This is a genomic window from Nonomuraea sp. NPDC004580 (genome assembly GCF_040609855.1).
In the GTDB taxonomy this organism is placed as follows: Bacteria; Actinomycetota; Actinomycetes; order Streptosporangiales; family Streptosporangiaceae; genus Nonomuraea; species Nonomuraea salmonea.
The window spans coordinates 170,489-227,228 of sequence record NZ_JBEXLH010000001.1; the positions used below are offsets into that span (position 1 = coordinate 170,489).

Genomic DNA, 56,740 nt, shown 5'->3' on the forward strand with positions numbered 1-56,740 from the left:
GCTGGTAGGCGGGACCCGCGTCGTAGTAGGGCCGCCGCTGGCCGTCGACCATGACCTCACGCATCTGCGGGTCGAAGCCGCGCTCGATCGCCTCGGCGTCCATCTTGCAGGCGGGCACGTCGCGGACGGCGCCACCGGGCGGGGCCCAGCGGACGTCGCGGACGGACGGGCCGTGCTGCGGGTTGAAGAAGCAGGGAGCCCGCCGCTCGGGGATCGGCTCGTTGCTGACCTTGGCCTTGACCACGGCGAGCGCGTAGCGGCCGTCTTCGAGGGTCTGGGTGACCTCGCGGACCTGGTCGGCGCGCTGCACGGCGGCGAGCTGCGTCTTGGCCTTCTCGTAGGAGTCGAGGGCGGTCTGCCACTCCTCGATGTGCTTGCCGCCCTCGCCGGCCAGGGTGACGTCGGCGTCGACGGCGGTGATCTCCTCGCCGAGCTTGGTGACGTCCTCCTCGACGGTCTGCTTGACCGCGGCGAGGTCCTTGGCCTCCTGGATGGCCCGCTTCTTCTTCTTGTTGCTGGAGTAGAGGAAGTAGCCGCCACCGCCGACCAGGACCAGCGCGCCGAGGCCGATCAGCGCCGCGGTGCCGCCGGCGCCCGGGTTGGCCTGGCTGCCGGAGTCGAGCGCGGAACGGTCGCCCTTGGCGGCCATGTCGACGCGGTTGGTGAAGTCCTTCATGCCGGCCACGATGTCGCCCGAGTTGGCGTTGACCGCGCGGGTGGCGAGGTTGCCTGCCAGGCCCTTGCTCAGAGCGTTCGATCCGGCGAAAAGGGTCTGGCCGTCGATGACGGCGACGGTCGCACTAGGACGGCCCGCCTTGCTCAGCGCGGAGCTGAGCTGGCTCATGTAGGGCGCGATGGTGGACTGGTCAATCGTGCCGTCGGGCAGCGCCACAGCGTAGATCTTGGTGTCCGCGCCCTTGAGCGCGTCGTTGATCTCGCTCTCCTGACCGGACGACAAGGCAGAGCCGGCCACCACATAGAGCGGCGCCTTCTTCCAGTTGGACACGACCGTGTCGGCATCCGGTGGCGCCGCCGCGTTGGCGGCAGGGGACAGCGCAAGAACGACGATAAGACCGGCGATCAGAGCCGCGAACGCGGCCCCTGCTCGGCGCAGCGAGTGGGTCATGGGCAGCAAGCCTCCTTCGCCCTTGAGGACGAATGGGCGGTCGGCAAAGTTCCTCAAGAGGCACGCTACCCGCCCCGAGCCGCGCAGGAGCACTCCGTGGCGCAACAGCCTGGCACCGGTTGGGTCCCGGTCGGGTCGATCTCCGGCCAAGCCCCCAACAGGGACCGTCAGGAGTCCTTGATCTCGCAGATCGTCGCGCCGGAGGTGACGGTCTGCCCGACCGCCGCCGTCAGCCCGGTGACGGTGCCCGACTTGTGGGCCGTCAGCGGCTGCTCCATCTTCATGGCTTCGAGCACCACCACGGTGTCGCCCTCGTTCACGGTGTCGCCGTCGCCGGCCACGACCTTGACGATCGTGCCCTGCATGGGGCTGACCAGGGCGTCGCCGCCGGCCGCCGGCTTCTTCGAGCCGGCGCCCCCGCGCCTCGGCGCCTTGCCGCGAGCGCCCTGCGCGGGGGCCGCGTCGCCCACCCCGGCGCCCAGTCCGGCGCCCAGCCCGGCGGGCAGCACGACCTCCAGCCGCTTGCCGCCGACCTCGACCGTGACCGTCTCCCTGGCGGGCTCCTCGCCGGCCGCGACGTCCTCGTCGTACGGCGCCACCGGGTTGTCCCACTCCGTCTCGATCCACCGCGTGTGCACCGAGAACGGCTCCGACACGAACGCGGGATCCGTCACCACGGCCCGGTGGAACGGCAGCACGGTCGGCATGCCGGTGATCTCGAACTCCGCCAGCGCCCGCCGGGAGCGCTCGAGCGCCTCCTGGCGGGTGCGGCCGGTGACGATCAGCTTGGCCACCAGCGAGTCGAACGTCCCCGGCACCGTCATGCCCGCCTCGTAGCCGGAGTCGAGCCGCACCCCTGGCCCCGACGGCGCGCGCAGCGTGGTCAGCGTGCCGGGGGCGGGCAGGAAGTTGCGGCCGGCGTCCTCGGCGTTGATGCGGAACTCGATCGAGTGGCCGCGCAGCGCGGGGTCGTCGTAGCCGAGCGGCTCTCCGTCGGCGATGCGGAACATCTCGCGTACGAGGTCGATGCCCGCGACCTCCTCGCTGACCGGGTGCTCGACCTGGAGCCTGGTGTTGACCTCCAGGAACGAGATCGTGCCGTCCTGGCCGACGAGGAACTCGCAGGTGCCGGCCCCGACGTAACCGGCCTCCTTCAGGATGGCCTTGGAACTGGCGTAGAGGACCTCGACCTGCTCGGCGGTGAGGAACGGCGCGGGCGCCTCCTCCACCAGCTTCTGGTGGCGGCGCTGCAGCGAGCAGTCGCGGGTGCTGACCACGACGACGTCGCCGTGGGCGTCGGCCAGGCACTGCGTCTCGACGTGGCGGGGCCGGTCGAGGTAGCGCTCGACGAAGCACTCGCCCCGCCCGAACGCGGCCACGGCCTCGCGGACGGCGGACTCGTACAGCTCGGCGACCTCTTCGAGCCGGCGGGCGACCTTGATGCCGCGCCCGCCCCCGCCGTACGCGGCCTTGATGGCGATCGGCAGCCCGTGCTCCTCGGCGAACGCCACCACCTCGGCGGCCCCGCTCACCGGGTCTTTGGTGCCCGCGACCAGCGGCGCGCCGACCTTCTGCGCGATGTGCCTGGCCTGCACCTTGTCGCCGAGCGCGGCGATCGCGACGGGTGGCGGGCCGATCCAGACGAGCCCCGCGTCGATGACGGCCTGGGCGAAGGCGGCGTTCTCGGAGAGGAAGCCGTAGCCGGGGTGCACGGCGTCGGCACCGCTGCGGCGGGCGATGTCGAGGAGTTTGTCCACGTCGAGGTAGGTCTCGGCCGGGGTCCGCCCGTGCAGCGCGTACGCCTCGTCGGCGACCTTGGCGTGCAGGGCGTCGAGGTCCTGGTCGGCGTAGACGGCCACGCTGGTGATGCCGGCGTCCTCGCACGCGCGGGCCACTCGCACGGCGATCTCGCCGCGGTTGGCGATCAGAACCTTCCGCACCGGCCTTCGTCCTTCCTGCTAGGTTCGGCGGCTCCACGTGCCTGCCGTCGTTCGCGTCGAGCACCTGCCCCGGGACGCGCCCGGCTCCCGGTCGGCCGGGAAGAGAACCCTATCGCCGCTGGTCGTCCCGGCTTGTCGGAGGCGCGGGCGGCCTCCCTTTCGATCCGAACAATCCTCGGGTAGACCATAGCCGCTCGGCATATCTCCGGCGACGGGCGGTGGCCCTTCCTTAGGGTGAGGGCGCTTTCACAGGTTCCAGGAGGTATGCATGAGCCAGAGCATGCTCGGCGGCGACCCCGCGGAAATGCAGCAGATGTCCAGCCAGTTCACGCAGCAGTCGGAGGCGGTCCGTACGACGATGACGGCGCTCGACCGCGAGGCCGCCAAGGTCGGCACGGCGTGGACGGGTCCCGGGGCGCAGCGCTTCCAGCAGGCGTGGCAGAACTACCGCACGGCATTCCAGCGGATGACAGAGGAGCTTCAGGAGGCTTCGCGGGTCATCGGGACCTACCGGCAGAACATCGAGTCCGCCACGAAATGATCAACGGAAGAGGCCCTGGCGAAGCGGCCGGGGCTTCTTACCGTTGACCCGCCGCCGAGATCCTCAGATGCGTCCCGGGGATCCATGCGCGTGTGGCGTCGGCTGAACGTAACTTTGCGGCGAATCGGGCGGGCTACCCTTTTTCTCCATGATTGGTCGCGTCCTCCTGGCCAGCGTGCTCGCCTTGCAGGCTCCCCTCGCCCCAGCCGTCCAAGGGGCCGTCCCAGGGGCCGCCGCAGGGGTCGCCGCAGGGGCCGCCCCCGATTGCAATCCGCCCAGGGGCCAGCTGGAGGTCGGTGAGCCGTGGGCGCAGAAGCGGCTCGACCCCAAGAGCGTCTGGTCGCTGTCGACCGGCGCGGGCGTTCCCGTCGCGGTCATCGACACCGGGGTCGACCTCACTCATCCGCAGCTCCGCCTGGGCGGCAAGGCCGACCTCGTCGGCTCCGGCTACCGCGACTGCGTCGGCCACGGCACCGCCGTCGCGGGCATCATCGGCGCTCAGTACGTCAAGGGCGTGCTGTTCCACGGCGTTGCGCCGGGGGCGCGGCTGCTGTCGTACAAGTTCACCGACACCGAGCAGAACGGTGACACGACGCTGCTCATCAAGGCCATCAAGGCCGCCGCCGACCAGGGCGCCAAGGTCATCAACGTGTCGAGCAGGACGCTCGACCACCCCGCGCTCGAAACGGCCGTACGGTACGCGCTCGCCAAGGACGCGGTCATCGTCGCCGCCGCCGGCAACATCTCCCGCCAGGACGGCACCCCATCGCCCGCCTACCCGGCCAGCTACGACGGCGTGCTCGCGGTGGGCGCGGCAGGGCCGGGCGGCACTCTGGCCGAGTTCTCCAACACCAAGACGCCCGTGTCGGTGATCGGGCCGGGCCAGGACATCACCTCGACCTGGCCGGGCGGCGCCTACGCCAAGGGGCTCGACGGCACCAGCTACGCGGCGCCGTACGTGGCGGGCGTCGCCGCGCTCGTCAGGGCCCGTTATCCCAGCCTCGACCAGGCGCAGGTACGCCGGCGCATCATCGCCACCGCCGACGGCGCCACCGGCGCGGGCAAGGGGGCGGGCATGGTGAACCCGATGCTCGCGGTGAGCGCGATCCTGCCGTTCGAGCCCGCCAACGCGCCCGTGGTCGCGCCGCCACCGCCGACCCCGCTGCCGCGCAGCGCCGTGACCAAGGCACCGCCCGTGGACGAGGAGGCGATCGATCTGGCCGTGCTCGTCGCGGCCTGCGCGACAGGGCTGGCGCTGCTGGTGGTGGCGATGCGCGTGATGATCCCGATGGGCCGGCGGAGGGGCTGGCGTCCCGGGCGGCCGACCTGATCTGTACGGCTGATCTGTACGGCTGATCTGTACGGCGCCGTAACTACGGGTGCAAGGAAACGGCACAACGATTTGTTGACGGCCGTCCGAAACGCCTGATGTTGATGTGACAGATCTGGTTGAATGTGATCAATTCATGCTTTGCTGGTGAAAGGTTTGGGCATGCACCCTTTGCGCCCTGGGGATCCAGAGCGGATCGGCGCTTTCAGCATTGTCGGGCTGCTGGGAGAGGGGCCGAGAGGGGCAGTCTTCCTCGGGCGCGAGTCCGAGGAAGCGCCCAAGGTGGCCATCAAGCTGCTCCCCGCCGAGCCGGAGTCCGAGCCCGATCGGTACCTGGGGGCCAAGCGGGTCTCCAGCTCGTACGTCGCCCGCGTCCTCGACGCCGGCCACCACGACGGCCGGCCGTACGTCGTGCGCGAGTACGTCGAAGGCAAGAGCCTGGCCGAAACCGTCGCCGGCGGCGAGCCGCTGACCGGGGACGCGCTCGAACGCGTGGCCGTCGGCGTGCTGACCGCGCTGTCCGCCGTGCACCTCGCCGGGCTGGCCCACCGCTCGCTCACCCCGCACAACGTGATCCTCGGGCCCGACGGCCCGCGCGTCACCGACGCCGCCATCGGCGACCCGGTCGGCGACGCCGCCTACCAGGCGCCCGAGCAGCTGGAGGGCCGCCCGTACGGCCCCTACGCCGACGTCTTCGCCTGGGGCGCGACCATCGTGTACGCCGGCACCGGCCGCCCGCCGTTCGCCGACCGGCAAGCCGCCCTGAACGGTGACCCCGACGTCGGCATCACGGCCGAGCCGCTCCGCCGCGTCCTGCTGTCGGCCCTGACCAGGGAGGTCGGCTCCCGCCCGACGACCTACAGCGCCTTGATGCAGGTCCTCGGCGACGCCCCGAAGACCCCGGACACCCCCTCGGCGAAGCCCGGGGCGGCCGTGGCGGCCGTTCCTGCCCCGGCCGCGCCGGCCGCGGACAGTTCGAAGACGGACGCCCCCACCCCAGAAGCGCCGAAGCCGGTCACAGACGGGCCGAAGCCCGGCGAGCCGGTAGCGGACGCGGCGCACCCCGGCGAGCCCGGTGGGCCGGCCGCGGACGGGCCGAAGCCCGGCGGGCCGTCCGCGGAGACGGCGGAGTCCGCCCAGCCCGAGGCGGGTGAGCAGAAGCCGGATGAACCTGTCGAGGACGCGCCCAAGCCCAATGAGCCCGTGGCGGGTGAGCCCGAGCCCGGCGAGCCCAAGGCCGGTGCGCCCGTTGCCGGTGAGTCCAAGCCCGGTGGGGCCGGGGGTGAGGGGCCTAAGGCGTCTGCGCCGCGGAGTGCGCCTGAGGGGCCGCCGCTGGAAGGTGTGACGATCGCGCGGCTGCCGATGCCGGGTGGGCCGCCGCAAGGGCCGCCGCTGCAGGGGCCGCCTCAGGGACCTCCGCAGGGGCCGCCGCCCGGTCCTCATGTGCCGCCGCAGGGGCCGCATCCGTCGGTGCCCGCTCAGGGGGGTCCTCTTCAGAGGATGCCTCAGGGGGGCGTGCCGATGCAGGGGCCGATGCAGGGGCCGATGCAGGGGCCGCCCCAGGGGCCGCCGCACGGGCCGCTTTCCGGGTCGCTTTCCGGGCCGAATCTGTCCCCGCAGGGTCCGCCTTCGGGGCCGCACGTGCCGCCGCCGCACGTTCCTGGGCCGCCGCTTCAGGGGACGCCCGTGCCGGGGCCTGGCATGCACGGCCCTGGCATGCACGGCCCTGGGATGCAGGGGCCTGGGATCCAGGGGCCGGGACCGCAGGGGCCTGGCATGCAGGGGCCTGGGGCGAATGTGCCCGTACCGCATCAGCAGGGTGGGCCTGAGTCGCAGGGGCGGCCCGTCACGCCGGAGAGCACCATGTGGGGGCCGCCTGAGGCGGACCCGCCGCAGCCGCCCGCGCAGATCAGGATCGAACGGTCGTCGTCGCCCGCGCCCCGCAGGGGGCTGCCGCTGGCGTTGATCGCCGCCGTCGCCACGGTCGCGCTCGTCGCCGCCGTGGGCCTGTGGGGCGCCAACCGCTACGTACGCCTCCAGCAGGTCGAGCCCGCTTCGGTGGCGCAGGAGAACACCGACGGCATCCCCACGCCCAGCGGCACCGCCACGGGCCCGGCGCCGCAGGGCACCGACCCGGCGAATCCGCAGGCGACCGCCGAGGCCACCGTCCCGTGGGCGGCCAGCAACGACACCAACGACGTGGGGCCGCTGGTGCTGCCCACCGAGTGGTCGTCGGCGACGCCTGACGTGCCCGAGCTGACCACGGCGCCCACCACCCCGTCGGCGCTGCCGACGACGCCGGTCGTGGTGCCGACGCAGCCGCCGGCGACCGTGACGAAGCGGGCGCAGCCCACCAAGAAGCAGCAGAAGACGCAGGCGCCGAAGCCGAAGGCGACCGTCACCAAGACGGTGCAGCCGACGCCGAAGCCGACCAAGACCACCCCCAAGGCGCCGGTCAAGACGCCGACGAAGCGGCCCGACCCGACGCCCACGCAGGAGCCGGAGCCGCAGCCGACGAAGACGACGGCCAAGCCCCAGCCGACGAAGACCACGGCCAAGCCGGCCGCGCCGGTCAAGAACCCGTACACGGCCACGCAGGTGTGCGGCTCCGGGTTCTCGGTGCAGCGGTCCGCCTCGTTCTCGGGCGGGGTGACGTACCAGCTGTGGAACAACAGCACCGGCCAGAACTGCGCCGTCACCATCAAGACGGCGGACGTCGGCAAGAGCACCTCCACCGGCGTCACCCTTGAGGCGCAGGGCGGCGGCAGCCAGTCCGACAACGGCAGCTACGAGTACTACGCCGGCCCGGTGAAGGTGAGCGCCAAGGGCAAGTGCGTGCGCATCTCCGGCTACGTCGGCTCGGGCAGGACGACCACCGGCTATGCCAACTGCGGCTGAGCCACCCCACCTGACGGCGACGCCCCCGGAGCCCCTGCGGCCCCGGGGGCGTTCGCGTCAGTAGCGCCGCGTCAGTAGCCGACGTAGGTCTCGCCGACGAGACCGGGCACGTTCGAGACGGAGCCGTAGCGGGCGATCGCGTACCGGACGCCGGCGATGATGTTGTCCACCGGGTCGTAGATGTCGCGGTGCCCGTCCATGGCGTAGGCGTTGAACGTGGGGTCGATCGTCTGCATGAGGCCCTTGGACGGGGTGCCCCTGGCCGCGTTGGAGTCCCAGTTGTTGATGGCGTGCGGGTTTCCGCCGGACTCGTGCTGGATGATCCGCCAGATGTGGTCGACGTTCATCTTGGAGGCGGGCACGCCGGCGGCGGTGAGGATCCGTACGGCCTCCTCGATCCACGCCCTGACCTTCTCGGGCGGCGCCCCCGCACCGGCGGACGGTGGCGCGCCGCTGGGGCCGTAACCGCCGAAGCCGCCGGAAGGCGCGCCGGCGCCGAGCTGCGAGCCGCGCCCGCCCTGCACGGAGGTGCCCTCCGTCTGGTAGTCGGGATCGGGCACCCAGTCGAGCTTGCGCCCCTTTTCGGGGGTGAAGGTCTGGGTGGTCACGTCCGGGATGGCGTGGAAGGTCAGCCGGCGGTTCTTCAGGTGCTCGTCGATGTTCTTCTTGGCCTTGGAGACGGCCGTCTCGGCGGCGTCCACCCACGGCTTGGCGTCCTTCTTGGCCTGCTCGACCAGCGCGGCGAGCCCGGGCCGCACGTCCGCCTCGGTGGCGTCGGGGTGCTCGTTCATGTACCGGGTGCGGTAGTTCGCGGCGCTCGTGCCGAGGTCGCGGCAGATCGAGGAGATCTCGGTGTGCGACTCGCGCAGCGCGGACGCGGCGGACTTGAGCGCGGCGGCGCAGTCGTTCAGCGCCGTCTTGAGGCTCTCCGCGGCGGTGCCGTACTTGCGCATGTAGTCGTCGAAGCTTTTGGCCGAGCGGCCGTTCCAGGCGGCGTCCACGTTCCTGACCGCCGACGACAGCGCCCCGGCGAACTCCTCGATGTCGCCCGACGACGCCGTCCACTGCTCGGCGATCTTGTCGATGCCGCCGGGCTTGCCGGTCACCTTGCGCAGCATCTCGTCGAGCGCGGCGCCGCCCGGCAGGTGCGCGACGCTCACGACGTGGCCCGGTGGGCCGCGCGGATGTTCTCCTCGACGTCGCTCAGGCCGCGCTCGGTGCCCTTGAGCTTCTTGCGCGCCTCGTCCATCTCGCCGATGAGCGCCGACCAGACGCTGTTCGCGGCCGATGCGAGCCCCGCCGAGCCGGGCAGGTGGCCGAACGTGTCGGCGCTGACCGGGGTGCGGTTGTTGTGCACCTCCCCGTCAGCGTCGTACGTCAGCTCGCCGGGATTGCGCTCGGTCAGCGTCTCCTGGTACTGGCCCGCCGCCTTCTTGATGGCGGTGCGGCACCGGTCGAGCGCGGAGAGATGGATGTCAAGGTCGGCCACGGTCGGTCCCCCTTTCTGCGTCCAGGAACGCCGTCTGCATCAGGCGCGAGCCGTAGCGGCGGTCCACCAGGTGCCCGCGGCCGGGCGGTAGTGGCTGCGGGCGTACGTTGCCGAACAGGTAACCCTCGTCCTTGCTGCCCGACATGAGCAGCGCGGGCGTCGCCATGTCCTTCAGCCGCTGGATGACCGGGTCGAACATGGCCCGGCTGGCGCCGCCCATCTGGCGCGACAGCACCAGGTGCAGGCCGATGTCGCGGGCCTGCGGCAGCAGGTCGACCAGCGGGTGCAGCGGGTTGGCCGAGGTGGCGACGAGGTCGTAGTCGTCCACGATGACGTACAGGTCGGAGCCCTGCCACCAGCTCCTGTCGCGCAGTTGCTCGGGCGTCAGGTCGGCCGGGGGGAGGCGGCTGAGCAGCGCCTCCTTGGCGTCGTTGATGAGGCTGGCGGCGGCGGCGCTGGAGGCGGCGTAGCCGATGCGGTGCGGCGTGACGGCCGAGTCGAGCAGCGAGCGCCGGTAGTCGATCACGATCAGCATCGCCTCGCTGGGCTCCTTCCTGCTGACCAGGCCCTCGGAGATGAGCCGCAGCAGGTTGGACTTGCCGCTCTCGTTCTCGCCGAACACCACGAAGTGCGGGTCGGAGTCGAAGTCGAGCGCCATGGGCGACAGCGACGCCTCGTCGATGCCGATCGGGATGCGGTCGGGGTCCTCGGGCAGCGCGGAGACCGGCAGGACGGCGGGCAGCAGCCGCACGGGCGGCGCGACGGGGCCCTGCCACGACTCGCGTACGGCCTGCACCAGCGCCCTGACCCCGGCGGCCAGGTCGGAGGAGTTCTGGACCCCGTCGATCCTGGGCAGCGCCGACAGGAAGTGGAAGCCGTCCTTGGTCAGGCCGCGGCCCGGCGTGCTCTCCGGCACCGCCATCGCCTGCTTCCTGCTGACCTCCGACTCGTACGCGTCGCCCAGCTTCAGCTCGATCTTGGTGCCGAACAGGTCGCGGATGCTGGGCCGGAACTCCGACCACTTGTTGGTCGCGGCCACCAGGTGGATGCCGTAGCCGAGGCCGCGGCCCGCGATGTCGGTGATGGTCGGCTCCAGCGAGTCGAACTCCTGCCTCAGCGTCAGCCAGCCGTCCACGACCAGGAACACGTCGCCCCAGCCGTCGCCCTCGATCGTGCCCTCCTGGAGCATGCGGCGGTAGGCGGCCATCGACTCGACGCCCTGCTCGCCGAACTCGCGCTCGCGCTGCTCCAGGATGCCCGCGATCTCGGCGACCGTACGCCGGACCCGCTCGCCGTCGAGGCGGGTGGCCACGCTGCCGACGTGCGGCAGGCCCTCCAGCGAGGCGAGCGCGCCGCCACCGAAGTCGAGGCAGTAGAACTGCACCTCGCGCGGGGTGTGCATGAGCGCCATGCCGGTCACCAGCGTGCGGATCACGGTGCTCTTGCCGCTCTGCGTGCCGCCCGCCACGCCGACGTGTCCCGCCGCACCGGAGATGTCCAGCCAGTACGGGTCGCGCCGCTGCTCGAACGGCTTGTCCACGATGCCGACGACGGCGTGCAGCTTCCCGCGCCCCTGCCAGCCGGTCGTGGACAGGCCGTGCTCGGGGGTGACGGACAGGGGCGGCAGCAGGTGGGCCAGCGTGGGCGGCTCGGACAGCGGCGGCAGCCAGATGCGGTGCGCGGCGGGACCGTGCCCGGCCAGGCGGGAGACGACGACGTCGAGCAGGCTGCGCTGACCGGCGGCGGCCGGCTCGGACTCCTCCTCTTCCTCGGGCTCCTCCGGCTCGGGGATCTCGGGCAGCGGCAGGTAGGCGGGGCCGTACTCGACGACCTCGCGGACGGGCGCCTGGCCGTCAGTGGCGCCCGACGTGGCCGGGTCGGACTGGTGGGCGCCCGACACGTACGCGGCCTTGAACCTGGTCATGCCGGTCGTGTCGAACTTCAGGTAGCCGTTGCCCGGCGCGGACGGCAGCTCGTACGCGTCCGCCACGCCCAGCACGACCCGGCTCTCCATGGCCGAGAACGTGCGCAGGCCGATCCGGTACGACAGGTGCGTGTCCAGGCCGCGCAGCCTCCCCTCCTCAAGCCGCTGCGAGGCCAGCAGCAGGTGCACGCCCAGCGAGCGGCCCAGCCGGCCGATCATCACGAACAGGTCGATGAACTCCGGCTTGGCCGCCAGCAGCTCGCTGAACTCGTCCAGCACGATGAACAGCGTCGGCATCGGCCGCAGGTCGGCGCCCTGCTCGCGGGCCCGCTCGTAGTCGCGCAGGGAGGCGTAGTTGCCGGCCGCGCGCAGCAGCTCCTGGCGCCGCACCATCTCGCCGTGCAGCGCGTCGTGCATGCGGTCGACCAGCGGCAGCTCGTCCTCGAGGTTGGTGATGACGGCCGAGACGTGCGAGAGCGTCTCCAGGCCGAGGAACGTCGCGCCGCCCTTGAAGTCGACGAGCACGAAGTTGAGTATCTCGGAGGAGTGCGTGATCGCCAGGCCGAGCACGAGCGTGCGCAGCAGCTCCGACTTGCCGGAGCCGGTGGCGCCGATGACCAGCCCGTGCGGGCCCATGCCGCCCTGCGCCGACTCCTTGATGTCCAGCTCGACCACGCGGCCGTCGGCGCCGAGCCCGATCGGCACCCGCAGCCGGTTGCGCCCCGCCCTCGGCTGCCAGGTGACGGCGGGCTGCAGCAGCGCGGGGTCGCCCACGCCGAGCAGGTCGGTGAGCGTCATGCTGCTGCCCAGCACGTCCTGGGCGTCGCCGTCGGAGCCGGCCGAGGCCCGCAGCGGCGCGAGCTGCCTGGCCAGCCCCTCGGCCCTGGCGTAGTCGAGCCGGTCGGGGTCGCCGAGCCGGGTCGTGGAGCGCTTGCCCGCGTGGTCGATCTTCACCATGTGGAAGCCGTCGGGCTGGATGTCCAGCCGCAGCGTGGCGGCCTCCTCGACCGGTCCCGTCGCGTCCGACAGGTCGATGACGGTGACGCCCTGGATGGCGTCCGTGCCGAGTTGCGAGTCGTGCGGCACGTGTCCGCCGTCCACGATCACCACGTGGTACGGCAGCGCGTCGGCCGCCGTGTTCGGCCGGAACCTGGCCCGCTCCTTCAGCTCGTCGCCCACGAGCTGGTCGAGGTGGCTCATGTTCTCGGCCATGAGCCGCACCTTGCCCGCCGCGTCCACCTCGTCGGGGTGCAGCGCGTGCGGCAGCCACTTCACCCAGTCCCAGTGCGGCATCCATTCACCGCTCGCGCACACCAGCACCCGCATGTCGTCGGGGGAGTGGAAGGTGACGAGCTGCGCGATCATGGCCCTGACCAGCGAGCGCATCGCCCGCTGGTCGCCGGTGAGCCGGATCCTGGCGAACGAGTTGAGCGCCACCGCGACCGGCAGCCCGGCCACCGTGGAGTGCGCCCTGACGAAGCGGCGCAGCGCGCCCGCGGTCAGCGCGTCGAGGTCCTCCACGGGCTTGGTGTCGGGCGGGACGAGCTGCACGGCCAGCTTCTGCACGCCGGTGCCGAGCCGTACGGTGCCGAAGTCGTCGTCGCGCGGCCTGCGCTCCCACAGGCGCGGGCCCATCGCCACCCACCACAGCGTGTCGGGTGCGGGGCCGCTCCACTCCAGGGCCTCGCGCTGCTGGATCGCGGCCTTGCGGACGCGCCTGCGGATCTGGCCCAGATAGCGGAAGTAGTCGCGGCGCAGGCCGTTCAGCCGGTTCTTGCGCTCGCCCGAGTTGCGGCCGAGCTGCCCGACCGTCATGCCCAGCATGGAGACCGCGAACAGGCCGCTGGCCACGTACATGATGGGGTTGGAGTTGCCGCCCGCGGTGAACATCAGGCCCATGGCGGCGGCGCCGGCCAGCATGGGCACGTACATGAGGATTCCGGTGAATCCGGCGGGCTGCACCTCTGGGATCTCGGGCGGCGACTCCAGCAGGATCTCTCCGCGCGGTGGCTGAGGACTCGGGCGGCGTTCCGGCCGCCGTACGACAACGATGCTCACTGGGCGGACAACCCTCCTGTCACCTGAGACACTTTCTTACCAGACACACCGTCCCTATATGTTCGCCATGTCGGATTTAGCCAGCCAGTCATTGGAGTGGTCGTGACCTCCCTCGCCCACCAGCCGATGCAGCCGATGCAGCCCAGACCGCCCGCGCCTCCCGCCGGGCAGGGCGGGCAGCCGCGGCCGCACATGCCGCTGGCGCCGTTGTGCCACGTCACGATCGTCGCGCCGCGCCGCAGGGTGGACCTGGCGCTGCCGGCCGACGTACCGCTGCCGCACGTCCTGCCCGGCCTGCTGCGCGCGGTCGGCGAGGCGGGCGGCGACGCGGCCGGCGCGCCGGGATGGGTGCTGCAGCGGCTCGGCGGGGCGCCGTTCGACCTCGGGCAGACGCTGACCGCGCTGGGCGTGCTGGACGGCGAGATCCTCTACCTGCGCCCCCGCGAGGCCCAGTTGCCGCCCGCGCTCTACGACGACGTGGCCGACGTGGTCGCCACCGGCGTCTCGGAGAGCACCGGCAAGTGGGAGGGCCGCCACACCAGGACGCTGGGCGCCGGGGCCGCCTCCGTGCTGCTCGTGCTCGGCGTGCCCGCGCTGGCCCTGTCGGGCAGCGAGCCGCTCGGCGTCACCGTGGTGGCGGGCATGCTCGCGCTGCTGCTGATCGGCGTCAGCGCGGCCCTGTCCAGGGCCGTGGGTGACTCGTCGGCCGGCGCCCTGATCGGTTACGCGGCGCTCCCGTACGCCTTCCTCGCGGGCCTGTACGGCCTCATGAGCGGCTCCACGCTGGCCGGGGTCGGCGCACCCCACCTGCTGGCCGCCCTGACGTGTACGGCGCTGGTGGCCACGATCGGCGGCACGCTCGTCGCCGACGGCGTGGCGGGCTTCCTCGGCACCGCCATCGCGACCGTGGCGGGCGCGATCGCGGCCGGCATGGTGATGGTGTTCGGCGTGCCCGCCGCGGGCACCGCCGCCATGACCGTGACCGTGCTCATCGCGCTCAGCCCGCTCATCCCGACGCTGTCGTTCAAGATCGCCAGGGTGCCGCTGCCCCAGCTGCCCACCAACGCCGAGGAGCTGCGCGCCGACAACCAGCGCATCGACAGCGACGGCATCCTCGCCCGCACCGCCCAGGCCAGCAGGTACGCCACCGGCATGGTGGCCGGCATCGCCATGACCGCGATCGGCGCGCTCGCCTTCCTGGTCGCCGAGCCCGGCTGGATGTCCGGCTCGATGGCCGCCGTGCTCTGCCTGGTGCTGTTGCTGCGCGCCCGCGTCTTCGGCGGGCTCGGGCAGCGGCTCTGGCTGCTGTGCTCGGGGCTCGGCGGGCTCGGCACGATGGCCGTCATGCTCAGCACGGGCTCGGGCACGGTGGCGGCGGCGGCCGTGGTGATGGGGCTGCTGTGGCTGTCGATGCTGGTCGTCGGGCTGGGGCTGTGGCTGCCGTCGGGGCGGCTGTCGCCGTTCTGGGGCCGGGCGGGCGAGATCGTGGACGTCATCCTGCTCGTCGCGCTGTTCCCGCTCGCGCTGGGCGTGCTCGACGTCTACGTCTGGATCCGCGGCCTGTCCGGCTGAGCACCGTACTGAGAGTTGGGAGAGCATGATGGATCGTGACTTCGACTTCAGCGGCGTCGACGTCGACGAGCTGCTGAGGAAGAACGAGGCCCAGATGGCCCGCATCGCCGAGCTGGGGCCCGCACTGGAGGAGCTCGTCGGCACAGGGCAGGACGAGGACGGCTTGGTGACGGTGGAGTTCGGCGCCGCGGGGCTGAAGGACGTGATCCTGCATCCCAAGGCCATGCGCCTGTCCTCGGGCGAGCTGGCCGCGCGCATCAAGCAGGCGTTCACGGAGGCCGCCGCCGCTCTGGAGCGGCAGACCTCGGAGGCGATGGAGGAGATGTTCGGCGAGGACAACCCGATGCGGTGGGCCGGCGACTCCCAAGGCGCGATGGAGATGATCCACCGGGCCGAGTCCGCCTACAACCGCACCTTCGAGGACGTCATGGGCGAGCTGGTCCGCATCCGCAACCGGATGGAGGGCTGACCGGGTCCCGCGAGGGACCCGGCCGGCTCCTCAGCAAAGCTTCTCCGGGCTGGTCGGCACCGGAGGCGACCAGATGTCGGGCTCGGAGTCGTAGTACTCCCTGGTGTGCTCGTCGCAGTGGTCCTGGGCGCCCGCCCCCATGGCGCCGGCCGGGAAGGCCATGAAGCCGTTGCCGGGGGCGCCGCCACCGCGCAGCACGGCGGGGCTGGTGGCGGCCGGGCCGCCGGTGCCGTACCAGGGGCCCCCGGCCGTGGGGCCGCCGCCGGTGAACGGGGTGCCGCCAGGCGGCTGGGTGGTCGGCAGGATCCCGGGCGGCGTCGAGGTGTAGGGGTTCGGCGTCGTGGCGTACGGGTTCGGGGTGGTCGTCGTGGCCGGCGGCTGGGTCGTGGTCTGGGCCAGGTCCGTCCCCGAGTCCTCGGCGGTGATGACAGGGGGCACGTCCTGCTGCTGGTCCTGGCCGCCCGGCTGGTCCTGCTGCGGGGTCTCCGTGCCCGGCTGCTGGGTCGTCGGGTCGTCGCCCGTGGACGGGTCGTCCTGGCCCTGCCCGCCCGGGTCCTGCGGCTGGGTCGTGCCATCACCCTGGTCGCCGTTGCCGTCGCCCTTGCCGGTGCCGTCGCCGTTGGAACCGTTGGTGCCGTCGCCGGTGCCGCCGGAGCCGGTGCCCGTCGAGCCCGAGCCGGTCCTGTCGCCGGCGCCCGCCGTGACGTCGGGATCGGACGTGCCGCCGTTCCAGCGCCCGTCGCCGTTGCCGTTGGACAGGTCGGTGACCGTGGGCGCGTTCAGCTTGTTCGCCGGCTGGGTGTCCACGGTCAGCGGGTTGATCGTCGGCAGCTCGAACGCGAGCCCGTCGGCGATCCGCGCGTTGATGTCGGCGATCTCGTTGTTCAGGCTCTCCAGGTGCTTCCTGGCCCGCTCGTCGGCGTCGGCGTCCAGGGGGGCGTAGCCCATGCCGCCCGAGCCGCCACCGTCGCCTCCGCCCTGGATGACAGGTGGCGCCGTCTCGCCGGTGCCGCCGCCGGTGCCGCCGCCTGAACCGCCGCTGGGCCCGCCGTTCGTCATGCCGCCGCCGGAGTTCTGCTCCGGGTTGCCCGCCGGGGCGGGCACGGTCGAGCGGTAGTGCCGGACCCGCTCGGCGTACTTCTGCATCGGCTCGCCGGTCTTCTGCATGGCCTCGCCCAGCGCGCCCGCGCTGGCGTGCAGCAGCCGCAGCGCCTTCAGCGCCTGCTTGGCGCCGTCGCCGCTCCAGACCTCGGACAGGTCCTTGGCCGCCTTCATCAGCGCACCCTGGACACCGCCCTCGCCCTTGATCAGCTTGGCCGCCTCGACGTAGCTCCTGCCCGCCCGCTCGACGCTGTCCGGGTCGGCGCCGTTCAGATAGCTGACCACCCGCTCCCTGGTGACGCTCAGGTCCGGCCTGCTCTCACCGAGGTAGCTGTAGATCCTGATGGGCTCCCACTGATCGGCCATCTCTCATCCCTGCCGCTTCTCACGCACTGCTGTCGGCGTGGCCCTTCTCGTAGTTCGCGACGGCCCGCTCGACCGCCTCCGCCCACTTCTCGACGTAGTCGATGAGCTTGGTGTAGCTGTCGCCGAACACCTCGTACGCGCGGGCGGTGTTGTAGCCGAAGCTGCTGGCCACCTCCCAGGGCCCGGTCTCGCCGGGCCCGACATTGCCCAGCCCGGCCACCTCGCCGACCGTGCCCGGGCCGCTCCAGGTGGCGCTCATGTTGGCCGGCTGGTTCCCGTACAGCGAGCCGAGCTGCTCGCGCAGCCGCGAGACGACGGCCCTGACCTCCGAGTGGTCGATGTACGGGCCGCGCCCGTCGTCCTCCAGCCCGGGGAAGTCCTTGGCCAGCTCCAGTTCGGGCACCGGAGAGCCGTTCTCAGCCGGTCTCATGCTCTGCCTTTCGTACCGCCGTTGATGTTGGCGTCGATGGTGGGCACGTCGCTGGTGAAGTAGTCCTCCTCGTCCCACACGTACGCGCTGCGCCCCATCTCGTTCTTTTCCTCCTCCTGCTTCTGACCGCTCGGCGGGATCATCGGCACCATCGGGAGGCCGCCGCCGCCCAGCCCGCGCATGGCGGCCGCACCGGCCGGTCCGCCGAGGGCGCCGCCGACGGCGCCGTAACCGCCGGCGCCGCCTCCGCCAGGGCCGCCGGCGTAGCCGGTGCCGATCCCGGTGGAAGCGGGCGGGTTGACGGCGGTGTTGGGGTTCGGAAGGCCGCCGAGCTGGGACGGGTCGGGCAGGCCGGCCAGCGTGGTGCCGCTCGGAGTGCCGGGGGCCTTGAGGTCGGCCCCGTCGACTCCGGTGCCGTTGGGGAGGTTCGCGCCGTTCGTGGCGTCGAGCCCGGCTCCGTCCTGGCCGGTGCCGTCGAGGCCGGTGCCGCCGGGTCCCGCGCCGTCGGAGCCGATGCCGTCGGAGCCGATGCCGTCGGAGCCGAAGCCGTCGAGCCCGGTCCCGTTCTGACCCGTGCCGTTCTGGCCGCCGCCCAGGCCGCCCACGCCGCCGAGTCCGGGGATCTGGTGCTGGCTCGGGTCGTAGAGGCCGTCCTGGTTGGGCGGAGCGAACTCTCCCAGGTCAGTGTTCTTCGGGTTGAAACTGGCGTTGCGGATGTTGGGGTCGCCGCCATAAGGCGTCCTGGGCATGTCACCCGGGCCCAGGCCGAACAGCGGGATGTCGGTCCGCAACTGGGCGGGGAAGACCTGGTTGTTGGCCGCGGTGGCCTGACTGAGCAGCCGAAGGTGCTCCTTGGCGAGCTTCCTGTCCTTCTCCTCCTTGGACTCGCCGACGAGGTTGGCGAAGGGCCCGTCGGTGAAGAGGGACGTGACGCCGCCCGCGACCGTGCCGAAGACGGCGCCGATCACCGCGCCGGGTCCCGCGCCCACGCCGCCGAAGAACGCGCCGCCGATCGCACCCACGCCTGCTCCCGTCGTCCCTCCCTGGAAGGCGGCCTCCAGGAAGGAGACGTCTCTGTCGGGCGTCTCGGGCAGTTTGCTCCCGCTGTAGGCGGCCAGCGTGTGGGCCTGCAGCAGGAGGGCGGGGGCGACGCCCGAGGGGTTCGTGGGGCACTGCTTGGCGTCCGCGGGCTGGGCGCTGATCGTCGTGGAGACGTCGGCGGCCGAGTCGCGCAGCTTGCGCAGCGCCTTCTTGACGATCTTCGCGTCCTCGCCCTCGGTCCAGCGCGCGTCCAGCGCCCGCAGGTGCCTGTCGAGCACCTCGACCAGGTTGTCGAGGCGCTTCTTGGCGGTCATCAGCTCACCCGCCGCCGCGCGGAGCAGCTCCGGCTTGTTGGCGGTGAGCGTGTCGCGCACCAGCTGCGTGGTCGCGCCGTCAACCTCGGTCTGGTCGATCTGCGTCCTGATCGGTTGCTGTTGCTCGGCCATCAGACCCGCATCGTGTTCGCGCGCTCGGAGCTGTCCTTCTCGACCTCGTCGTAGCCGCCCACGGCCTCCTCCAGGAGGTCGATGGCGTTCTTCAGCTGCGTGACGATGTTGTCGTACGAGGTGGTGACCGCGGCGATGCCGTTGTTGGCGCTCGCCTGGAAGCCCATCGCGGCCGGCCAGAACCCGTACATGGCCTGAGAGTCGGTGGTCAGCTGGTTGACGCCCCCTTGCGGCGCGAAGGCCGGCGACACGCCATCGCCGGCCTTCTCCGGGGCCAACTGCTTGAGGGCCTCGAGCAGGTCTCTCCGCGCCGCCTTGATCGCTTCCTTGCTGAGGTCCACTCCACGATCGGTGCCCATGCTCCCCCTTTGTCAGGGCCCCGGCGAGATCGCCTGGGTCTTACTTGTGGTCGAAGATCCGGCTGTTGATCATCTCGACCTGTTGCATGTTCATGTTCGTGACGTTGATGTTCGACTTCAGCGCATCCACGAACTGCGACATGTCCCTGGCCTCGAGCTCCCAGAGCTTGCGGACCTCGTCGAAGACGGTCTTGGTCTGGCCCTGCCAGATCGCGCTCTTGGCGAGCAGGTCGCGCTCGAGCTCGTCGAGGCAGGTGACCATGTCGTTGAACGCCTTGGCGAAGGCTTCCTCGCCCTTGCCCAGACCCTGGAAATTGACCTTTGTGACGTCGAAGATGTCGTCTGCAGGCATGCTGTCCTCCTGGAGTGCGTCAGGTCCGGCCGTTGAATCCAGCGTTGATCGCGGCGGCGATCCTGTTGGTCGCCTCCTCGCGCTCCTGGTTGAACTGGACGTAGTTCCTGTTGCTCGTCGTGATGTTCTCGGCCAGGGTCTTCAGGCTCTGCAGCACCCTGTCCATGCGCTGGTGCCAGATCTTGTGCACGGCGTCGAACGCCGCCTCGGACTGGCCGACCCAGTTGTGCTTGAGTTCCACGCCCGCGGTGTCGAGGTTGCGCTGGATGGTACGCAGCCGGATGGCCGCGTCCTCGATGCGCTGCACCGCCGCGACGAGATCGGCTTGGCTTACTTGAGTCTGCGGTTCGGCGCCCACAGGCTCTCCTTCCTTGCTGGTCGGCTTACTACCGCCGACCGCGCACTGTCGGCATGGTCGTCACAGTAGTGAACATCGATCACTAGGGTCGCACGTGATCACGTCAATTTTCCATATCAATGGGGTGGATGGTGCCGGTTTGCCAGATAACGTATGTGATGGATGTGACAAGGGGGGCGTATGGCGAATCCATCGGCCGCTGGTGACCCGTTCTCCTCGGCTCTGAGCAGCTTCGGGAGTGCCGTCGATCCTTTCAAGAAGGATCCCGAGCTCGACATGAAGCCGGACAAGGTGCGCGGCCTCGGCAAGAACGTCGGGAGCTACGCCCCCACCATGGGCGACCTGAGCGAGAAGACCCGCGCCATCGACATGAGCCCGTTGACGTTCGGCGTGATCGGGGGCGGCCTCAACGTCGTGCACCGCAACGTCCGCGACGGCGCCGCCGACGCGCTGGAGAGCGGCCGGCAGGTGCTGGAGTCCTGGGAGACCGCGATCAACCAGATCGCGGATAACGTCGACGCCGCGGAGCAGGCCAGCAAGGCCAAGAACAAGAATTCCGGTGGCCCGGGGGACATCAAGATGCCCCCGGGCCCCGGCGACATGAAGAACATCGGCCCGCTGGACCCGAACCTGAAGACACCCGGCGGCCCGAAGGTGCCGGGCATGGAGGACATCAACGGCCCCGGCACCCCCGGCGTGGACATCCCCGGCCCCGGCGGCCCGGACGCGCAGAACCCGGACATGCCCAACCCGGACGTCCCGGACCCGAACCTGCCGGATCCCAACGCGCAGAATCCGGACATGCCCAACCCGAACGTGCCGGACCCGAACCTGCCGGACCCCAACGCGCAGAACCCGAACATCCCTAATCCGAACGTGCCGGACCCGAACATCCCAGATCCCGATCTCAAGGGTCTCGACCAGCCCGCGACCTCGGACCTCGCCGGGATCGACCGCAACCTCGCCAACCAGATCCCGCAGACCCGCATCCCCGACCCCAACGCCTTCGACCCGCGCACCACGAACACCATGCCGCGGACGAGCCTGGTTCCCGATAGCGGCATAGGCGGCGGCGGTGGCGTCGGCGGCGCCCTGGGCGGCGCGCCGCCCGGCAGCATCTCCAAGGCGCTCAACTCCGGCATGCCGTTCTACCCGCCGCCCATGGGCGGCGGCGCCGGTGCCATGAACCGGGACGAGAAGAACGGCGAGGGCGGCCCGTACCTCAGCGAGGACGAGAGCGCCTGGGGCTTCGACGAGGAACACGGCCCGGCCGTCATCCGCAACGAGGAGGTGTAGCAGCGCATGGCCTATGAGTCGGATCGCAACGAGTACCTGGTCGCCCTGGGCATGGCCGGAGTCGCGTCGGTGATCATGCCGTACGCGCGGCCGCTGGTCGCCCTCATGGCCATGGTCACGATGGACCCTGCCGAGCAGCAGCGGGCCGCAGACCAGTGGCTCGACAAGACCCCGGTCGGCGTGAAGCCCGTCGCCGACTCGAAGGAGTCGCCGAGCGCGGCCGGCGGCGCCGGCGACCTCGCGGTCCTGCGCTCGGAGCTGAAGCGGATGGTCGCGGAGATCGGCAAGCAGGACTGGAAGGGCCAGGCCTACACGACGTTCCAGAAGAAGGCGGAAGATCTCGACCGGAAGCTGGAGACGCTCGACAGGAACAATGTGGGCTGCGGTCAGACGCTCCAGGCTTCGGCCCACATCTCCCACTGGTTGCTGGAGTTCTTCAAGTGGATCGCCCGCGCCTTGTCCGCGTTCGGGGCGATCGTGTTCGCCTCCCAATTCCATCCGCTCACCCGCATCGCCGTCGTGCGAGGCGCCATGCGGTTCGTGGTGAAGCTCCACAAGATCGCTTTGCGGGTCTTCACGAATCACCGCAAGGTCATCTTGAGGGTCGCGATGGCGGTGGGCGCGGCGGGCGTGGCCTACAGCCAGATCTTCAAGGATCTGCTGGCCATGAACGCCGTCCCCACCAAGACGCCGGACCTGATCGACGGAGCCATCCAGTACGACGTGGAAGAGGTGGACTTCACCGAGTCCCCGCTCGCCAAGGCGGGCGCCACCAAGCCCGACCTGGGCGTGCTCGGGAACATGGGCGTCTGAGCCGGGCCCGCGTCACTTGCTTCCGGCCGTCAGCGGCGTCCAGGCGGCGGCCGGGTCCAGGGCGGGGCCCTGCGGGATCGCGTGCATGATGCTCGCCGGCACCGGCGCGACGTCGCCCGCGTCGTAGCCCAGCTTGGCCAGCACGTCGCCCGACGGCAGCGGGTGGCGCACGCCCTGGTCGGTGATCAGGGACAGCGCGTTGTTCACCGCGTTGATCTGGCCCTCGCCCGGCAGCAGCCCGGCCACGACGGCGCTGCCCGGCGGCAGCAGGATCTGGTCGTACTGGCCCTGCACGGCCGAGCTCGCCGGGGTGGGGATCGGGATCTTGCTGCCCGCCGTCACCTTCGTGGCCAGCGAGCCGGCCTGCGTGGCGCCGTACACGATGCACAGCGGCACCGAGCCGTTGACGCCCATCACCTTGGGCATGGCCTGCGGCAGCGAGGTGTCCATGACGTTCGTCTTCGAGGGCGAGGCGTTGGCGGAGGCGGCGTCGATCGGGATGGCCCTGACGGCGGCCCTGCCGTACGCCTTCTTGCTCTCGGGGTTCTCCAGCAGGAGCGTGGCCTGCATGGGGGAGATGGGCGCGAGACCGTCGGCGAGCAGCACGTAGTAGCGGGCCGGCGTGCCCTGCGCGGCCGGCACCGTGAACACCTGGCCGACCGTCGCGGCCACCTCGCCGCCGCCGCGGATCTTCTTGCCGCGCTGCTGCACCCGCGGGCCGTCGAAGTCGTGGCCGACGGGCAGCGCGTTGAGCCAGGCCGCGGGCACCTGCCGGGGCTGAGCGTTCAGCGCGCGCACGCCGTGCGCGGGCACGCGCATGCGGCGCTCGCCCCAGATGAGCCAGTTCTGGCGGCCGTCGGAGACCACCATGGCGTCCCCGCCGATCGGCCGCCCGCCGACGTCCTGCCCGCCCACCAGGCTCGTGTACGACTTGCTCCCGACGAGCTTGTCGGGCCCCTCCACCACGCACACCGACCAGGGCGCCTTGACCAGCTTCTCCTTGACCGGCAGCGAGTCGGGGGCCCCGGAGATGCCGATGAGCGGCCCGCGCGCGTAGTCGGCCAGGGAGGCCGCGGTCACGGTCCTGGTCGTGATCTCGGCGGAGTCGAGCACCAGCCGCGCCGAGACGTAGTTGGCGACCGGCAGCATCCGCCGCTGCTGCTCGCTGTAGATGTACTTGGCGCCGCTCTCCTCCTCGACCAGCAGCTGCCCGGGGTCGGTGAGCTTGGTGGCGTTGCCCGGTTTGATCATTCCCCAGATCCCGAACACCGCCATGATGAGCACCGCGACCAGGATGCCGCCGAAGGTGGCGACGTTCTGCCGCCGGGTGGGCGGCTCGGCCACGTCGGGCTCGGCCTGCAACAGGGCCATGCCGAGCCGCTGCTGCTGCAGCCGGTGGGCCTGGTAGAGGTCCTTCTTGGTCTGCACGGCACCTCCCTGCGACAAAACCCGCGCATCAGCATAAAGGCCCTGCCGTCTCAGCAGCCCCTCAGGTACCGCTGAGACGGCAGGGCCCTGAAGCGAACACTGCCGCGAACACTGCCGCGAACACCGCTGTGAACGTCAGGAGCAGTGCTCGAACGGGCTGTCGTACTTGGCGGAGCCGATCGAGCCGCCCCACTTGACGCAGGTGCGCAGCGCCTTGGCGCGGACCGGGCCCGCGTAGTACTGGAAGCTGCCCCTGTCGATCACCCGCTTGCTGCCCTTGACCTCCAGGTAGGCGGTCATGGACGCCTTGCCCGATGAGCTGTTGCGCAGCGCGACCACGCAGTTCTGGCCGTTGGAGGCGTTGTAGAGCAGCGCCACCCGGCCCTGGCTGCCCAGCGAGGCCGAGTCGATCTGCTTGAAGCCCGAGCCGCAGACCTGGGGCGCCGTGTACGGGTTACCGCCGCCGCCGGTCTTGTTGCCCGTGGTCGGCGCGCTGCCGCCGCCGCAGTTCTTCGAGGTCACGGTCGCGTTCGGGTAGCCGAACCTGCTGCCGTTGAAGGTGGCCGGAACGATTTTGCCGGCGGAGGTGCGCACCTCGAAGTGGAGGTGCGCGGCCATCTTGTACTTGGCCGACGACTTGCCCAGCGTGCCGATCTTCTGCCCCTGCTTGACGCTCGCGCCCTTGGCGACCGAGCGGCTGTTGAGGTGGGCGTACAGCGTGACCGTGCCGTCGGAGTGCTGGATCTTGATGACGTTGCCGAAGCCGTCGGCGGTCCGGTACTCCGACATCACGACCTTGCCGGCGGCCGCCGCGACCACGGTACGGCCGAGGTCGGCGTCCCCGTCCGTCGCGCTGCCGTTGAAGTCGATCTCGTAACCGGCGGTGTGGGCGGAGCTCTTGCTGCTGCCCACCCACTTCTCCCCACAGGGGAAGGGGAGCTGGTAGGTGACGCCGGCGGCGGCTGCGCTCGCAGTGGAGACGGCCGAGGCGGGGGTCGTCCAGAGGAGGGGGAGCGCCGCGGTGGCACACGCGCTCGCGATGAGGATCTTCTTACGCACGGCACCGAAGCCTGCCAGTTCGATGATCGACCCGGCTAGCGGTTTCGCCGGATGTTCACCGGAATGAGTCGATTTTCGTTCATATGAAGGTCGCGCCGGCGGGGTCACTCGTCCGGCAGGGCCGCCTGGATCGGGGTGATCGTCCCGGCCGTCACCAGGAAGCCGCGGCCCTGCGGCCCGCCCGTCGCGCCGCGCGGCAGCCGGATCGTGAACAGGTCCCCGTCGGTCTGCCCCTGCACCGCGAGCAGCACCCCCGTACGCGCCTTGCGCGTCTCCGCCACGAACCCCCGGTACGCCACCGCGAGGTCCCCCGTCGTGCCCGCGATCAGCAGCCCGTGGTCGCCGTCCCGCCCGGAGCGCAGCACCTCCTCCAGCGCCGTGCCGAGCGGCCCGTCCGGGTTGATCAGCTCGGCGTCGTCCACCAGCACCACGTAGTCGTGCAGGTGGGCCACCCGCTCAGCCAGGTCGGTGGCCTCGCCGTCCAGCACCACCACGGCCCCCTCCAGATCCCGCAGCGGGCTGCGCCTGGGCGCGACCGCGACCACCGGCGTGCCCTGCGCGATCAGCGACCGGGCGGCCGTCACCAGCACCGACGAGCGCCCCGAGCGGGACGGCCCGGCGACCACCGCGCCGGGGCCCTGGGCCAGCAGGTCGAGACCCAGCGGCGCGAGCGCGTCGCCGCCCGCGCCGATCAGCGCCCACAGCGGCGACGGCGGGCTGAAGCCGGGCTCCAGCTCCATCGCCTGCGTGGCGGTGATCCGCAGCGGCAGCGCGTCCACCCGCAGCGGCGGACCGCCCGCACCCCGACGCCGTCCAGCGGCCGGGCCCGCCTCGCGGGCCAGCGCCTGCAGCGCCGCCACCTGCGCGGGACCCGCCGGGTCGGCGGCGAGCAGCGCGATCTGGTGCTCGACGATGCCGTGCTCGCCCATCGACAGCGCCCGGCCCGGCGGCAGCACCGACGGCAGGCCCTTGAGCGGGAACCCCGCGAGCCCGTAGTCGGCGGCGTCGGACAGCCGCAGCAGCAGCCGGTCGTCGAAGACCGTGGACACCTGGCCGAGCAGCCCCGACCGGTCGCTGGTGACCACCGCGCGCAGCCCCACGGCGGGGCCCTCGCGCAGCAGCTGCAGCAGAGACTCGATGAGCCTGCCGTAGTCGTAGCCCTCGAACGCGGCCACGAAGCCCTCCCAGCGGTCCAGCATGAGCACCAGCCACGGCAGCCGGTGCCCCGCCTGCCGGTACTCCGCCAGCGAGGCGTGCCCGGCCTCGGCCAGCAGCTGCTGGCGCCGCCCCACCTCGGCCTTCAGCCGGTTCAGCAGCCGTTCCACGCGGTCGAGCTGATCGCGGGTGATGACCGCGCCGCAGTGCGGCATCGCGACCAGCGGCAGCAGCGCGCCTGAGCCGCAGTCCACGGCGTGCACGTGCACGTCGTCGGGGGAGGCGTGGGCGGCGATCGAGCCCGCGATCGTACGCAGCACCGTCGAACGCCCGCTGCGCGCCGCCCCCGCGACGAGCAGGTGGCCGCCGTGCGCCACGTCGAGCGCCAGCGGGCTGCGATCCTGCGACCACGGCCGGTCGGTGATCCCGAACGGCAGCGGCCGCACCTCGTCGTCCTGAGCCGGCGGGCCCGCGGGAAGGTCCAGGACGAGGCGGTCGGGGAGCGGCTCCAGCCACGGGCTCGGTTGCGCGGGCACGCCCGCCAGCTCGGCGGCCTCGATGAGCGCGTCGGCGACCAGCGTGAGGTCCGTGGTGGCGGCGTCCTCCTCGTCACCCTGCGGAGGTGGCGGCAGCGGCTTCCCGAGAGAGCGCCAGCCCACGTCGAGCACCCGTACGCGGGCCGCGTCGCGCTCGCCGCCCGCCGCCGGGCCGCGCCCGCCCACCCTGGCGGTCTGGACGGCCACCGCCGCCCCCGCGCCCGAGCGCACGTAGCACCGGCCCGGCGTGTTCTTGGAGATGTGCGCCGCGTCCGGCTGGTCGATGACGTCGGCCGACTCGGCCGGCTCGGTCACCCGCAGCGCGATCCGCAGCGAGGTGTTGGCCTGGATGTCGGCCGTCACCACGCCGGCCGGCCGCTGGGTGGCCAGGATCAGGTGGATGCCCAGCGAGCGGCCCCTGCGGGCGATGTCCACCAGGCCCGTCACGAAGTCGGGCAGCTCGGCCACCAGCGCGGCGAACTCGTCGATGATCAGCACCAGCCTGGGCAGCCCCGGCCCCTCGTAGTCGTCGATGTCCTTGGCGCCCGCCGACAGCAGCAGGCGTTCCCTGCGCCTGATCTCGGCGGCCAGCGAGTCGAGCGCGCGCTGGGTCAGATGGCCGTCCAGGTCGCTGACCATGCCGACCGTGTGCGGGAGGCGTACGCACTCCTTGAAGGCCGCCCCGCCCTTGTAGTCGATGAGCACGAACGTGAGCTGGTCGGGCCTGTTGGCCACCGCCAGCGAGCAGATCAGCGTCTGCAGCAGCTCCGACTTGCCCGCGCCGGTGGTGCCGGCGATCAGCCCGTGCGGGCCGTCGAGCCTGAGGTCCACCGAGAAGGGACCGTCGGGGCCCACCCCGATCAGCGCCTTCGTGCTGCCCCGCTTCCCCCACCTGGCGGCCAGCTCCGCGGCCGAGGGCGCCGGCATGGCCATCAGGTCGAGCAGGCGGGCCGCGTCGGGCAGGTTGCCGCCGGGGTCGTCCCTGCTCACGTCGCGGATGGGGGCGAGGGCCCTGGCCAGCCGGTCGCACCAGGCGGGCGAGACCCGGTCGGACAGCACGGGGCCTATCACGTCGAGGCCGCCGCCGCGCAGGTGGACGAGCCCGTCGTCGCCGCACGCGGCCACCGTCTGGCACTCCTCGGGCAGCAGCCGCTGGTCCTCGTCGATCGCCAGCGTGAACACCCCGGCGCGCGGCCCCTGGCGCAGCACCTGCGGCATGTTGGGCAGGCCGCGCAGCACCTGGGCGCCGTCGAGGATCACCAGCACGTCGTACGGGCGCACGTCATAGGAGGAGAACGTGGGCTTCTCCGGCCCGCCGAGGTCGTCCCAGCCGGTCGGGACCTTACCCAGCTCGGGAATCGTGGTGTTCTGGCGCTCGTCGATGAGCGCGGCCAGCTCCGAGACCCGGTGCGCGGCCGACTCGGGGTCGGTGCCCACCAGCGCCACGCACTCCTGTCCTGCCTGCGGCGTGCAGTGCGGCAGCCAGCGCAGCCAGCCCCAGCGCCGCTCGGCGTCCGCGTGCGCCGACACCACCACGATGGCCAGGTCGCGCGGGCTGTGCAGGGTCGCCGCCTGCGCGATCAGCCAGCCGGCCAGCCCGGTCGCCGCCGTACGCGGGCCCGTCACGCCCGCCACGCCCAGCCGGCGCATCGGCAGCGCCACCGGCACGGAGCGGCAGACGGGCGGATCGATGGGCCCGCCCTGCTCCTCCGACAGCTCCAGGTCGGCGGGCAGGTCGGCGAGTCCCACGCGCAGCCGCAGCACGTCGGAGTCGTGGATCCTGCGCTCCCACAGCCGCCGGCGCGGCCCCGTCGCGGTCAGCAGCACCTGGGCCGGGTCGGGCGCGTCGGCCCGGCGAGCCGCCTCGTCGGCGGCGCGGGCCCGCTCGACGGCCTCGTCGTACGCCCGCACCTCCTCCTGATGCTCCTTGACCGCCTTCTTGTACTGCTTCTTGCCGTGCCGCCGGTCGCTCCACCACTGGCCGATCATGATGATCGGCGTCATGAAGGCGACGAGCAGGTAGTACCACTGCTGGAGCGCGATCGCCAGCGTCAGCCCGAGCACGGCGGGCAGGCACGCGGCGAGCAGCTGCAGCCGCATGCCCTCGTTCCTGGCGGGCGCCTTCGGCTTGACGAACGTGCGCTGCGGCTCCGGCCTGCGCAGCCGGGGCGGCCGGTTGTAGGCCACACCGCCCTCGGTGCGCGGCGCCAGGTGCGCGTCCTTCGGCTCGATCGAGGTGAGCACGAACACCGAGGAGCCGCAGGTCAGCACGGCCTGGTCGGGCCACTCGACGGGTTCGGTGACCGGCTTGCCGTCCAGCTCGGGCACCTCGCCGTAGCCGGCCGACAGCTCCGCCGCCTGCCGCTCCGCGGTCCGCGCGGTCAGCTCGGCGACCTCCTCGGCCCAGCGCCCCTTGAGCTTCAGCTTCGGCGCCTCGCCGGGCGGCCGCCAGGCCGGCTCGACGGTGATCGACTCGGGCCGCACGCGTACGGTGACCGCCTCGGGCGCGAGCGCCGGGTCGCGCACCGCGATCGCGCACATCGGGTCGGCCCCGATGACGTGCACGCCGAGCCCCAGCCGGTGCACGGCTCCCGCGGCGGGGCCGCCGACCACGCGGACCTCGGCGACGCCGCCCGGCTCCTCGACGAGGGTGGCGCGGGCGAGCGCGGCGTCCAGCGTGACCTTGTCGCCGTCGCGCAGCACGGCGGTGACCTTGGCCGCGGGGTCGAGCGGGCGGCCGTCGCGCCACAGCACGGGCGGCCCCATGTCGGAGCGCTCGGGGCGGCGCGGCCTGGGCACGTGCGCGCCCGCGGCGACCGGTGCGTACGGCGCCCTTGATTGGGCCCGTGCCTGGGGCAGGCGGAGGACGTCGGCCAGCGGGCGCTCGTCGCGGAGCGCCGCGCTCAGCCTGGCCACCGTGAGCCCGTCGTCGGCGTCGATCACGACGTCACGGTCACCCTGTGCGCCGTTGCGCTCGCCGCCGGACTCGCCGGCCTGCCCATGACCGGGCCCGTTTCCCTGCCCGTCACCGGGTCCGCCGATCACGGTGAGCATGATCCGCATGGTGCCGTCTCCTGGGTCGACTTCGGGCGCCCAAAGTAGCGTCCGGAACGTGGCCGGGTGCGCCTGTTGACGGGAATGGCATGGCGAGCGCGAATACGCGGCCGGAATCGCTGTGAAAGTTGTGACGGGAGTTATCACAGAGGCGACGTGCCGGAAATTTCGAGATTCGTCAACTCGGTAGAAACAATAAGCATCGATGAATTCGGCTTGACACCATGTCACCTGCGAAAGAAGCATGGGTCACCGAATTCCGCCACCTCCGCCGGAGCGATCCCCACATAATGGCGTGAATTCCGCAATTCACTCCGGGAGCCCCCCACCCATGAGGACCAGTGAAAAGCCTGCCGCCAACGCGGCGGGGTTGTCCGGGCCGGCCTCGCGCAAGCTCCCCGTACCTCCCAGGGAACGCAAGCCGGCGCTCGCCGCGCTGGCCGTCCTGCTCATCCTGGGCGGGGCGCTGGCCACGACCATGCTCGTGCTCAACAGCGGCGACAGGGTGTCCGCCATTCGCGTGACGCAACAGGTCGGCGCCGGCCAGAAGTTCACCAAGGAGGTGATCGAAGAAGTGAAGATCGCCGACACCGGCATCGACTTCGTCGCGTGGTCGCAGCGCCAGCAGGTGCTCGACAGCTTCGCCTCCGTCACCCTCCTGCCGGGCACGCTGCTCACCAATGAGATGGGCGTACGGACGAGCAGCGAGCTGGGCGAAGGAAAAGCGACCGTCGGATTGTCCCTCAAGCCAGGACAAATGCCGGCGGGAGTGGACAAGGGCGATCGCGTACAGGTGATTCTCGTGCCCAGCCGGCAGAGCCAGGGAGAAAGCCGCGTGCTCGCCGCGAGCGCGCTCGTCTTCTCCGTGGGCGAGCGGTCGAGAAGCGCGGCCTCCGGCCAGATCACCGTGGTCGTCGACGCCCCGGCCGCGCCCGAGATCGTGGCCGCCGCCTCCGCCGGCGAGATCGCGGTGGCCGAACTTCCGGGAGCGCGCTGACGTGGGGCTCATCGTACTGGCGGCCGACAAGGGCGCGCCGGGGGTGACCACCGCCGCCACGGCGCTGGCGGCGGTCTGGCCGCGTCCGGTGCTGCTGGCCGAATGCGACCCCGCGGGCGGCGACCTCGCCTACCGGCTGCCCGCCGCCGACGGCGGCGTGCTCAACCCGGCCAAGGGGCTGCTCACGCTCGGCGCCACCGCCCGGCGCGGCCTGGAGGCGGCGCAGATCCAGCAGCACACCCAGAAGATCGTCGGCGGGCTCGACGTGCTCGTCGGGCTCGGCCACGGCGAGCAGGCGGCCGGCCTCACCTGGCTCTGGGGCCCGCTCGGCAGGGCGCTGGCCGCCATACCGGGCGCCGACGTCATCGCCGACTGCGGCAGGCTGGGCGCGCACCCGCAGCTCGGCGACCTCGTCGCCGAGGCCGAGCAGGTCGTCCTGCTCACCAGGGCCACCCTCGACCACGTCGCCCACCTGCGCGAGCGGCTGCAGATCACCAAGGCGCACGGCGTCGTCGTGATCGCCGACCCGCGCAACTACCGCGGCTCGATCGAGGACGTCCGCAGGATCGTCGGCAACACCGTCCAGTACGTGCACGGCCTGGCCCACGACCCCAAGGGCGCCGAGCTGCTGCGCGGCCAGTGGGGCGGCAGGCTCGACCGCTCCCTGCTCATCCGTACGGCCCGCGACCTCGCGCAGAGGCTGGTGAGCCACCGATGATCGACCACTCCCTCGTCAAGCGCTTCCGCCAGGAGGTCGGCGACCGCCTGGCCCACCAGCGCCGGCTCGACCAGGCCACCGGCCTGCCCCCGATGACCGGCGAGGACGAGCGCCAGTTCGCCAGGGCGCTGATCTCCCAGGTGCTGGAGGAGCACGCCCGCAACGAGATCGGCTCCGGCCGTACCCCGCCCACCGTGGAGGAGGAAGAGGCGCTCGCGGCCGGCATCCACGCGGCGCTGTTCGGGGTGGGCAGGCTCCAGCCGCTGCTGGACGACCCCCAGGTCGAGAACATCGACATCAACGGCTGCGACAAGGTCTTCGTCAGCTACGCCGACGGCCAGGAGCTGATGCACGACCCGGTCGCCGAGTCCGACGAGGAGCTCATCGAGCTCATCCAGATCCTGGCGGCCTACTCCGGGCTGTCGAGCCGGCCGTTCGACACCGCCAACCCCCAGCTCGACCTGCGGCTGCCGGACGGCTCCCGGCTCAGCGCGGTCATGGACGTCACGATCAGGCCGGCCATCTCGATCCGCCGCGCCCGCCTCGGCAAGGTCTTCATGTCCGACCTCGTAGGCAACGGCACGATAAGTCCGGACGTGGGGCGGTTCCTCGCGGCGGCCGTCGCCGCCCGCAAGAACATCATGATCGCCGGCTCCACCAACGCGGGCAAGACCACCCTGCTGCGCGCCCTGGCCAACGAGATCCCGGCCACCGAGCGCCTCATCACCGTCGAACGCGCCCTTGAGCTCGGCCTCGACCAGTTCCCCGAGCTCCACCCCAACGTCGTCGCCTTCGAGCAGCGCCTGCCCAACTCCGAGGGCCAGGGCGAGATCTCCATGGCCGAGCTGGTCCGCCGCTCCCTGCGGATGAACCCCAGCCGCGTCATCGTCGGCGAGGTGCTCGGCGACGAGATCGTCACCATGCTCAACGCGATGACCCAGGGCAACGACGGCTCCCTGTCGACCATCCACGCCAACTCCAGCATGGAGGTCTTCAACCGCATCGCCACGTACGCGCTGCAGGCCTCCGAGCGCCTGCCCATCGACGCCACCCACATGCTCATCGCCGGCGCCATCGACTTCGTCGTCTTCATCGAGAAGCGCAACGACTACCACCTCGGCGGCAAGCTGCGCCGCTACGTCTCCAGCATCCGCGAGGTCAACGGCTGCGACGGGCGCGTGCTGTCCAGCGAGGTCTTCGTGCCCGGCCCCGACGGCGCCGCCGTCCCGCACGCGCCGCTCTCCTGTCTGGAGGAGCTGGCCGCGCACGGCTACCACCCGGGGGGCTGGTGAGCATGCCGTTCACGTTCGACCCGCTCGCGCTGCTGTCCGGCGCCGTGGCAGGCGGCGGCCTGTTCCTCTTCGTCGTCGCCCTGTACGGCCTGCGTCCCCGCCCTGGCCGGCCCCAGCGCCACCTGGTCAAGATGCTGACCACCCGCGCCGCCGTGGCCGCCGTCGCCGCCGTGCTCGTCCTCGTCGTCACCCGCTGGCCGGTCGCCGCCGTCGGCACGGTGCTGCTCGTCTTCGCCTGGCGCGGGCTGGCCGGCGGCGCCGCCGAGGAGCGCGCCGCCATGCGCCGCCTCGAAGGGCTGGCCGCCTGGACCGAGTCGCTGCGCGACACCATCGCCGGCGCCGCCGGGCTCGAACAGGCCATCCCGTCCTCCATCAGGGCCGCCGCGCCCACGCTCAGGCCGCACCTGCGGGCCCTGATCGACCGGCTGCACACCAGGATGGCCCTGCCCGAGGCGCTCGCCCGCTTCGCCGACGACCTCGACGACCCATCGGCCGACCTCGTCGTGGCCGCGCTCATCCTCAACTCCAAGCTGCGCGGCCCCGGCCTGCGCGACGTGCTCGGCGCGCTCGCGGTCTCCGCCCGCGAGGAGCTCGACATGCGCCGCCGCGTCGAGGCCGAGCGCCGCGCCACCCGGCGCAGCGTGCAGATCGTGGTGATCACCGCGCTCGTCTTCGCCGGGCTGCTCGTCGTGTTCAACCCGTCGTACGTGGCCGAGTACGAGGGCTTCCTCGGCCAGGCCGTGCTCGTGGTCGTGGCCGGGCTGTTCGGCGCCGGGTTCGCGTGGATGCGCCGGCTGGCCAGGTTCGACAAGCCCACCCGCCTGCTGATGGGCGGTGCGGCGGTCGTCTCCGCGCCTGCCGCGGAACGGCCGGTCGTCCCCAACGGAGGTGCCGGCCGTGGTTGAAGGCGCGATCGCCGGAGCGGTGCTCGGGCTCGGCATGTTCGTCCTGTTCCGTGCGCTCTTCCCGGCCCGTCCGGGACTGGTGGCGCGGCTGCTCGCGCTCGACGCCGTGCGCGAGGACGCCGGCGCCCCCCGCATCCAGCTCATCCTGCCGGACGAGGAGGTCAGCGCGTTCCGGCGCGGACTCGGCGTCCGGCTGGCCGCCCTCTACGGCGTCCGCGGCTGGGAGGTCAGGTCGGTCAAGGCGGACCTCGCCCTGCTCGGCCGCTCGTTCGAGGCGTTCCTCGCCACGAAGGCGCTGCTGGCGGCCAGCGGCCTGCTCGCGTTCCCGCTGCTGCTGGCCTGGCTCGTGCTCATGGAGTGGGGCACCTCCCTGGCCATCCCGTTCTGGGCCGCGCTGCTGGTGGCCGCGATCTTCTTCTTCCTGCCCGACCTGCAGGTCAAGAAGGACGCGGCGGCCAAGCGGCGCGACTTCCGCCACGTCGTCGGCGCCTTCCTCGACCTCGTCTCCATGAACCTGGCCGGCGGCCGCGGCGTCCCCGAGGCGCTGATGATGGCCGTCTCGGTCAGCGGCGACCAGCCCAACTGGGCCATGGGCCGCATCCGCGACGCCCTCAGCGGCGCCCGCATCGTCGGCATCACGCCGTGGCAGGCGCTCGGCCAGCTCGGCGAGGAGATCAACGTCGACGAGCTGCGCGACCTGTCCGCGGCGCTCGGCCTGGTCGCCGACGACGGCGCCAAGGTGCGCGCCTCGCTCACCGCCAGGGCCGCCACGCTGCGCCGCCGCGAGCTGGCCGAGATCGAGGGCAGGGCGGGCGAACGCTCGCAGTCGATGCTCGTCGCCCAGCTCCTGCTCTGCGCCGGCTTCGTGATCTTTCTCAGTTTTCCCGCCGCTATGAAGATGTTGGGGGTCTGATGCACCATCCCTGGATCGTTTATCTCACCGCTTATCTCGGCGTGCGCGTCCACCGCGCCCGCACCGCGCCCACCCGAGGCGCGTCGGCCGTCGAATGGGTGATCATCACGGCCATCATCGCCGGTGTCGCGCTCGGCCTGGCCACGCTGATCAAGACGCTGGTCGAGAACCAGCAGAACCAGATCGAGCAGAGCTTCGGCGGCGGTGGCGGCAGTGGCGACGGCGGAGGTGACGAGGCCCCGTGAGAGCCCGGCCACGGCGCGATGAGCGCGGCGTGACGGTGATCGAGCTGGCCATGCTCATGCCGGTCATCCTCGCCACCGCGCTGCTCATCGTGCAGGTCGCCCTCTGGTTCCACGCCCGCCAGGTGGCGGAGGCGGCGGCCAGGGAGGGCGCCCGCGTGGCCAGGTCCGCGCCGTTCGACTCGGGGGCCTGGGAGGGCGCGGCCACCGGCAAGGCCACCGAGATCGTCCGTACGATCGGGCCCAGTCTGCTGCGCGAGGCCACCGCCACGACGTCCGAGAAGGAGCCGGACGAGCGGTTCGTCACCGTGACCGGCAGCGCCGTCCAGGTGATCCCGCTGCTGCCCGAGCTGGCCTTCACGATCACCGCCACCTCCGGCGGGCCCGTGGAGTGTTTCCGTCCCGACAACGGCGGCGAGGACTGCCGATGACCACCCACCGGGACGGTGAGCGCGGGTCCATGGCGGTGGAGACCGTCATGCTGGCCCCGGTCTTCCTGCTGTTCCTCATGTTCCTGGCCGGCGCGGGGGTGCTGGTCGAGGCGCAGGGCCGGGTCAACGGGGCGGCGCGCGACGCCGCCAGGGCCGCGTCCGTGCAGCGTACGCAGGACGACGCGGAGTCCGCCGCCGAGGCCATCCTCACCAGCGTGCTCGACGACCGCTGCCGGTCGTCGGCCGTCTCGCTCGACGGCTCCGAGTGGGAGCAGGGCGGGCACGTCGAGGCCGAGGTGACCTGCGAGCTCGACCTCGCCTTCCTCGGCTTCGGCGGCACCAAGCAGCTCACGGGGACGGCCGTGGTGCCGTTGGAGCAGTTCAGGAGGATCGAGTGAGACGGGGAGAGCGCGGCTCGATGTCGGTGTTCACCGTGCTGTTCTCCGTGGTCGTGTTCCTGCTGGCGGGGCTGCTGGTGGACGGCGGCTCGGCGATCAACGCCCGGCTGCGCGCCGCCGACGTGGCCGAGCAGGCCGCCAGGGCCGGCGCCGACCAGCTCGACGTCGATCACCTCCGCGAGACCGGCGAGACCCGGCTGCTCGGCGAGGACGAGGTGTGCGCCAGGGCCGACGAGATCGTCGAGGCCCAGGGCGGCGACGACGTCAGCCCGGGGGAGTGCGCGGTCGGGCAGGGCGGGGCCCAGGTGACGGTCACCGTGTCGGTGCGGTGGGAGGCGTTCTTCCTCGGCGCGATCGGCTTCTCCGGCGCCGAGATGACCGGCGAGGCCACCGCCGCACCCGAAGCGAGATAGACCGAATCCCGCCGGTCGATGGCAGCGGGACTTTTCGAGGCACGACCCTGGACCACGAAAGGAGAGGCGATGCCGACGCGACAGCCCGCGCGTCCTCACGGACGGCATGTCCCCGCGCGTGCCTCGGGCAGGCGCAGCGCCGGTGACGTGCTGGCCGGTCTCGCCGCGCTGGTCGTGCTGGTGGGGCTCGTGGGCGGCGTGCCGTACGCGCTGCTCACCTTCGTCGGGCCGCCGATCAGGCCCGAGCTGCTCGACATGGACGTGCTGACCGGCAACGTCGGCCCGAGCACGATCATCGCGGTGCTCGTGCTGCTGGTGTGGCTGGCCTGGTTCCAGCTCTTCGTCTGCGTGCTCGTCGAGGTTTACGCGGGGGTCCGCAGGGTCGGCATGCCCGCCAGGGTTCCGCTGTCCGGAGGCACCCAGTTCCTCGCCAACAAGCTCGTCTCGGCCGCGTTGCTGCTGTTCACGGCAGGGGCGATGGTCGCGCCGCTGGTCAAGCTGGCGCCCACGCCCGCCGCGCCCCCGGTGACGGCGGTCGCGTACTCCGCGCCGCTCGTCGAGCAGACGCTGGAGACCCCCAAGACCAAGAAGGTGTACGTGGTGCAGCCCCCGCACGGCCGCCACCACGAGAGCCTGTGGGAGATCGCGGAGAAATGCCTGGGCGACGGCCGCCGCTACCACGAGATCTACCGGCTCAACCAGGCCAAGGAACAACCCGACGGCACCCGGCTGAAGATGGCCGACCTGATCAGGCCGGGCTGGGTGCTCGACATGCCGGACGACGCGCGTAACGTCCACATCGTCCCCGCGGACCAGCCGCGCGAGAAGACGCTGCGCGAGCATCCCGGCCGCGCGCAGGTGGAGCGGGAGCTGCCGAAGAAGGCTCCCGGCAAGCACAGCAAGCCGGAGGCCGCCCAGGAGCAGCGCCGCGATCAGCGCCCCGAGCAGCGCCCCGAGCAGCGCCAGGAACGGCAGGAGCAGCGGCAGGAGCGCCAGGAGCAGCAGCCGGTCATCCAGGAGAGCCGGGACGGCGACCTCGTCGACTACCTCGCCGCCGCCTCCCTGGCCGCCGCGGGCCTGCTGTTCGTGCTGGCCGGCAAGCGCCGCGAGCAGCTCTGGCGGCGGGTGTTCGGCCGCAGGGTCGCCCGGCCGCACGACGACGCCGCGCAGGCCGAGGTCGCGCTCAGGCTCGGCAGCGACGCGCCGGGCGCCCGCGTGCTCGACGTCGGCCTGCGCATGCTGGGCGCCGAGCTGGCCGCGCGCCGCCGCACCCCGCCCACCGTGTACGGAGCCCACCTGTCGCCCCGCACCCTCGACCTGTGGATCCACCCGCAGGACCCCGACCCGCCCGCGCCCTGGACCGCCGTGGACGGCGGCCAGGTCTGGCGCCTGCCCGCGCACGAGGGCCGCCTGCTGCCCGACCCGCCCGACAGGGGGCACGCGGGCGCCCCGTACCCGGGGCTCGTGTCGATCGGCACCGACGACGGCGGGCGCGTGCTCATCGACCTGGAGGCCGCGCAGGGCCTGATCAACGTGCGCGGCGCGCAGACCACCGCCGCGCTCGCCGCGCTCGCCGTCGAGCTGGCCACCAACCGCTGGTCCGACCGCATGCGCATCACGCTCGTCGGCTTCGGCGCCGAGCTGACCGCGATCGCGCCCAGACGCATCAGGGCGGTCGGCGGCCTGGCCGAGGTGCTGCCCGAGCTCGAAGCCGGTGCCGCGCCGCGTACGGAGGTGCTGACCGGCCGCATCACCGGCAGCCCGCGCCGCGCCCACTACCTGCTGTCCGCCGTCGCCCCCACCCACGAGGAGGCGCGCAGGCTGGCGCTGCTGGCCCGCCGCGACACCGCCGGCTACGTGGTGGCGGGCGAGGTGCCGCACGCCACCTGGACGCTGGAGATCGACGACGACGGCCGGGCCAGGATCGCCGAACTCGGCTTCGAGGTGGACGCCCAGCTCCTGCCCCGCCGCCACTACCGCGCCCTGATCGACCTGTTCCGCACCGCCGACCGGCTCGACGGCGAGCCCATGCGCGAACCCGAGCCGCTCGACGGCCTCCAGCAGCCCGCCGTCGAGGTCAGGATCCTCGGCCCCGTCGAGATCACCGGCCTGCCCCCGCTGGAGGAAGGCCGCATGGGGCTGGCCGCCGAACTGCTGGTCTACCTCGCCACGCACGTCGGCGGCGTGCATCCGGTCGTGCTCGGAGGCGTGCTGTGGCCGCGCGGCGTCCAGGACGTCGTCAGGGACGCCACCATCGCCAGGGTCGCCGAGTGGCTCGGCCCGCAGCACCTGCACACCGACGCGGCGGGGCGGCTCAGCCTGGGGCCCGGCGTGCGTACCGACTGGGCGGTCTTCCGCGAGCTGGTACGCCGCGCGAAGGGCGACCCCACGGCCGGGGCCGTCCTGCTGGAGAAGGCGCTCGGCCTGGTCAGAGGCCCGCTGCTGGCCGGTCGCCGGCCCGGCGGGTACGCCTGGCTGGCCGCCGACGACCTGGAGTACGACGTGACGGCCGCCGTCGCCGACGCCGCCCACCAGCTCTGCGAGATCCGGCTCGCCCAAGGGCAGCCGGACGCCGCGGTGGCCGCCGTACGCGCCGCGCTGCTGCTCGCGCCCGACGACGAGGGCCTCTGGCGCGACCTGCTCAGGGCCACGCACGCGACCGAGGACACCGTACGCCTGCGGGCCGTCGTCGAGGGGCTGACCAGGCGGGCCGCCTCGCACCCGTACGGGGGCGGCATGGCCCCCGAGACCGAGGCGCTGATCGAAGAACTGCTGCCCACGTGGCGCATACATGTGGTGAGGGAGTCATCGGCATGAGACGTACGGCGATGGTGATCGCCTTAATGCTTGCGGCCGGGTGCGGTACGGCGGATCCCCCGTACCGCCCCCAGGAGGCCGCGCAGCCCGCTCCGGCGCGGAGCACCGCGAGCGCCGAGCCGGATTCCGCACCTGCCTCGTCACCGGAGGCCCTCCCGACCGGCACGCGGACGATCACCGTCGCGGACGGCATGCGGGTCCGCGTCGAATGGCCGGCGAACCCCGACCCGCTGATCAAGGTGATGGCCGACTACTACGTCGGCGTCCGCAGAGCCATAGCGGACGGCGCTTCCGGCTACAGGCACAACCTGGAGTACGAGGCCGAGGTGTTCATCTCCGACTGGATCCGCGCCTTCACCGACCAGGGCGAGTCGATCCGCGGCACCGCACGCCTGTACAACCTGCGAGTCGCCGCCGTGTTCGGCAAGGGCGCCCAAGTCAACGCATGCGTCGACGAGACGGACGTCCAGGTGGTCTCGGCCGCCACCGGGAAGCCCATCCCGCGCCAGCCCCGCTGGATGCGCACCCCGTACGCGCAGAGCGTGCTCGCGCACCGGGGTGACGACGGGGTGTGGCGCATCAGGAGCCACGCGAAATCCGAGGAACGGTGCACCCGATGAGAACCCTGATCTCCATGCTGATGGTGAGCAGCCTCATGGTCGGCTACCAGGCGCCCCCTGACGAGGCGGACCCGCCCGATGTGAACGTCCGAGGCGGTGGCGAGGGGCGTACCCGCCACCTCGACATCTCCACGGACACCATCAAGATCAGCGGCTCCAAGGGCGGCGAGGGCGACGGCTACCGCATCAAGCGGCCCTGCTGGTACGAGCCGGCCGGGAACGCCGAGGAGATGTTCAGGAAGATCTCCGACCCCCGGGGCAACAGGACGCAGGCGGACACCGATCGTTTCCGCGAGTTCATCCAGCCGTTCAAGGACAAGCTGGGCCAGGAGGGGCTGTGGTGGGTGCCCGCCTACAACAAGGCCGACCCCAACGGCGCGGCCTGCTGGGCCGGCCTTGAGCTGTTCGTGTTCGCCCCGCCCAACACCACCCCGCCGTCGGGCATCACCCTTGAGCAGCTGGCCGAGGTCGCCCGGGCCGCGCTGACCGTCCCCAAGCCCACGATCAAGCTCAACCCCGACGCCAAGAGCTACGTCAACCTGCCCACCTGGGTGTGGCTCGACGGCATCGGCGAGCCGACCCGCACGGTCACCGCGTCCATCCCCGGCGTCATGAGCGTCACCCTGGTCGCCACCCTCAAGGAAATCAAGATCGACCCCGGCACCTCGCAGGATCGCGCCGAGGTGACGGAATCGGGCTGCGGGGCCGCGGGCCGGCCGTTCACCAAGAGCGGCACGTTCTCCTGCGGCGTCCGCTACCTGCACTCGTCGATCGACCAACCGGGCGAGAAGTACACGCTGACGGTCTCCACGGTGTGGCCGGTCGAGGTGGCCGACAACACGGTGCCGGTCCAGTTCGCCCCGGTAGAGGTCAGCGCCACCCGAGACGTCCCGGTAGGCGAGATCCAAAGCAACGTCACCCCACCGGCGAACTGACGCTCACCTTGTGAACACGAGCCCGGCCGCTCCCTGGAGGCAACCAGCGGCCAGGGCCCGCAGGACACGTGGAGCCCGAGCGGCGTCGGCGCTCTGACACCGACGCCGCAGGACTGAGAGCTACGCCGCGTCCTCTTCTTGCGGTGCGGCCCGGAGGGTGGGACTCAGTCGAAGAGCTCGTCCACGTTGTGGACCTTGAGTACTTTGCTGGCCCAGTTCTCGAGTTTTTCGGGGTCGGTGCAGGAGCGGATGCGTTCCTCATCCTCTGGGGAGAGGGAAATGCCCCGCTGGCGCAGCATCATGATGATGATCTTGGCCTCGCCCTTTGCTTCGCCTCTTGCTTCGCCCCTTGCTTCGCCCACTTCCATCCATCGGCGGACGTATGGGACTTCCTTGAGTTGTTCGACGGTTACCGGCATTTCGGCCTGTACTTGGCGGTTGCGTCGTTCTCGCAGTAGACGATGAGCTTGACCGGACATTTCCGGGATGCCCGTAGTGTCGATACGTATACGGGCCAGGACCATGTTTTTCCCTTGTCGGGCTTTCGTTGCACCTCCACGACCACCGCTTGTACCGGTTTGTTGCTCTTTTTGAAGACGACGACCGCGTCGGCCCGATATTCCGTGGGCCGACGGTCGTTGAAGTCGCATGAGCCTACCTCGGCCGCATCGAATGCAGGTGCGGGAAGCCCTGACCCGATCAGCAGATCGCTGACCATGGCGGGGTTGTTGTTCACTAATTCGAGGAGGTACTCATGTTCGAATGTCACCATGTGAAGCAGGTTACCGAAAGCTACTCGCCCTTTACGCAGGGTTGACGATACCTCCACGTTCGTGGGCCAGCAGCCATTCTTTTACCGGTACGCCGTAGTAATAGCCGCCATATCCACCACCGCTGGGCAATACCCGGTGGCAGGGGACGAAGGGGGCGATGAGGTTTTGGGCGCAGGCCGAGCCGGCGGCTCTCGCGGCCGATCGCGGGAGGCCGGCCCGCTCGGCCAGCTCCGCGTACGAGACGGTCGTTCCCGCCTTGACCTCGCGTAGCGCCGCGTGCAGGCGGCGGCGGGTCGGGGAGCCGGGCTGCGAGACCGGTACGGCGTCCAGCGCGTCCAGGTCACCCGCGAGGTACGCCCGGGCCGCCTCGGCGGCGGCGCCCAGGTCGTCCACGATCTCCAGGCCCTCCGCCTGCAGGGCAGGCGTGAGCCGGGCGAACATCTCCTTCGGCTCGGCGGTGAAACCGGCCGCGACCAGCACGCCCTCGCGGGCGAGCAGCGCCAGCGGGCCCACCGGCGACGGTACGAGCTGAGCAGCGATCATGATGAACTCCAGAGGTGCAGGGCGGCGTACGCCCGCCACGGGCGCCACCGCTCGATGTGGTCGTTTGGAATGCCCAGGGCGGCCATGCGCTTGACCAGCACCAGGTCGCCCGTGGGCCAGGCGTCGGGGTCGCGCAGGGCGCGCAGGGCGATGTAGCCGGCCGTCCACGGCCCGATGCCGCGGACCTCCAGCAGCGCCGCCACCGCCTCGGCGGGGTCCTGCCCGCCGTCCAGGTCGAGCTGCCCGTCGGCGAGGCGGGCGGCCAGGTCTTTGAGGGTGTCGATGCGGCGGTTGGTCATGCCGAGGCCGCTCAGGTCGGTGTCGAGAAGCCGGGCGGGCGTGGGGAAGAGGCCGCCGGGCGCGGCGGCCCTGGCCACGATCCGGCCGAGCAGCGTGCGCGCCCCCGCCACCGAGATCTGCTGGCCCACGACCGCCCGTACGGCCAGCTCGAACCCGTCGAACGTGCCCGGCACCCGCAGGCCGGGCCGCGCCGCGACGAGCGGGCCGAGCGAGGTGCGGCCGAGGACGTCCGAGATGGCCTCGGGGTCGGCGTCGAGGTCGAGCAGGCGGCGGCAGCGGGCGACGATCCTCGCGAGCTGCCTGGTGTCCTCGACGGCCACGTCCAGCGCGATGTGGTCGGGGCGCGGGGTGAGGGTGACCGTTCCGCCCTGGACTGATCTGCGGTACGACGTCCCGTCCGCCACCTCCAGCCCCGGTATGGCGCGGGAGGCGAGGAACGAGAAGACGCCGTTCACGTCGTACGGCTCCCGCCGGTGCAACCGCAACCGAAGCGTCACCGCCCTCGTGGCCGTACTGTCCGCGGGTCTCGCCGCGTCCTCGTCCACGGCCGGAACGGACGCGTGGGCGAGGAGGGCGGTGCGGGGGCCGGCGGTGGCGCGCAGCTCGCTAGGCGTGAAGCCGTACGTCTCGCGCATCGTCGCGTTGAACTGCCGCACGCTGCCGAACCCGGCCGCGAACGCCACCTCCGTCACCGGCAGCGCCGTCTCCGTCAGGAGCTGCTTGGCGAGCAGGAGCCGTTTGGTCCGTGCGACCGCCAGCGGCCCGACGCCCAGCTCGGCGACGAAGAGCCGGTGCAGGTGGCGTTCGGTGATGTGCAGCCGTCTGGCCAGCCCCGCCACGCCCTGCTCGTCGGCGGCGCCGTCGTCGATGAGCCGCAGGGCCCGGCCGACGAGGTCGCCGCGCAGGTCCCAGCCGGGGTCGCCGGGCGACAGCTCGGGCCGGCAGCGCTTGCACGGCCGGAACCCGGCCGCCTCGGCCGAGGCCGCGTGCCGGTAGAAGCGGACGTTCCGCGACGCCGGCGTACGGGCGGGGCAGATCGGGCGGCAGTAGATGCGCGTGGTCGTCACCGCCGTGTAGAAACGGCCGTCGAACCGGGGGTCCCTGGCGGAGACGGCCCGGTAGCAGGAGTCGAAGTCGAGCTCTTGTAGGGCCATGTCTCCGACGGTATGCGCTCCCCAGCGGTGACGACTGGCGGAAATCGGACCATGCCGTGACACCCAGGTGGTGGTCTCAGGGCTCCTCACCGGAGAGCTTCGTACAGCCGGAATGAGGGCCTTCTCAGGGAAGGCCCCGGAGCCCCGGCTATTTGGACGAGACGCCCACCCCCAGGTCGAACTCGCGGTACACCCGCGCCCAGAACCCGTCACGCAGCCACACCCGCGCCTCCGGGTAGGGCCGCAGCGAGTGGCCGAGCTCCTTCTCCGCCTCGATCAGCAGCTCGGTGTCGATCACGGTCGGCAGGATCGGCCCGGGGAGCAGGTCGCGGATGTTGTCGCGGCCCCGGGTCAGGATCCACTTCTGGGCGACGTGCTCGCCCACGTCCTCCACGCGCGGCCGGCTCGGCCCGAGCTTGGCGACCTGGCCGGGTTTGGCGTGCGGTTTGACGGGAGCGCGCCCGGCGAAGACCTGTGCGGGCGAGGGCGCGGCGGCGGGTGGGGTGACGGGCACAGGCTGGGGAGCACGGCTGAAAAAGGGCCTCAGGAAATCTGCACTGATCACTTCGACGGTGTCGGACTCCCACACCAGGCGTTCCGCCTGGTTGGTGCCGTAAGGCGGTTCGACGCCCCACAGGTGGATGCGCACGCCGTACGCCTGCGCCGCCTCGACCGCCGGGACCATGTCCTCATCGCCCGCCAGCAGGATCGTGTCGGTGACCGCGTGATGCCTGGCCAGTGCCTCCAGATCGCTCCGGATCTGCGCGTCGACGCCTTTCTGCTGGCCACGGGCGTTCAGGTTGCCGAGGCGCACCTTGACCCACGGGAGCTGGGCGATCACACGCTGGTCGACGGTCGGCACGCGATCACGGGCGGCGTCATACCAATAGATCCGCAGAAGTTCGCCAGAAATACGTGCTTCTGCATGTTTCTGTAGACTCTGGATGAGCTCATCGGCGGCCACCCGATATTCCTTGCGCTCCTTCGCACCGAGCAGCACTTCACCTGCCGCCGCGTACAGATAACCGACATCCACTAGGACGGCGTACTTGGCTGCCACAGGATGCGGCATGAGGTCTGGGATGGCCATGTCGTCCTCCAGGCCGCGGTGTTAGTTGATCGGCTGACTATATACGCCTACTTTCTCTAGATAGTCCCAACTCCCGGGGAACTTGACACCCGATTCTCAGGATCTATCTAGGGTAGTGCGCTCATCCGCCATGCCGACTTCCCTGGGACGACAGGCTTACGCATAGCTCTGGCGGGGTTTCGCCAGGTTTGGCGACGCGGAACTGGAGTGCCCTCCGTTTCGGTCGCCGGACGGCGCCGCGCCGCCAGCGCGGTGACCAACGCGGCGATCTCCTCGGGCGTGGCGTCGCCCCGGACAATACGCAGATGTGGCGTCACAGCGGGATGTTCCCATGCTTCTTGGGCGGGAGCGTGGCCCGCTTGTTCCGCAGCGCGCGCAGCGCCCTGACGACTTGCGGCCGGGTGTCGGCCGGCCGGATCACCGCGTCCACATAGCCCCGTTCGGCCGCGATGTACGGGTTGGCCAGCGTGTCCTCGTACTCGGTGACGAGCTCGGCCCGGCGCGCGTCGGGGTCGCCGGAGGCGGCCAGCTCGCGCCGGTAGAGGATGTTGACCGCGCCCTGCGCCCCCATGACCGCGATCTGCGCGGTGGGCCAGGCCAGGTTGACGTCCGCGCCGAGGTGCTTGGACCCCATGACGTCGTACGCGCCGCCGTACGCCTTGCGGATGATCACGGTGATGAGCGGGACCGTGGCCTCGGCGTACGCGTAGAGGAGCTTGGCGCCGTGGCGGATGATTCCGTTCCATTCCTGATCAGTGCCAGGCAGGAAACCCGGTACGTCAACAAAAGTCAAGATAGGAATATTAAAGGCATCACATGTTCGAATAAATCGGGCGGCCTTCTCCGATGCCTTGATATCCAGGCATCCGGCGAAATGCATGGGCTGGTTGGCCACCACGCCCACCGGCTGCCCGTCCACCCGGCCGTACCCGACCACGATGTTGGGCGCGAACTGCGCGTGGACCTCCAGGAACTCGCCGTCGTCCAGCACGTGCTCGATCACCCGGTGCATGTCGTACGGCTGGTTCGCCGAGTCGGGGATCAGCGCGTCCAGCTCGGGATCGGGGTCGAGGTCGTCGGCCGCCTCGTACGCGGGCGCCTCGTCGAGGTTGTTGGACGGCAGGTACGACAGCAGCGCCTTGACGTAGTCGAGCGCGTCCTGCTCGTCGGTGGCCTGGTAGTGGGCCACGCCCGACTTCGTGTTGTGCGCGTGCGCCCCGCCCAGCTCCTCGAACGTCACCTCCTCGCCGGTCACCGTCTTGATCACGTCGGGACCCGTGATGAACATGTGCGAGGTCTGGTCCACCATGACCACGAAGTCGGTGAGCGCGGGGGAGTAGACGTGGCCGCCGGCCGCGGCGCCCATGATGAGCGAGATCTGCGGGATCACGCCGGAGGCGTGCACGTTGCGCTTGAAGATCTCGGCGTACAGGCCGAGCGCGACCACGCCCTCCTGGATGCGGGCGCCACCGCCCTCGTTGATGCCGATGATCGGGCAGCCGGTCTTGAGCGCCAGGTCGAGCACCTTGACGATCTTCTCGCCGTACACCTCGCCGAGCGAGCCGCCGAACACCGTCACGTCCTGCGAGAACACGCACACCTGCCGGCCGTCGATCGTGCCGTGCCCGGTGATCACGCCGTCGCCGTACGGACGCCGCTTCTCCAGCCCGAACATGGTCGAGCGGTGCCTGGCGAACGTGTCGAACTCCACGAACGAGCCCTCGTCGAGCAGCGCCAGCACCCGCTCTCTGGCCGTCATCTTGCCCTTGGCGTGCTGTTTCTCCACCGCCGCCGCGGACCCCGCGTGCACGGCCTCGTCGAGCCGAAGCTCCAGGTCGGCGATCTTCCCGGCGGTGGTGTGGATGTCCGGCTCTTCCGGCATCGGCTCGGCAGTGGTCATGCGCGCAAGGCTAGCCCCTCCTCCTAGAGTGGTTCCATGACGGACGCCGTACGCACGCACGCCCTGTTCAAGCGCTACGGGCAGCAGATCGCCGTCGCGGGCGTCGATCTGGTGGTCCCCGCGGGCAGCTTCGCGGGGCTCGTCGGGCCCAACGGAGCCGGCAAGACGACCACGCTCAGCATGATCACCGGCCTGCTGCGCCCCGACGGCGGCGTCGCCGAGATCGCCGGCCACTCCGTCTGGCACGACCCGGTCGCGGTCAAGGCCCGCATCGGCGTGCTGCCGGAGGGGCTGCGGCTGTTCGAGCGGCTGTCGGGCCGCGAGCTGCTGATCTACAACGGCCGCCTGCGCGGCATCCCCAGGGCCGACGTCGAGCAGCGCGCGAACGAGCTGCTCGCCGTGATGGACCTCACCGCCAGCGCCGACAAGCTGGTCGTCGACTACTCGACCGGCATGCGCAAGAAGATCGGCCTGGCCGCCGCGCTGCTGCACAACCCGTCGGTGCTCTTCCTCGACGAGCCGTTCGAGGGCGTCGACCCGGTCAGCGCCAACACGCTCACCGAGGTGCTGCGCCGCTACACCGCCTCAGGCTCCACCGTCATCTTCTCCAGCCACGTGATGGACCTGGTCGAGCGGCTGTGCGACTGGGTGTCGGTGATGAGCGCGGGCCAGACCGTGGCGCAGGGCCCGTTAACGGACGTACGCGGTGAGCGCAGCCTCAACGAGGCGTTCCTCGACCTGGTCGGCGGCGCTCCCGGCGGCGGCGAAGCCGGCCTCACCTGGCTCGGCTCCCAGCCCGGCCAGGCGCCCGGCCAGGCGCCCGGCCGAACGCCCGGCCAAGGCCCTGCGCAGGGGCCCGCGTCATGAGCACGGTCGCGCTCTTCGCGCAGCTCAAGCTCCGCCTGCTGGCCGGCAACCTGCGCGGCGACCTGCAACGCAAGATCGGCTTCCTGTTCACCCTCGTCGTAGCGGCCGGCCTGGCCGTGCTCGGCTTCTTCCTCATGGGCCTGCTGCGGCTGGCACCGCCCGACGTCGCCGCCTCGCTCGTCACCCTCGCCTTCGCCGCCCTGCTGCTGGGCTGGATGATCGTGCCGCTGCTGGCGTTCGGCCTGGACGACACGCTCGACCCGGCCAAGCTGGCGCTCCTGCCGCTCGGCACGCGCAGGCTGGCGATCGGCATGTTCACCGCGTCCGTCACCGGCGTCTGGCCGGTCGCGCTGCTCGTCATCACGCTCGGCGCGCTCGTCGGCCTGGCTTCCGGGCCGGGCGGCTGGCTGATCGGGCTGCTCGCGGTGCTGGTGCAGTTCGCGCTCTGCGTGGTGGCGTCCCGGCTGATCACCACGGCACTGTCCAGCGCGCTGCGCACCCGGCGCGGACGTGACGTGCTGGCCGTGGCCGCGCTGCTCGTCGTCCTGCTCGCGCAGCTGCCCAACCTGCTCGTCAACCGCGGCTTCGGCGACCCCGTCGCGCTGCTGCACGGCCTGGCCGGCGTGCTGCGCTGGACGCCGCCCGGCATGCTGGCCCACGCGATCACCGACGGCGGGCTGCTCGGGCTCGGTGAGGTGGCGCTGGTCGCGCTGGTCGCGGTGGTGCTGGCGGTGCTGTGGATCAAGGCGCTCAGCCGGGCCCTGGTCACCCCCGACGTCTCCACGCAGGCGGCCTCCGTCCGCAGGGAGAGCGGCCTGGCCGACCGGTTCCTCCCGGACGGCCCGCTGGCCGCCGTGGTGACCAAGGAGCTGAAGTACATCAGGCGCGAGCCGCGCTACCGCATCGGCTGGTTCAGCGCCATCGTGGTCACCGTCATCCTGGCGTTCTCGCTGACCAACCAGGGCGGCGGCTTCGGCACGCCGATCGGGCTGACCGCGCTCGGCGCCGGGATGATCGCCCTGCAGTCCGTCAACGCGTTCGGCATCGACGGCCGCTCCATGTGGATGAACGCCGTCGCGTTCGGCACCGAGCGCGGCCTGGCCGCCGACCTCGCGGGCCGCCACCTCGCCAACGCGCTCATCGCCGTGCCGCTGCTGACCGTGATCGCCGCGGGCTCCTCCCTGTACGTCGGCCACCCCGAGGCCATCCTGCCCGCCGCGCTCGCCGGGTGGGGCGTGCTCGGCGTCGGGCTCGGGGTGGGCTCGGTGAGCAGCGTCGTGCTGCCGTACACGGTGCCCGACAGGATGAACGCCTTCACCGGCGCCGCCCCGGGCCAGGGCGGGCAGGCGTTCGCGTCGGCGGCGGGCGCCATGGTCGCCGTCGCGGTGCTCGTGCTGCCGTTCGTGGTGCCGCTCGCGTTCGGGCTCACCTGGATCACCGTGCTCGCGCCCTTCTACGGGTTGCTGCTGGAGACGCTCGGGCGGCGGCTGGCCGCCAGGGTCGGCTTCCGCCGTACGCCGGAACTGCTCGCGGCGGTCTCGAAACCCACCTGACCAGTGGTCTAGTCCAATACCTGAGACCGGTCTGCGGCCACGAAATCCGACTCGCTACCCTTCGAAACATGATTGACCAGGGGCTCGAGCGTCGCAGTGCCGCCGTAACCGAGATGCCGGACGAGCTACGCCACGATGTGCGCATGCTCGGCAAACTGCTCGGCCAGGTGCTCGCCGAGCAGGGCGGCGAAGACCTGCTGGCCGATGTCGAACGCTTGCGCAAAGCCGTCATCTCGGCGCGCAAGGGTGAGATCTCGGCCGACGTGATCACCGAGATGGTCGCCGGATGGGAGATCGAGCGGGCCGTGGCCGTGGCCCGCGCGTTCACCTGCTACTTCCATCTGGCCAACCTGGCCGAGGAGCACTACCGCATCCGTACGCTGCGGGAGCGCGACGCCGAGGGCCGGGTGCAGCGCGAATCGCTCGCGCAGGCCGTACAGGAGCTGGGGCACGAACGGGTCGGCGAGCTGCTGGAGGGCCTGGAGCTGCATCCCGTGCTCACCGCCCACCCCACGGAGGCCCGCAGGCGGGCCGTCGTCACCGCGATCCAGCGCATCAGCGGCCAGCTCACCGAGTACAACGCGCCAGGACGCGGCGCCTCCGAGCGCGCCGAGAACAAGCGGCGCATGCTGGAGGAGATCGACCTGCTGTGGCGTACGGCCCAGCTCCGCTCCACCAAGCTCGACCCGCTCGACGAGGTGCGCACCGCCATGGCCGCCTTCGACGAGACACTGTTCCGTACGGTGCCGCAGGTCTACCGCTCGCTCGACGCGGCGCTCGACGAGCGCACCGGCACCCGCCCGCCGCAGGCCAGGCCCTTCATCAGGTACGGCAGCTGGATCGGGGGCGACCGCGACGGCAACCCCAACGTCACCGCCAAGGTCACCCGCGAGACCGTGCAGATCCACTCCGAGCACGTGCTGACGGCGCTGGAGACCGCCTGCAGCCGCATCGCCCGCACGCTGACCGCCTCCGCCCAGTTCGCGCCGCCCTCGGCCGAGCTGCGCACCCGGCTCGCCGCGTCCGTGGACGCCCACCCCGACGTGGTGTCGGAGCTGGCGACCCGCTCGCCGCGCGAGCCGCACCGGCAGTGGCTGCTGTTCGTGGCCGCCCGCATCGCCGCCACCCACCGCCGCGACCTCGACCTCGCCTACCGCTCGCCCGACGAGCTGCTCGCCGACCTGCGGCTGGCCCAGGAGTCGCTGGCCGCCTCGGCGCCGCGCCAGGCGTACGGGGAGCTGCAGCACCTCATCTGGCAGGTGGAGACGTTCGGCTTCCACCTGGCCGAGCTGGAGGTGCGCCAGCACTCCCAGGTGCACGCGGCGGCTCTGGAGGAGCTGCGCGCGGGCGCGGAGCCGTCGGAGCGCACCGAGGAGGTGCTCGCCACGATCCGGGTGATCGGCTGGATCCAGGAGCGCTTCGGCGTCAAGGCGTGCTCCCGCTACGTGGTCTCCTTCACCCGCACGGCCGGCGACATCGCGGCCGTCTACGAGCTGGCCCGCCACGCGCTCGGCGACCGCGCGCCGGTGCTCGACGTGGTGCCGCTGTTCGAGTCGGGCGAGGACCTCGCCAACTCGGCCCGCGTGCTGACCGGCATGCTGGACATCCCGCAGGTGCGGCAGCGGCTCGCCGACACCGGCCGGCGCATGGAGATCATGCTCGGCTACTCCGACTCGGCGAAGGAGCTCGGCCCCGCCGCCGCCACGCTGCGGCTGTACGAGGCACAGGAGGCGCTGACCGCCTGGGCCGCCGAGCACGACGTCAAGCTGCGCATGTTCCACGGCAGGGGCGGCGCGCTCGGCCGCGGCGGCGGCCCCGCCAACCGCGCGGTGCTGGCCCAGGCGCCCGGCTCGGTCGCGGGCCGGTTCAAGGTCACCGAGCAGGGCGAGGTCATCTTCGCCCGCTACGGCCACATCGCCATCGCCCGCCGGCACCTGGAGCAGGTGGCCAACGCGGTGCTCATGGCCTCGTCGCCCACCGTGAGCGAGCGCACGGCCGCCGCCGCCGAGCGCTTCCGCGGGCTGGCCGAGCAGGTGGCGACCGCCTCCGAGCAGGCGTATCGGGCGCTGACCGAGGCGCCCGGCTTCCCCGAGTGGTTCGGCCTGGTCAGCCCGCTGGAGGAGATCGGCACGCTGCGGCTCGGCTCCCGCCCGGCGCGGCGCGGGCTCGGCGCGCCCCGCTCGCTCGACGACCTGCGGGCCATCCCGTGGGTGTTCGCCTGGGCGCAGACCAGGGTCAACCTGCCCGGCTGGTACGGCCTCGGCAGCGGCCTCGCCTCCGTCGGCTCCGTCGACGAGCTGCGGGCGGCGTACCAGGAGTGGCCGCTGTTCAACGCGATGCTGGACAACGCCGAGATGTCGCTGGCCAAGACCGACCGCTCGATCGCCAAGCGCTACCTCGCGCTGGGCGGGCGGGAGGACTTCAGCAGGCAGGTGCTCGAAGAGTACGACCGCACCCGCGAGCTGGTGCTGCGCGTCACCGGGCACACCCGGCTGCTGGAGAATCGCAAGGTGCTCAGCAGGGCCGTGCAGCTGCGCGACCCGTACGTGGACGCGCTGTCGCACCTCCAGCTCCGCGCCCTGCGCGCGCTGCGCACCGGCAACCCGTCGGAGCAGGAGCGCGACCGGCTGTCCACGCTGCTGCTGCTGTCGGTCAACGGGGTCGCGGCCGGCCTGCAGAACACCGGCTGATCGTCGGGTGAGCCCGTGCCGGAAACGGCACGGGCTCACGCCTGGACGCGTCGGGCGCCTCTACGCGCTCACGCCTGGACGCGTTCGGCGCCCGCGTACACGTTGCAGCGCTCGCCGCGCAGGAAGCCCACCAGCGTCAGGCCGAACTCCCTGGCCAGCTCCACCGCCAGCGACGACGGCGCCGACACCGCGCACACCACGGGCACGCCGGCCGCCAGCGCCTTCTGCATGATCTCGTAGCTGGCCCGGCCGCTCACCATGAGCACGTGCTCGGCCAGCGGCAGCCGCCCGGTCAGCGCCGCCCAGCCGGCCAGCTTGTCCACGGCGTTGTGCCGGCCGACGTCCTCGCGTACCGCCACCGGCGTCCCGTCGGCCGCGAACAGGCCCGCCGCGTGCAGGCCTCCCGTCTTGCCGAACACGCCCTGGGCCCGACGCAGCGCTTCCGGCAGCGCGTACAGCAGGTCGGGGGAGAGCTCCAGCCGGCCGCGCGGCACCGGGCGGCAGCGGTCGCGCAGTGCGTCGAGGCCGGCGGAGCCGCACACGCCGCACGCGCTCGAGGTGAGGAAGTGCCGGTCGAGCGCGGGCAGCTCGGGGATGGGGCCGTTCAGCCGCACCGTCACGGTGTTGTAGCGCGCCTCGGGCGGCAGGTCCTCGTCGGTGCAGTACGCGATCGCCGCGATGTCACCGGGCCCCGCCAGCCCCTCGCCGTGCAGGAACCCGGCCGCCAGCTCGAAGTCGTGGCCCGGCGTGCGCATGGTGATGGCGACCGTCCTGCGGGCGCCGTCGGGCGCGGTGAGCCGGATCTCCAGCGGCTCCTCCGTCGCCAGGTCGTCGCGCCGGTCGCGCCCCGACGCGCCGGACAGCTCCCTGACGCGAACGCGGGTGATCGGCCCTGGCCGTGGCCGCGCGACCTCACCGGTAGGCATGCTCATCCCTCCGTCCCACCCCCTGCGAAGATAGGGGGATGCCCGACTCACGCTACTCCGACCTGGAGCGCCCGCCCCTGCCCGAGGCGGCGCTCAACCGCGCCCTGGTCCGCCCCGGCTCGCTGTGGACCGCGCTCACCGTCGTCGACAGCACCGGCTCCACCAACGCCGACCTGGCCGCGGCGGCCCGCGACGGCGCGCCGGAGGGCACGGTGCTGGTCGCCGAGTCGCAGCAGGCGGGCCGCGGCCGGCTGGGCCGCGCCTGGTCGGCGCCGCCGCGCTCGGGGCTGACGTTCTCGATCCTGCTCAGGCCCACGGTGCCGGTGGCGGCCCAGGGCTGGCTGTCCCTCCTGTACGGCGTCGCCGCCGCCTCCGCCGTCCGCCGCCTGGCCGAGGTCGACGTCCGGCTGAAGTGGCCCAACGACCTGCTGATCGGTGAGCGCAAGCTGGCCGGGGTGCTGGCCGAGCGGGCCGACGACGCCGTGATCATCGGCATGGGCATGAACGTCTCACTGCGCGAGGACGAGCTGCCCGTCGAGACCGCCACGTCGCTGGCCGTCGAGAAGGCCGCCTGCGCCGACCGCGACCCGCTGCTGCGGGCCGTGCTGCGCGAGGTCGAGAGCCACTACCGCGAATGGACGCAGGCGGGCGGCGACGCCGAGGCGGCCGGGCTGCGCTCGGCCTACCTGGCCTCCAACGCCACCATCGGCCGCAGGATCAGGGTCGAGCTGCCCGGCGACCGCACGCTCACCGGCCTCGCGACCGGCGTCGACCTGGCCGGTCACCTGCTGGTGGAGGCGGGCGGCGAGCGCCACACACTGAGCGCCGGCGACGTCGTGCACGTCAGACCGGCGGGGTGATCAGCCCGGTTCGTCCGGTGGCATGGCAGGCCGGTGGCGTTGGTGGCACGATACGGGCCATGACCATTCCCGACCACCATCTGACGCAGGGTGAGCGGCGCGTCCGGTCCTTCCACCCCCACTGGAAGCGGCTCGTCGTCCCCTTCATCGCGCTGGTCCTCATCGCCGCCGCGTCGGGCGCCGCGATCTACTTCATCCCGGGCGACTTCGCGTACGCCTCCTACGCCAGGATCGCGGTGGCCGTCATCGGGCTCATCCTGCTGACGATCTGGTCGTTCGTGCCGTACCTGCAGTGGAAGAACACCGGCTACGTGCTCACCACCCACCGCTTCACGATCAGCACGGGCGTGCTCAACAAGTCGACCGACGAGATCCCGATCGCCAAGGTCAACACGGTGAGCTCCGACCAGACCTTTCCCGAGCGGCTGCTCGGCTGCGGCACGCTGACGGTCGAGTCGGCGGGCGAGCGGGGCGAGATCGTGCTGCGCGACATCCCGAAGATCCAGGACGTCCGCACCGACCTGTTCCGCCTCGTGGAGGACGCCTCCGACGGCGAGATCGACGGCCGCTGACCGCGAGCGGCCGGTCCGTGTGAGAAGTGCTCCCGGCGTGGTCCAGCCCCATGTCTTGCGGAGATCATCCTCCTGACACAAGATGGCTGGCATGCCGTACGAAGTGCAGGGCGTCGTCGCCCGGGGCAAGGGCCAGGAAGTTTCGCTCGAGACGGTGCTCGTGCCGGACCCAGGTCCGGGCGAGGCGGTGGTGAATGTGCAGGCCTGCGGCGTGTGCCACACCGACCTGCACTATCGGGAAGGCGGGATCAGCGACGACTACCCGTTCCTGCTCGGCCATGAGGCGGCGGGCGTCGTCGAGGCGGTCGGCCCCGGCGTCACCGAGGTCGAGCCGGGCGACTTCGTCATCCTCAACTGGCGCGCGGTGTGCGGCCAGTGCCGGGCCTGCCTGCGCGGCCGTCCGTGGTACTGCTTCAACACCCACAACGCCACCCAGAAGATGACGCTCAAGGACGGCACGGAGTTGTCTCCGGCGCTCGGCATCGGGGCGTTCCTGGAGAAGACGCTCGTCGCGGCCGGCCAGTGCACGAAGGTCTCGTCCGAGGCGCCCGCGCAGGTCGCGGGCCTGCTGGGGTGCGGCGTGATGGCCGGGCTCGGCGCGGCGATCAACACCGGCGGCGTCACCCGGGGCGACAGCGTGGCCGTCATCGGCTGCGGCGGCGTCGGCGACGCGGCCATCCTCGGCGCCTCGCTGGCCGGCGCGAACCGGATCATCGCCGTCGACGTGGACGACCGCAAGCTGGAGTGGGCCCGCCAGTTCGGCGCCACCCACACGGTCAACTCCCGCGCGAACGACCCGGTCGCGGCCATCCGCGAGCTGACCGGGGGCAACGGCGCCGACGTGGTGGTCGAGGCGGTGGGCAGGCCCGAGACGTACGAGCAGGCGTTCTACGCCCGCGACCTGGCCGGCACGGTCGTGCTGGTCGGCGTGCCGACCCCCGAGATGCGCATCGACCTGCCGCTGCTCGACGTGTTCGGCCGCGGCGGCGCGCTGAAGTCCTCCTGGTACGGCGACTGCCTGCCCTCGCGCGACTTCCCGATGCTCATCGACCTGTTCCTGCAGAACCGCCTGCCGCTCGACAAGTTCGTCTCGGAGACGATCGCGATCGGCCAGGTCGAGGAGGCGTTCGCGAAGATGCACAGGGGCGAGGTGCTGCGTTCGGTGGTGGTCTTCTGATGATCGACCGGGTCATCACGTCGGGCACGTTCTCGCTGGACGGCGGCACGTGGGACGTCGACAACAACGTTTGGCTGGTCGGTGACGCCCGCGAGGTCGTGGTCATCGACGCCGCCCACGACGCGGCGGCGATCGCCGAGCGGGTGGGCGGCCGCGCGGTGCGGGCCATCGTCTGCACCCACGCGCACAACGACCACATCAACGCCGCCCGCGACCTGGCCGAGCGCACCGGCGCGCCGATCCGGCTGCACCCGGCCGACCAGGTGCTGTGGGAGCAGGTCTACGGGCCCGAGGTGGCGTACGAGCCGTTGGGCGACGGCGACAAGCTGACCGTGGGCGGCATCGCGCTGCAGGTGCTGCACACGCCGGGGCACGCGCCGGGCGCGGTCTGCCTGTACGCGCCCGACCTGGGCGCCTTGTTCAGCGGCGACACGCTGTTCAAGGGCGGCCCGGGGGCGACCGGCCGGTCCTACAGCTCGTTCGAGACCATCATCGACTCGATCAAGGAGCGGTTGCTGACGCTGCCGTCCGAGACGGTCGTGCACACCGGCCACGGCGACTCCACCTCGATCGGCGCGGAGGCTCCGCACCTTGAGGAGTGGATCGCCCGCGGCCACTGATCGGCGGCAGGCCCTTCACCTGCGGGGATAGACGACTGTGACCGACCCAATGTAGGCATGCCTAACCTCAGTGGGCTATCTTAGGTGTGCCTTACCTAAGGCGCTCCCCCGTTGTCCCTGCGTGAAAGGTCTGCCCCCACATGTACGTGTGCATCTGTCGTGCCGTGACCGAGAACGAGGTGCACGACTGCATCGCGGAAGGGGCGACCAGCGCCAAGCAGATCCGCGACACCACTGGTGCCGGTGGTGACTGTGCCCGTTGTGTACGGAAGATCTGTGCGATCCTGAAAAGGTCTCAAGAACTGACGACCGCATGACCGGATAGCGATGAGGGGCCCGTTATGCAGGGCGACAAGCAGATCATCGAGCTGCTCAACGAACAGCTGACCGCCGAGCTGACCGCGATCAACCAATACTTCCTGCACGCCAAGATGCAGGAGAACTGGGGATACACCAAGCTCGCCAAGCACACCCGCGACGAGTCCTTCGAGGAGATGCGCCACGCCGAGCGCCTCACCGACCGCATCCTCTTCCTCGAGGGCCTGCCCAACTACCAGCGGCTCGGCACGCTGCACATCGGCCAGACCGTCCCTGAGCAGCTCCAGGCCGACCTGGAGGTGGAGCTGGCGGTGGTGCAGCGCCTGCGGCCGGCGATCCAGCTGATGCGCGAGAAGGGCGACATCACCTCGGCCAACATCTTCGAGGACATCCTCAGGGACGAGGAAGAGCACATCGACTACCTGGAGACCGAGCTGGAGCTCATCCAGAGCCTGGGCGAGCAGCTCTACCTGGCCAGGTACACCGAGCCGCGCTCGTACGACGACTGACCCGCCCGGCCATTCGGGGCGCGCCGCATCCCGTCAGCCGCGCGCCCCCGGCGTCCGGCGCGCTCTCAGGGTGGAATATCCGGAAATCAGCGGCATTTCCGCTTGATCGAAAATCCGATTGTTATGGGAGAAACGCCGAATCTCACGAGGTTGCGGCGTTCGCGAGCGGGCATGACCACCCGATGACTCCCGCCCCACAGGCCCCCGGTGTTTTAATCACCACCTACCGTATTTTAGCTGTGTTTGCCCAGGTCAATGGATAGGTCAACGACGAGTCAAACCGCGCGCTGTGCCCGGGAAACGATCGCCTAAGGTCCTACGATCGCTTTATGACCTGCGTTCTTCTCGCCGAGGATGACACCTCGATTTCCGAGCCGCTCGCGCGCGCCCTGCGCCGCGAGGGCTATCAGGTCGAGGTGAGTCCCGATGGCCCTCAAGCGCTTGAGAGGGCCCTTTCGGGCGGCATCGACCTCATTGTTCTCGATCTTGGCCTGCCGGAGATGGACGGCCTCGAGGTCGCCCGCCGGATCCGCGCCGAAGGCCACGGCACTCCGGTCCTGATCCTCACGGCACGTGTCGACGAGGTCGACACCGTCGTCGGCCTCGACGCCGGCGCCGACGACTACGTGACGAAACCGTTCCGCCTCGCCGAGCTGCTCGCCAGAGTGCGGGCGCTGCTGCGGCGTGGCACGTCCGAGACCCCGGTCGTCCAGGGGGTGCGCATCGACGCCGACTCGCGCCGCGCCTGGATGGGGGACAAGGAGCTGCATCTGACCACGAAGGAGTTCGACCTGCTGCGGGTGCTCGTCCGCGACGCCGGCAAGGTCGTCACCCGCGAGCAGATCATGCGCGAGGTGTGGGACACCAACTGGTGGGGCTCCACCAAGACGCTCGACATGCACATCTCCTGGTTGCGTCGCAAGCTGGGCGACGACGCCGCCAAGCCGCGTTACATCACCACGGTCCGGGGGGTCGGCTTCAGGTTCGAGCGCGAGTAGGAGATGCGCCGCCGACTGCTCTCCTCCACTCTGCTCGTCGCGGTCATCGCGGTCCTGCTGCTGGGGGT

The 56,740-nt window shown here is 71.5% G+C and carries 52 protein-coding genes (2 of these 52 cut by a window edge); 30 read left to right on the forward strand and 22 right to left on the reverse strand.

The genetic code is table 11. The features are described from left to right. Together ABZW11_RS00775 and ABZW11_RS00780 are read right to left on the reverse strand one after the other, a co-directional pair. On the reverse strand, positions 1-1,126 hold the 5' portion of the coding sequence (locus ABZW11_RS00775; protein WP_355411158.1) for a hypothetical protein. The gene continues 242 nt to the left of window position 1, outside the view; only the first 1,126 of its 1,368 coding nucleotides appear in the window; the start codon lies at positions 1,124-1,126; its stop codon lies beyond the left edge, outside the window. 167 nt (positions 1,127-1,293) lie between these two features. Then, positions 1,294-3,066 (reverse strand): biotin carboxylase N-terminal domain-containing protein, encoded by a 1,773-nt coding sequence (locus ABZW11_RS00780; protein ID WP_355411160.1) that lies wholly within the window; start codon positions 3,064-3,066, stop codon positions 1,294-1,296. Positions 3,067-3,334: 268 nt separating this feature from the next. On the opposite strand from ABZW11_RS00780, the gene ABZW11_RS00785 reads away from it, so the two are divergent. The 3 genes from ABZW11_RS00785 (at position 3,335) to ABZW11_RS00795 (ending at position 7,835) form a co-directional block, all read left to right on the forward strand. Then, positions 3,335-3,607 carry a WXG100 family type VII secretion target gene (locus ABZW11_RS00785; RefSeq protein WP_345396257.1) on the forward strand — a complete coding sequence of 91 codons (273 nt, stop codon included), beginning with the start codon at positions 3,335-3,337 and terminating at the stop codon, positions 3,605-3,607. A gap of 148 nt (positions 3,608-3,755) precedes the next feature. Further along, positions 3,756-4,937: a S8 family serine peptidase gene (locus tag ABZW11_RS00790; protein ID WP_355411162.1), complete on the forward strand. Its 1,182-nt coding sequence runs from the start codon at positions 3,756-3,758 to the stop codon at positions 4,935-4,937. Positions 4,938-5,099: 162 nt separating this feature from the next. Continuing rightward, positions 5,100-7,835 (forward strand): protein kinase, encoded by a 2,736-nt coding sequence (locus ABZW11_RS00795; protein WP_355411164.1) that lies wholly within the window; start codon positions 5,100-5,102, stop codon positions 7,833-7,835. A 71-nt stretch (positions 7,836-7,906) separates the two neighbouring features. Here ABZW11_RS00795 and ABZW11_RS00800 read toward each other — a convergent pair whose 3' ends face one another. From ABZW11_RS00800 to eccCa, 3 genes are read right to left on the reverse strand one after another with little or no spacing between them, the layout of a single operon-like run. Further along, positions 7,907-8,995, reverse strand: coding sequence for a transglycosylase SLT domain-containing protein (locus ABZW11_RS00800; RefSeq protein ID WP_355411166.1), 1,089 nt, complete (start codon positions 8,993-8,995; stop codon positions 7,907-7,909). Next, the gene (locus ABZW11_RS00805; RefSeq protein WP_345396277.1) at positions 8,992-9,324 is read right to left on the reverse strand and encodes a hypothetical protein; all 333 of its coding nucleotides are present in this window, start codon (positions 9,322-9,324) and stop codon (positions 8,992-8,994) included. The genes ABZW11_RS00800 and ABZW11_RS00805 overlap by 4 nt, the downstream gene beginning before the upstream one ends. Then, positions 9,311-13,306, reverse strand: coding sequence for a type VII secretion protein EccCa (gene eccCa, locus ABZW11_RS00810; RefSeq protein WP_355411168.1), 3,996 nt, complete (start codon positions 13,304-13,306; stop codon positions 9,311-9,313). The genes ABZW11_RS00805 and eccCa overlap by 14 nt, the downstream gene beginning before the upstream one ends. 102 nt (positions 13,307-13,408) lie before the next feature. Between eccCa and eccD the strand changes: the two genes are divergently transcribed. Continuing rightward, positions 13,409-14,878, forward strand: a complete 1,470-nt coding sequence (gene eccD, locus ABZW11_RS00815; protein ID WP_355411170.1) for a type VII secretion integral membrane protein EccD — start codon at positions 13,409-13,411, stop codon at positions 14,876-14,878. Positions 14,879-14,903: 25 nt separating this feature from the next. Continuing rightward, positions 14,904-15,347 carry a YbaB/EbfC family nucleoid-associated protein gene (locus ABZW11_RS00820; protein ID WP_355411172.1) on the forward strand — a complete coding sequence of 148 codons (444 nt, stop codon included), beginning with the start codon at positions 14,904-14,906 and terminating at the stop codon, positions 15,345-15,347. A 30-nt stretch (positions 15,348-15,377) separates the two neighbouring features. Here the strand turns inward: ABZW11_RS00820 and ABZW11_RS00825 are convergent, their stop codons facing one another. From ABZW11_RS00825 to ABZW11_RS00850, 6 genes are read right to left on the reverse strand one after another with little or no spacing between them, the layout of a single operon-like run. Next, entirely contained in the window at positions 15,378-16,814 is a 1,437-nt protein-coding gene (locus ABZW11_RS00825; RefSeq protein WP_355411174.1) for a hypothetical protein, read from the reverse strand. Between the two features lie 19 nt (positions 16,815-16,833). Further along, positions 16,834-17,244 (reverse strand): hypothetical protein, encoded by a 411-nt coding sequence (locus ABZW11_RS00830; protein ID WP_355411176.1) that lies wholly within the window; start codon positions 17,242-17,244, stop codon positions 16,834-16,836. After that, positions 17,241-18,731, reverse strand: a complete 1,491-nt coding sequence (locus tag ABZW11_RS00835) for a hypothetical protein (protein WP_355411178.1) — start codon at positions 18,729-18,731, stop codon at positions 17,241-17,243. The genes ABZW11_RS00830 and ABZW11_RS00835 overlap by 4 nt, the downstream gene beginning before the upstream one ends. Beyond that, positions 18,731-19,090, reverse strand: a complete 360-nt coding sequence (locus ABZW11_RS00840; RefSeq protein ID WP_355411180.1) for a hypothetical protein — start codon at positions 19,088-19,090, stop codon at positions 18,731-18,733. Before ABZW11_RS00840 ends, ABZW11_RS00835 begins: the two co-directional genes overlap by 1 nt. A gap of 40 nt (positions 19,091-19,130) precedes the next feature. Then, a complete protein-coding gene (locus tag ABZW11_RS00845) occupies positions 19,131-19,442 on the reverse strand; it encodes a WXG100 family type VII secretion target (protein ID WP_355411182.1) in 312 nt (103 codons plus the stop codon). A 19-nt stretch (positions 19,443-19,461) separates the two neighbouring features. Further along, complete coding sequence (locus tag ABZW11_RS00850; RefSeq protein ID WP_355411184.1) at positions 19,462-19,800, reverse strand: WXG100 family type VII secretion target; 339 nt, start codon at positions 19,798-19,800, stop codon at positions 19,462-19,464. A 180-nt stretch (positions 19,801-19,980) separates the two neighbouring features. Here ABZW11_RS00850 and ABZW11_RS00855 point away from each other — a divergent pair, with 180 nt between their 5' ends. Further along, positions 19,981-21,096 (forward strand): hypothetical protein, encoded by a 1,116-nt coding sequence (locus tag ABZW11_RS00855; RefSeq protein ID WP_355411186.1) that lies wholly within the window; start codon positions 19,981-19,983, stop codon positions 21,094-21,096. A 6-nt stretch (positions 21,097-21,102) separates the two neighbouring features. Continuing rightward, positions 21,103-21,909, forward strand: a complete 807-nt coding sequence (locus ABZW11_RS00860; RefSeq protein WP_355411188.1) for a hypothetical protein — start codon at positions 21,103-21,105, stop codon at positions 21,907-21,909. 12 nt (positions 21,910-21,921) lie between these two features. Here ABZW11_RS00860 and eccB read toward each other — a convergent pair whose 3' ends face one another. The 3 genes from eccB to ABZW11_RS00875 all read right to left on the reverse strand — a co-directional run bounded on the left by eccB (position 21,922) and on the right by ABZW11_RS00875 (position 29,141). Then, on the reverse strand, positions 21,922-23,337 hold the full coding sequence (gene eccB, locus ABZW11_RS00865; RefSeq protein ID WP_355411190.1) for a type VII secretion protein EccB: 1,416 nt from the start codon (positions 23,335-23,337) through the stop codon (positions 21,922-21,924). A gap of 135 nt (positions 23,338-23,472) precedes the next feature. Next, positions 23,473-24,396, reverse strand: a complete 924-nt coding sequence (locus tag ABZW11_RS00870; protein ID WP_355411192.1) for a M23 family metallopeptidase — start codon at positions 24,394-24,396, stop codon at positions 23,473-23,475. Positions 24,397-24,500: 104 nt separating this feature from the next. Next, positions 24,501-29,141 (reverse strand): FtsK/SpoIIIE domain-containing protein, encoded by a 4,641-nt coding sequence (locus ABZW11_RS00875; protein ID WP_355411194.1) that lies wholly within the window; start codon positions 29,139-29,141, stop codon positions 24,501-24,503. A 331-nt stretch (positions 29,142-29,472) separates the two neighbouring features. Here ABZW11_RS00875 and ABZW11_RS00880 point away from each other — a divergent pair, with 331 nt between their 5' ends. From ABZW11_RS00880 to ABZW11_RS00935, 12 genes are all read left to right on the forward strand, one after another. Further along, entirely contained in the window at positions 29,473-30,138 is a 666-nt protein-coding gene (locus ABZW11_RS00880) for a hypothetical protein (RefSeq protein WP_355411196.1), read from the forward strand. Between the two features lies 1 nt (position 30,139). Further along, positions 30,140-30,856, forward strand: a complete 717-nt coding sequence (locus ABZW11_RS00885; RefSeq protein WP_355411199.1) for a hypothetical protein — start codon at positions 30,140-30,142, stop codon at positions 30,854-30,856. After that, a complete protein-coding gene (locus tag ABZW11_RS00890; RefSeq protein WP_355411201.1) occupies positions 30,853-32,148 on the forward strand; it encodes an ATPase, T2SS/T4P/T4SS family in 1,296 nt (431 codons plus the stop codon). The genes ABZW11_RS00885 and ABZW11_RS00890 overlap by 4 nt, the downstream gene beginning before the upstream one ends. Before the next feature lie 2 nt (positions 32,149-32,150). Beyond that, the gene (locus tag ABZW11_RS00895) at positions 32,151-33,053 is read left to right on the forward strand and encodes a type II secretion system F family protein (RefSeq protein ID WP_355412012.1); all 903 of its coding nucleotides are present in this window, start codon (positions 32,151-32,153) and stop codon (positions 33,051-33,053) included. Next, a complete protein-coding gene (locus ABZW11_RS00900; RefSeq protein WP_355411203.1) occupies positions 33,046-33,966 on the forward strand; it encodes a type II secretion system protein in 921 nt (306 codons plus the stop codon). Before ABZW11_RS00895 ends, ABZW11_RS00900 begins: the two co-directional genes overlap by 8 nt. Further along, positions 33,966-34,211 carry a hypothetical protein gene (locus ABZW11_RS00905; protein WP_355411205.1) on the forward strand — a complete coding sequence of 82 codons (246 nt, stop codon included), beginning with the start codon at positions 33,966-33,968 and terminating at the stop codon, positions 34,209-34,211. Before ABZW11_RS00900 ends, ABZW11_RS00905 begins: the two co-directional genes overlap by 1 nt. 29 nt (positions 34,212-34,240) lie before the next feature. After that, positions 34,241-34,639 (forward strand): TadE/TadG family type IV pilus assembly protein, encoded by a 399-nt coding sequence (locus ABZW11_RS00910; protein WP_355411207.1) that lies wholly within the window; start codon positions 34,241-34,243, stop codon positions 34,637-34,639. Continuing rightward, a complete protein-coding gene (locus ABZW11_RS00915; RefSeq protein WP_355411209.1) occupies positions 34,636-35,037 on the forward strand; it encodes a TadE family protein in 402 nt (133 codons plus the stop codon). Before ABZW11_RS00910 ends, ABZW11_RS00915 begins: the two co-directional genes overlap by 4 nt. Next, positions 35,034-35,450 (forward strand): pilus assembly protein TadG-related protein, encoded by a 417-nt coding sequence (locus ABZW11_RS00920; protein ID WP_355411211.1) that lies wholly within the window; start codon positions 35,034-35,036, stop codon positions 35,448-35,450. Before ABZW11_RS00915 ends, ABZW11_RS00920 begins: the two co-directional genes overlap by 4 nt. Positions 35,451-35,519: 69 nt before the next feature. Beyond that, positions 35,520-38,267: a BTAD domain-containing putative transcriptional regulator gene (locus ABZW11_RS00925; protein WP_355411213.1), complete on the forward strand. Its 2,748-nt coding sequence runs from the start codon at positions 35,520-35,522 to the stop codon at positions 38,265-38,267. Continuing rightward, positions 38,264-38,887, forward strand: coding sequence for a hypothetical protein (locus tag ABZW11_RS00930; protein WP_355411215.1), 624 nt, complete (start codon positions 38,264-38,266; stop codon positions 38,885-38,887). The genes ABZW11_RS00925 and ABZW11_RS00930 overlap by 4 nt, the downstream gene beginning before the upstream one ends. Further along, positions 38,884-39,822, forward strand: coding sequence for a hypothetical protein (locus ABZW11_RS00935; RefSeq protein ID WP_355411217.1), 939 nt, complete (start codon positions 38,884-38,886; stop codon positions 39,820-39,822). Before ABZW11_RS00930 ends, ABZW11_RS00935 begins: the two co-directional genes overlap by 4 nt. A 164-nt stretch (positions 39,823-39,986) precedes the next feature. Here the strand turns inward: ABZW11_RS00935 and ABZW11_RS00940 are convergent, their stop codons facing one another. The 7 genes from ABZW11_RS00940 to ABZW11_RS00970 form a co-directional block, all read right to left on the reverse strand. Next, complete coding sequence (locus ABZW11_RS00940; protein WP_355411219.1) at positions 39,987-40,241, reverse strand: hypothetical protein; 255 nt, start codon at positions 40,239-40,241, stop codon at positions 39,987-39,989. Then, a complete protein-coding gene (locus tag ABZW11_RS00945; protein ID WP_355411221.1) occupies positions 40,232-40,594 on the reverse strand; it encodes a hypothetical protein in 363 nt (120 codons plus the stop codon). The genes ABZW11_RS00940 and ABZW11_RS00945 overlap by 10 nt, the downstream gene beginning before the upstream one ends. A gap of 31 nt (positions 40,595-40,625) precedes the next feature. Further along, on the reverse strand, positions 40,626-41,138 hold the full coding sequence (locus tag ABZW11_RS00950; RefSeq protein WP_355411223.1) for a methylated-DNA--[protein]-cysteine S-methyltransferase: 513 nt from the start codon (positions 41,136-41,138) through the stop codon (positions 40,626-40,628). Further along, on the reverse strand, positions 41,135-42,592 hold the full coding sequence (locus ABZW11_RS00955) for a DNA-3-methyladenine glycosylase 2 family protein (RefSeq protein ID WP_355411225.1): 1,458 nt from the start codon (positions 42,590-42,592) through the stop codon (positions 41,135-41,137). Before ABZW11_RS00955 ends, ABZW11_RS00950 begins: the two co-directional genes overlap by 4 nt. Before the next feature lie 148 nt (positions 42,593-42,740). Then, positions 42,741-43,682 carry an NYN domain-containing protein gene (locus tag ABZW11_RS00960; RefSeq protein WP_355411227.1) on the reverse strand — a complete coding sequence of 314 codons (942 nt, stop codon included), beginning with the start codon at positions 43,680-43,682 and terminating at the stop codon, positions 42,741-42,743. A gap of 107 nt (positions 43,683-43,789) precedes the next feature. Next, positions 43,790-43,999, reverse strand: coding sequence for an acyl-CoA carboxylase subunit epsilon (locus ABZW11_RS00965; RefSeq protein ID WP_355411229.1), 210 nt, complete (start codon positions 43,997-43,999; stop codon positions 43,790-43,792). Then, positions 43,996-45,582 (reverse strand): acyl-CoA carboxylase subunit beta, encoded by a 1,587-nt coding sequence (locus ABZW11_RS00970; RefSeq protein WP_355411231.1) that lies wholly within the window; start codon positions 45,580-45,582, stop codon positions 43,996-43,998. The genes ABZW11_RS00965 and ABZW11_RS00970 overlap by 4 nt, the downstream gene beginning before the upstream one ends. Before the next feature lie 36 nt (positions 45,583-45,618). Here ABZW11_RS00970 and ABZW11_RS00975 point away from each other — a divergent pair, with 36 nt between their 5' ends. From ABZW11_RS00975 to ABZW11_RS00985, 3 genes are all read left to right on the forward strand, one after another. After that, positions 45,619-46,449 carry an ABC transporter ATP-binding protein gene (locus tag ABZW11_RS00975; protein WP_355411233.1) on the forward strand — a complete coding sequence of 277 codons (831 nt, stop codon included), beginning with the start codon at positions 45,619-45,621 and terminating at the stop codon, positions 46,447-46,449. Then, complete coding sequence (locus ABZW11_RS00980) at positions 46,446-48,002, forward strand: hypothetical protein (protein WP_355411235.1); 1,557 nt, start codon at positions 46,446-46,448, stop codon at positions 48,000-48,002. Before ABZW11_RS00975 ends, ABZW11_RS00980 begins: the two co-directional genes overlap by 4 nt. Positions 48,003-48,070: 68 nt before the next feature. After that, positions 48,071-50,692 (forward strand): phosphoenolpyruvate carboxylase, encoded by a 2,622-nt coding sequence (locus ABZW11_RS00985; RefSeq protein WP_355411237.1) that lies wholly within the window; start codon positions 48,071-48,073, stop codon positions 50,690-50,692. A 68-nt stretch (positions 50,693-50,760) separates the two neighbouring features. Here the strand turns inward: ABZW11_RS00985 and fdhD are convergent, their stop codons facing one another. After that, entirely contained in the window at positions 50,761-51,618 is an 858-nt protein-coding gene (fdhD, locus tag ABZW11_RS00990; protein ID WP_355411239.1) for a formate dehydrogenase accessory sulfurtransferase FdhD, read from the reverse strand. Positions 51,619-51,656: 38 nt separating this feature from the next. Here fdhD and ABZW11_RS00995 point away from each other — a divergent pair, with 38 nt between their 5' ends. The 8 genes from ABZW11_RS00995 to ABZW11_RS01030 all read left to right on the forward strand — a co-directional run. Beyond that, on the forward strand, positions 51,657-52,478 hold the full coding sequence (locus tag ABZW11_RS00995; protein ID WP_355411242.1) for a biotin--[acetyl-CoA-carboxylase] ligase: 822 nt from the start codon (positions 51,657-51,659) through the stop codon (positions 52,476-52,478). Positions 52,479-52,537: 59 nt separating this feature from the next. Further along, positions 52,538-53,050, forward strand: a complete 513-nt coding sequence (locus ABZW11_RS01000) for a PH domain-containing protein (RefSeq protein ID WP_355411244.1) — start codon at positions 52,538-52,540, stop codon at positions 53,048-53,050. 91 nt (positions 53,051-53,141) lie between these two features. Beyond that, complete coding sequence (locus ABZW11_RS01005) at positions 53,142-54,227, forward strand: S-(hydroxymethyl)mycothiol dehydrogenase (RefSeq protein ID WP_355411246.1); 1,086 nt, start codon at positions 53,142-53,144, stop codon at positions 54,225-54,227. Then, complete coding sequence (locus ABZW11_RS01010; protein ID WP_355411248.1) at positions 54,227-54,847, forward strand: MBL fold metallo-hydrolase; 621 nt, start codon at positions 54,227-54,229, stop codon at positions 54,845-54,847. Before ABZW11_RS01005 ends, ABZW11_RS01010 begins: the two co-directional genes overlap by 1 nt. A gap of 140 nt (positions 54,848-54,987) precedes the next feature. After that, positions 54,988-55,164 carry a (2Fe-2S)-binding protein gene (locus ABZW11_RS01015; RefSeq protein WP_345396402.1) on the forward strand — a complete coding sequence of 59 codons (177 nt, stop codon included), beginning with the start codon at positions 54,988-54,990 and terminating at the stop codon, positions 55,162-55,164. Between the two features lie 24 nt (positions 55,165-55,188). Beyond that, entirely contained in the window at positions 55,189-55,674 is a 486-nt protein-coding gene (bfr, locus tag ABZW11_RS01020) for a bacterioferritin (protein WP_355411250.1), read from the forward strand. A gap of 329 nt (positions 55,675-56,003) precedes the next feature. After that, positions 56,004-56,672, forward strand: a complete 669-nt coding sequence (locus ABZW11_RS01025; RefSeq protein WP_012888073.1) for a response regulator transcription factor — start codon at positions 56,004-56,006, stop codon at positions 56,670-56,672. 3 nt (positions 56,673-56,675) lie between these two features. Continuing rightward, on the forward strand, positions 56,676-56,740 hold the start of the coding sequence (locus ABZW11_RS01030) for an ATP-binding protein (protein ID WP_355411254.1). It continues 1,213 nt past the right edge of the window; the window shows 65 of its 1,278 coding nt (coding positions 1-65); it begins with the start codon at positions 56,676-56,678; its stop codon lies off the right edge, out of view.

Coding starts and splice junctions, on each gene's coding strand:
- ABZW11_RS00785 (WP_345396257.1), top strand. CDS start 3,335: ATGAGCCAGAGCATGCTCGGCGGCGACCCCGCGGAAATGCAGCAGATG.
- ABZW11_RS00790 (WP_355411162.1), top strand. CDS start 3,756: ATGATTGGTCGCGTCCTCCTGGCCAGCGTGCTCGCCTTGCAGGCTCCC.
- ABZW11_RS00795 (WP_355411164.1), top strand. CDS start 5,100: ATGCACCCTTTGCGCCCTGGGGATCCAGAGCGGATCGGCGCTTTCAGC.
- ABZW11_RS00820 (WP_355411172.1), top strand. CDS start 14,904: ATGATGGATCGTGACTTCGACTTCAGCGGCGTCGACGTCGACGAGCTG.
- ABZW11_RS00825 (WP_355411174.1), bottom strand. CDS start 16,814: ATGGCCGATCAGTGGGAGCCCATCAGGATCTACAGCTACCTCGGTGAG.
- ABZW11_RS00830 (WP_355411176.1), bottom strand. CDS start 17,244: ATGAGACCGGCTGAGAACGGCTCTCCGGTGCCCGAACTGGAGCTGGCC.
- ABZW11_RS00835 (WP_355411178.1), bottom strand. CDS start 18,731: ATGGCCGAGCAACAGCAACCGATCAGGACGCAGATCGACCAGACCGAG.
- ABZW11_RS00840 (WP_355411180.1), bottom strand. CDS start 19,090: ATGGGCACCGATCGTGGAGTGGACCTCAGCAAGGAAGCGATCAAGGCG.
- ABZW11_RS00845 (WP_355411182.1), bottom strand. CDS start 19,442: ATGCCTGCAGACGACATCTTCGACGTCACAAAGGTCAATTTCCAGGGT.
- ABZW11_RS00855 (WP_355411186.1), top strand. CDS start 19,981: ATGGCGAATCCATCGGCCGCTGGTGACCCGTTCTCCTCGGCTCTGAGC.
- ABZW11_RS00860 (WP_355411188.1), top strand. CDS start 21,103: ATGGCCTATGAGTCGGATCGCAACGAGTACCTGGTCGCCCTGGGCATG.
- ABZW11_RS00875 (WP_355411194.1), bottom strand. CDS start 29,141: ATGCTCACCGTGATCGGCGGACCCGGTGACGGGCAGGGAAACGGGCCC.
- ABZW11_RS00880 (WP_355411196.1), top strand. CDS start 29,473: ATGAGGACCAGTGAAAAGCCTGCCGCCAACGCGGCGGGGTTGTCCGGG.
- ABZW11_RS00890 (WP_355411201.1), top strand. CDS start 30,853: ATGATCGACCACTCCCTCGTCAAGCGCTTCCGCCAGGAGGTCGGCGAC.
- ABZW11_RS00895 (WP_355412012.1), top strand. CDS start 32,151: ATGCCGTTCACGTTCGACCCGCTCGCGCTGCTGTCCGGCGCCGTGGCA.
- ABZW11_RS00905 (WP_355411205.1), top strand. CDS start 33,966: ATGCACCATCCCTGGATCGTTTATCTCACCGCTTATCTCGGCGTGCGC.
- ABZW11_RS00915 (WP_355411209.1), top strand. CDS start 34,636: ATGACCACCCACCGGGACGGTGAGCGCGGGTCCATGGCGGTGGAGACC.
- ABZW11_RS00925 (WP_355411213.1), top strand. CDS start 35,520: ATGCCGACGCGACAGCCCGCGCGTCCTCACGGACGGCATGTCCCCGCG.
- ABZW11_RS00930 (WP_355411215.1), top strand. CDS start 38,264: ATGAGACGTACGGCGATGGTGATCGCCTTAATGCTTGCGGCCGGGTGC.
- ABZW11_RS00935 (WP_355411217.1), top strand. CDS start 38,884: ATGAGAACCCTGATCTCCATGCTGATGGTGAGCAGCCTCATGGTCGGC.
- ABZW11_RS00940 (WP_355411219.1), bottom strand. CDS start 40,241: ATGCCGGTAACCGTCGAACAACTCAAGGAAGTCCCATACGTCCGCCGA.
- ABZW11_RS00945 (WP_355411221.1), bottom strand. CDS start 40,594: ATGGTGACATTCGAACATGAGTACCTCCTCGAATTAGTGAACAACAAC.
- ABZW11_RS00950 (WP_355411223.1), bottom strand. CDS start 41,138: ATGATCGCTGCTCAGCTCGTACCGTCGCCGGTGGGCCCGCTGGCGCTG.
- ABZW11_RS00955 (WP_355411225.1), bottom strand. CDS start 42,592: ATGGCCCTACAAGAGCTCGACTTCGACTCCTGCTACCGGGCCGTCTCC.
- ABZW11_RS00960 (WP_355411227.1), bottom strand. CDS start 43,682: ATGGCCATCCCAGACCTCATGCCGCATCCTGTGGCAGCCAAGTACGCC.
- ABZW11_RS00970 (WP_355411231.1), bottom strand. CDS start 45,582: ATGACCACTGCCGAGCCGATGCCGGAAGAGCCGGACATCCACACCACC.
- ABZW11_RS00975 (WP_355411233.1), top strand. CDS start 45,619: ATGACGGACGCCGTACGCACGCACGCCCTGTTCAAGCGCTACGGGCAG.
- ABZW11_RS00980 (WP_355411235.1), top strand. CDS start 46,446: ATGAGCACGGTCGCGCTCTTCGCGCAGCTCAAGCTCCGCCTGCTGGCC.
- ABZW11_RS00985 (WP_355411237.1), top strand. CDS start 48,071: ATGATTGACCAGGGGCTCGAGCGTCGCAGTGCCGCCGTAACCGAGATG.
- fdhD (WP_355411239.1), bottom strand. CDS start 51,618: ATGCCTACCGGTGAGGTCGCGCGGCCACGGCCAGGGCCGATCACCCGC.
- ABZW11_RS00995 (WP_355411242.1), top strand. CDS start 51,657: ATGCCCGACTCACGCTACTCCGACCTGGAGCGCCCGCCCCTGCCCGAG.
- ABZW11_RS01000 (WP_355411244.1), top strand. CDS start 52,538: ATGACCATTCCCGACCACCATCTGACGCAGGGTGAGCGGCGCGTCCGG.
- ABZW11_RS01005 (WP_355411246.1), top strand. CDS start 53,142: ATGCCGTACGAAGTGCAGGGCGTCGTCGCCCGGGGCAAGGGCCAGGAA.
- ABZW11_RS01010 (WP_355411248.1), top strand. CDS start 54,227: ATGATCGACCGGGTCATCACGTCGGGCACGTTCTCGCTGGACGGCGGC.
- ABZW11_RS01015 (WP_345396402.1), top strand. CDS start 54,988: ATGTACGTGTGCATCTGTCGTGCCGTGACCGAGAACGAGGTGCACGAC.
- bfr (WP_355411250.1), top strand. CDS start 55,189: ATGCAGGGCGACAAGCAGATCATCGAGCTGCTCAACGAACAGCTGACC.
- ABZW11_RS01025 (WP_012888073.1), top strand. CDS start 56,004: ATGACCTGCGTTCTTCTCGCCGAGGATGACACCTCGATTTCCGAGCCG.